The organism is Dapis hubbardiae BLCC-M172 (assembly GCF_050016015.1).
In the GTDB taxonomy this organism is placed as follows: Bacteria; Cyanobacteriota; Cyanobacteriia; order Cyanobacteriales; family Microcoleaceae; genus Trichodesmium.
Genome location: NZ_JBNHEQ010000213.1, coordinates 12413 through 53080, shown reverse-complemented (window position 1 = coordinate 53080; position 40668 = coordinate 12413). Strand labels below are relative to the sequence as shown.

The window sequence follows — 40668 nt, the reverse complement described above, 5'->3', positions numbered from 1 at the left end:
AAGTGCGGGAGCGTGAGAAGAAATTAAAAAATATATATCTTCACCATTACAATGCAGGACTACCATAAATCTTATATAGCAATTCCCAAGAAGCGTGAGGTACAAAATTCCTTTGTTTTAGGGAACACTTAACTGGGAACACTTAACTGGTATGGAGGGAATAGGTATGGAGGGAATAGAAAAGAAATTAAAGAGCTTGTGTACCTCATAAGCTTGAGAAACGCTATAGCAGTTTTCATGTTTTTTAGAGTACAGAGATTTGGGTTTAAAGGAAGAAGGCTCATATTATCTAGGAGAGAAGGAAGAAGTAATGCAAGTCATGAAGTGAAAACCGCTATAACTACAAAATAATTATAAGTTGCATAAAAGTTGTAAGTTGCCCTGAGATATAGTTAAGTTTCTGCAAATTTAGGAGTTAAATTATGCAAAATCATAAAAGTTCTTCTAAGAAAAATGATTGACAGAATAGAATATGGTTTCTCATAATTTTCTTTGTGTTATTGCTAATGCTGATATGGCTAATATTTCGGGATATAAAAGTAAATATTGAATGCAAAAAATCTCCGAATGCCGAAATATACTGTCAGTTACACAGAACAAATATTCTGAAACAACAAACACAGACATTTTTACCTGGTGAGTTAAAAGGCGCAACACTAAACAGATATACAGATGAAGATGGAAACTCCTATCAAATTATGCTGAAAACAAAAAAAGGCAATATTTTATTTGGTATGTCTGATGGATCGATACGCTCAAAACAGGAGAAAGTGAACCAAATTAATAATTTTATTGAGGACTCAAATATAACTCTACTAAATGTAGAAAAAGATGATACTGTACAATTCTTTTGGGATTTAATTTCCTGTGGTTATATTGTGGCTATTTCTCTATGGGTTATGTTATTAGTAATGATTCAATTTATTAGAGAAAGGCTAACTTCCATACTCAATCAGATGAATAAACCCCCTAAAAAAGCTCTTTTATCTCTAGAGGAAAAGCCACAGGAATAATAAAATAAACAACTGCATCAAATTATCATAAGTATAGTAGTAAATTCCATAAGTTGTTACTGGAATGAGGGTTGTAAGACCAAAGCAGATTTGGTTAGTTTCTTACCTTGTCGATCATCCTGAAGATAATTTTATACTTATACCATTTCTCCATGAAGTTGCACTTAATATAATTAATATAAAGAGTCAGTGTAATAAGGTCTGAGCAACAATTATTAAGCACATTGTTACAGAGAAATGGTATTAGATTTTAACTAGCTTTTAAAGCGAGTCGCACATAACCAAAAGTCACATTAAATTTACGACACCAGATACCAACAGACTTAAATTCATTAAGATTAACATTCTGTGGTAATTCGTATCTTTGGGTTCCTTTAACATTCTTCAACGCTGCCAGATTAATATAATTTTCTTCCTTAACGTTCACAGGAATGCTACTATTTCGGTGTAGAATAACTCGTACATCAGGACCTGTGACAGTAGTAAAATCTTCAGTAAATTCTAGGTAACGTTTTCCATTTTCGGTAATAATTCTAGCGTTTCCTGATGTGGGATGGTTTTGTTCAACTGTAACGAAAGAGCCATTTGCTATCAGCTTTTGGGCAATAATTTTAGTGTCAGGTTGTGCTGAGACGGTAGTTGGAGTAATTACAATACCACTGATAGTAGCTAATAATATTGTAGTGGTAATGGTAAGTGTCTTGAAAGTATTGTTCATCATCTTAACTCCGTTAGTTGACTTATACAACTAAGATAAAAAGCATGATTAGGAAATTGCTGAAGTAAAGACAATAAGAAGTTAGATTTAGGCTGAAATTAGTTTTAGATGATTCTCAGAAAAATTTCACTTTTTTAGAATATCAGGACAATACACCTCAGTATCATTAAGATTGGCGTTGGATAGCGGTGCTGGGTAAGTCGATGGTAGTCCATAGTAATGGTATAGGAAGTGTGGGGAAGTGTTGGAAAAAAATATATATTATCAGTATTACTATAACATAAGCTGAATAATAACCTTGTAGGGACGTTGCATGCAACGTCCCTACTTTGTGGTCTAATAATTATGATTATGAAAAACCTTCTAACTTCTATCTTCTAACTTCGCTACCTCAAATCGAGTCTTCAATACAGAATCAGGATTCAAACTAATAGAATCAATTCCTAATTCTACCAACAATTTAGCAAACTCAGGATAGTCACTCGGTGCCTGACCACAAATGCCAATCTTACGTCCGCAGTCATGGGCAATAGTAATCGCGATCTGCATCATCCTGCGCACAGCATCATGGCGTTCATCAAAAACCTCTGCCACTAATGCCGAATCTCGGTCTAAACCTAATACCAACTGAGTTAAATCATTTGACCCAATAGAAAAACCATCAAAAACCTGAGCAAACTGTTCCACTAAAATCACATTACTAGGTAACTCACACATCACATAAACTTGCAAACCATTTTTACCCCTTTCCAAACCATACTTAGCCATCTCTGCTAATACCTTCTTCCCTTCCTGGGGTGTACGACAAAACGGAATCATAGGAATCACATTTGCTAATCCCATTTCATCCCTTACCCGCTTCAGTGCCACACATTCTAAACCAAAAGCTTCCCGATATTTAGGATGATAATAACGAGATGCACCCCGCCAACCAATCATCGGGTTTTCTTCATCGGGTTCAAACTGTTTCCCACCCAATAAGTTAGCATACTCATTACTCTTAAAATCACTCATCCGCACAATGACAGGTTTCGGATAAAAAGCAGCAGCGATCGATCCCATACCATAAGCTAGGCGATCGATAAAGAAATCTGCCTTACGTTCATATCCGACAGTCAACTCAGCAATTTTTGCCTTTTCCACCTCATCTGCCACTTCGTCAAAATTCAACAATGCCAAAGGATGCACCCCAATATGATTAGCAATCACAAATTCCAAGCGTGCCAAACCCACACCATCAGAAGGAATTGCCGATAACTTAAAAGCTTCCTCTGGGTTGCCCACATTCATCAAAATACGAGTGCGAGTTTCAGGTATATCATCCAATACTGTTTGTACATCCTCAAACTGTAGCAAACCCTCATAAACTATCCCTACTTCTCCCTCAGCACAAGAAACAGTTACTTCAGAACTATTGCGCAATAGTTCAGTCGCATTTTCACAACCAACGATCGCCGGAATACCCATCTCCCGCGCAATAATAGCAGCATGACAAGTACGACCACCTTGGTTAGTAACTATAGCGCTAGCTTTTTTCATAATAGGTTCCCAGTCGGGGTCAGTTTTGTTAGTAACTAATACCTCCCCTGGTTGAAACTCGTCAATTTTATCTGTATCCAGAATGACGCGCACATTACCTTGGTTGATAGCTTGTCCCACAGCACGACCTGTAACCAAGACTTTACCCTTCTCGCGCAAGTGATAAGTATGAAGGATATTACTAGATTTTTGAGATTGTACTGTTTCTGGTCGCGCCTGTACTATATATAAACTATCATCGTTCCCATCTTTTGCCCACTCAATATCCATTGGCGTATAATTACCGCGCACTTGGGAATAGTGGTCTTCTATAACTACCGCCCACTGAGCAAGTTGTAAAATTTCATCATCACTCAAGGCAAACTGTTGTTTTTTTCGTTCTGGAACGGGTACGTTTTTCGTGGAGTTACCGCCATCGTAAACCATTTTGACTGCTTTGCTGCCAAGGCGTTTGTTGAGAATAGTGCGGAAACCTTCTCGGAGTGTTGGTTTAAATACTAGATATTCGTCGGGGTTAACTGCACCTTGGACGACATTTTCCCCTAAACCGTAAGCTGCTGAAATTAAGGCAGCATTTTTAAATCCGGTTTCGGTGTCAATGGAAAACATTACACCGGAAGTAGCAAGGTCAGAACGAACCATTTTTTGAATGCCAACCGAGAGAGCGACATCAAAGTGGTCAAAACCTCTGAGAGTGCGGTAGGAGATGGCACGGTCTGTGAATATTGAAGCAAAACATTTATGAGCTGCTTTGATTACATTTTTAATCCCGTGAATGTTCAGGTAGGTTTCTTGTTGTCCGGCAAAACTGGCATCAGGTAGGTCTTCGGCAGTCGCGCTGGAACGCACTGCAACATCTGTGTCTTTAGCGTAGAGGTAACATAAGGTTTCGTAACTTATGGTTATCGCTTGTTCTAGTTCTGCTGGAAAGGGTGTATTCATTATTAATGCTCGCGCTTTTTTACCCCGTTGTTGCAAATTTTTGATGTCTTCAACGTCAAGGTCAGCGAAAATATCGCGCAGTTTTTTCTGTAAACCAGCAGTTTCCATGAAGTAACGGTAAGCATAAGTAGTGGTAGCAAAACCATTAGGAATGTTGATACCTTTGGGACTAAGTTGTTGCATCATTTCCCCTAGAGAGGCATTTTTACCTCCTACTAATGGGATGTCATTAATGCCAACTTCATCAAACCATAATATTAAAGATTTTTCTTTAGTAGAAGCAGTCCTTTGTTGAATGGCTATTATGTTTGTCATAGCTTTAATTTCTCCTAAAATTAAGCTGTTTCATCGTGGTACAGCTTTGAGATAATTTGTAAGCATTCAGCTATTAGCATTCAGCTATCAGCAATAAGAACCAGCTCTTAAGGGTATCTATAATATAGAGTTTTATACTAAGAAAGATGTTTATAAAGTATAGTCTTAAGAGTGGGGTTTAAATTTCAAACCAAAAACAATAGCTGACGGCTGACGGCTGAATGCTTACGATAATTTTTGTTAAATTTGGTTTTTCAGCAAAACTTAGATATTTTGGACTTTTTAGACCAATATTATTAATGGGAATGAATGAAAATAATATTGATCCCTCACAAGTATTGGTTATTTTTTTGCTTTTTATTGTGCATTTGTTTTATTAAATTTAGTTTCTTAAAAATTTTTTTCTTCTATTCATATATTAATTATTATTCCGGAAATCGACAAGTTTGTATCAGATATGTACCTTAGTTACTGAAAGTAAAAAAAAAGGTCTGGAGTGGCTTATAGGTACTTATTACAAAAGGTTAAGCAATCTAAAAATGTCAAAAAAGGGGGTTTTGTTGCGACTAATCTGAGGTGAAAAATTACTCAAAGCTAGAAGGAATAGGAAAATTAACAAAATATGGTGTTAAACACAACGATGGTTAATACCTTTTTTGTCATCTAAACTATAGTTACCTCATAAATTTAGATTTTTTTGTGAGATTTTACCAGGGTAAATAGTATAATAATCACTACACATATCTGTAAAAATTAGGAGAGGTTTCATTAATGGATAATGGATAATTAATAATTGATAATTACCTCTTTTTTCTTCTATTCTATAATTCTCCATCTCCTGACTCCTGACTCCTGACTCCTTTAGCAAAAACCCTTACCTTTGCGGAGATACTATAAGGCTTCTATAGTGTATTTTTATTAATTAATAAATAATGAATAATAATTATATTGAAACTGAAAAACTTAACTTTTGGACAAAATTAGCTTATGGTGCTGGAGATTTAGGTCCAGCTATGTGTGCTAATGTTCAGGTATTTTTCTTGCTATATTTCTTCACTAATGTTGCTGGTTTACCTGCTGGTATTGCAGGTAGTATTTTGATGATTGGGAAAATTTCTGATGCTATTAACGATCCAATTATTGGAGTAATGAGCGATCGCACTGTTCATCCTTGGGGTAGACGTTATCCTTGGATGGTTTTTGGTGCTATTCCTTTTGGTATTTTATTCTTTTTACAGTGGATAGTTCCTACTACTAATCAATCAGTTTTATTTTGGTATTATGTAGTAATTGCTGTTTTATTTAATCTTGCTTATACTATTGTTAATTTGCCCTACGCTGCTCTAACTCCTGAACTGACACAAGATTACAATGAACGTACCAGTTTAAATAGTTTTAGGTTTGCTTTTTCTATTGGTGGTAGTATTCTTTCTTTGGTTATTGCTCAATTAATTTTTTCTATTTTCAAAGATAATCCTATTCAACAATATTTAGTGTTAGGTATAGTCTGTGCGATAATTGCTGTTTTACCTATATATTGGTGTTTTTTTGGTACTCGAAAACGCACACTTTCTCATAATAGACAACAGGAAGAAGATAATAATACTAATTTACCAATTGTTGAACAAATTCGTATAGCTTTTAGTAATGGTCCGTTTCTATTTGTGATTGGAATTTATTTGTGTTCTTGGTTGGGAGTACAATTAACAGCTTCAATTTTGCCTTACTTTGTAATTAACTGGATGGGGCTACCAGAAGCAACTTTTCCTCAAGTAGCGATCGCTGTTCAAGGTACTGCTTTAATTATGTTATTTGTCTGGAGTTTTGTTAGTAAAAAGGTTGGTAAAAAAGCCGTTTATTTTATGGGTCTTTGTTTATGGATAATTGCTCAGGGTGGATTATTTTTTATCCAACCAGGACAAGTTAGTTTGATGTATTTTTTGGCAGTAATGGCAGGTTTTGGAGTATCAACTGCTTATTTAGTTCCTTGGTCAATGATACCAGATGTTATTGATTTAGATGAGTTAAATACAGGGAAAAGAAGGGAAGGAATTTTTTATTCTTTTATGGTTTTTTTGCAAAAGATAGGATTAGCTATTGGTTTGTTTTTGGTAGGATTAGCTTTAGATATTGCTGGATTTATTGAAACTATTCCTGGAGAAGCTCCACCTACTCAACCAGAGTCAGCACTTTTAGCAGTTCGGGTAGCGATAGGTCCTTTACCTACTATATTTTTAATAGTTGGATTATTGTTAGCTTATTTATATCCAATTACGCGGGAAGTGCATGATCAAATATTGTTGAAGTTGCGGGAAAGGAATTCAATAATTGATAATTGATAATGGATAATTGATAATTACCTCTCACTAAAACGGATTGGATTGAATAAAAGGAAAATAAATTCATTGTTTCTCTTGAAGTAGAAGGCTTTAAACCTTAATTATTCGATAAGAATTTAGAATTAGGAATTAGGAATTAGGAATTAGGAATTAGGAATTTAGAATTATCTCTTCTATAATAGAAGGATTGACTAACAAGATTTTTTTATTGGCAAAACTTTGGCTATAAATTAATTTGACATTTAAAGGCAGAAAAGTTAATATATCAATCCTAAATAGGTTTTCATTAATTGATAATTGATAATTGATAATTGATAATTGATAATTGATAATTACCTCTCCCTTTTAGGGAGAGGATTGACGAATAAGGAAAAGATTTATTTCTCTTGGTCGATTGGATATGCCGTTTCGCTGCGCGACATGTTTGCGGAGCATTCCGTCAGGAAAAAGCGTTTCGCTTTCCTACGGAATGCTAACGCAAACGCGACATGAAACGCGGCTCTGTTAAGAGCGGGAGACCCGCTCCTACGGACCCGCTTCGCTAACGGCATCCCATCCTGACGGAATGCTCCGCAAACGATCGCTTTTTTCCCCTTGAAAGGGGAGGCTTCAAGGCGTGAATAATCTAATTATTTAATTGTTTAATTATTAATTATTTCGGTAAAATTTTATCATAGGGGTTTGTTCTGCAAACTCAAGTGCAAAGATATTTCGAGACCAAACCCCTAAAGTTTTTTCTCACAAATCATTTCTTATGGCTATAGATGAAATTAACAGTTTGTTAATTTATCTGCCTTTAAAGATACAACTAAATCTGGTAAAAACAATTCAAAATCACCTCAGACTTTACGCTGAGGTTTGGATTCAGTAATTAATAATGGATAATGGATAATGGATAATTGATAATTACCTCTCCCTAAAACGGATTGGATTGAATAAAAGGAAAATAAGTTCATTGTTTCTCCTTTAAAGGAGAGACTTTAAACCTTAATTATTCGTTCAATAATTGATAATACATTAATTCTTTAATTATTAATAGATTAGAGCCAACAATTTTGAACTTTGAATTTTGAATTTTGAATTTAAAAATCATGCGCCCTGTTTTTATCGTCATCACAATTTTCACGGCTCTATTTTCCCTAGTAAGTTATCTAGGACAATTTCACCAAATATTTGAACTAACTTCTCATTTCAAATTGCAATATTTGATAATTAGTTGCTGTACCTTATTTTTCTGGATAATAACTCGCAAAAAATCATGGACTTTTGTGAGTTTAGGCTGCATTTTGCTCAACTTATTGGTGATAGTTCCTTGGTATTTACCATCATCACAAATAATTGTTGGAGACGAGGTAAACAAAATTAGAATTTTACAGTTAAATGTGTTTATTAATAATCAGCAATATGATAGAGCGATCGCTTTAGTTAAAAAAGAAAATCCTGATATAGCAATTTTCCAAGAAGTTAGTGAAAAATGGGCGGAAGAATTAAAGGTTTTACGCCAGAGTTATCCTTATGTTTTTTATAACCAAGATAACCGCATATTTGGCAAAGGCATATTTGGCAAATCAATTTACAGTAAAATTCCCCTAGAAAACCAAAATATAAAAATTATATCTAAGTCTTATAAAAGAACAGCTCTAGTTACTCAGTTAAAAGTTCCTGGAAAAGCTATTTTCTTAATCGTAACTCATCTGGCAATTCCTATTACAAAAGTTAGTTTTCAGGAGCGAAATCAAGAATTTGCAGTCTTAGCAGATTATGTCTCAAAACTTCAATCTCCGGTAATAGTAGTTGGAGATTTTAATACCAGTTTATGGTCGCCTTATTATCAACAGTTTGTGCAGAAAATAGGATTAAGAAATGGGCGACGCGGGTTTGGTATTCAAGCATCTTGGCCAACATTTTTACCACTATTTTATATGCCTATTGACCATTGTTTACTAAGTTCTGAATTTCAAGTTTTAAATAGTCGTATTGGTGAAAATGTAGGTTCCGATCATTTACCAATAATTACAGATATGGCTATTTCTCAAAAAGCTGAATCTAGTTAAATATTTATAGGTAAATTTATGCTCATAAATTACCGAAAAATGTCATTCCTGTTATCAGTTAACAGCAGTTAAAATTTGAAACAAGATTAAAATTCATGGATGAAGTAATCAAGAAAATTATTACTTTAGCAATACCAGGGTCATATCTCTGGATGATTGAAAATGCTACAGTTCATTAATTGATAATTGATAATTGATAATTGATAATTACCTCATCCCTAAAAGGGAGAGGATTGACTAATAAGAAAAAAATTTATTTCTCTTGGTTGATTGGATATGGCGTTAGCGGAGCGTCCCGGAGGGAAAGGAGACCCGCTCTTGCAGAGCCGCGTTTCATGTCGCGTAGCGAAACGCTTTTTCCTGACGGAATGCTCCGCAAACATGTCGCGCAGCGTTAACGAAGTTGTGCGCCAGCTAAACGCCATCCCGTCCTAACGGACTGCTCCGCAAACAACCGCTTTTTCCCCTTGAAAGGAGAGGCTTTTAACCTCAATTATTTAATTAATAATTATTAATTACCCGGTAAAGCTGGAGAAAGTTGTATTTGGACGGCTTTTATCAAGCTGAATTTATTTTTTGGCAACTATGTAACTGTCTTAATAGTAATATTTTTGGGATTAGCTGCTATTATTTGAGTGAAGTATTTATTGATGGTTTACTTCTACAATATTATCAAAAATGACTCTAGTTAGACTCAGCAGAAAAGTTAATAGATGAAATTGATAAATTGCCAATTTCTCTACCTTTAAAAATATAGCTAAAATGGTCAATTCTCCATCATCCTATTCACAAGGGAATTAAAGCGAATTAATTTGAGAAAAATCATGCGCCCTGTTTTTATCCTAATCACAATTTTCACTGCTCTATTTTCCCTAGTAAGTTATCTAGGACAATTTCACCAAATATTTGAACTAACTTCTCATTTCAAATTGCAATATTTGATAATTAGTTGCTGTACCTTATTTTTCTGGATAATAACTCGCAAAAAATCATGGACTTTTGTGAGTTTAGGCTGCATTTTGCTCAACTTATTGGTGATAGTTCCTTGGTATTTACCATCATCACAAATAATTGTTGGAGACGAGGTAAACAAAATTAGAATTTTACAGTTAAATGTGTTTATTAATAATCAGCAATATGATAGAGCGATCGCTTTAGTTAAAAAAGAAAATCCTGATATAGCAATTTTCCAAGAAGTTAGTGAAAAATGGGCAGAAGAATTAAAGGTTTTACGTCAGAATTATCCCTATGTTTTCCACTTTCAAGATAACCGCATATTTGGTAAATCAATTTACAGTAAAATTCCCCTAGAAAACCAAGATATAAAAATTATATCCAAGCGTTATAAAAGAACATCTTTAGTTACCGAATTAAAAGTTGCTGAAAAACCTATTTCCTTAATCGTAACTCATCTAGCAGTTCCTATTACAAGAATCAGTTTTCAAGTAAGAAACCAAGAATTAAAAGTATTAGGAAATTATGTATCAAAACTTGAATCTCCAGTAATAGTAGTTGGAGATTTTAATACCAGTATATGGTCGCCTTATTATCAGAAATTTGTGCAGAAAACAGGATTAAGAAATGGGCGAAACGGGTTTGGTATTCAACCATCTTGGCCTACGAATTTGCCACTACTTTATATTCCTATTGACCATTGTTTAGTAAGTCCTGAAATTCAAGTTTTAAATAGTCAGATTGGTAAAAACTTAGGTTCGGATCATCTACCGTTAATTACAGATGTGGCTATTCCTCAAAAATCTGAATCTAGTTAAATATTTATAGGTAAATTTATGCTCATAAATTACTGAAAAATGTCATTTATGTTATCAGTTAACGGCAGTCAAAATTAAAAACAAGGTAAGCATTTCCTGACGGAATGCTGCGCAAACAGCCGTCAGCTAGCCTCTTGCCTCCTGCGGAGGAGCTGCCCTTTTTCGTATAGGGAATGCTCCGCTTTCCATGTCGCGCAGCGTTAACGTTTGCGGAGGATTCCGGAACGGAAAGTTGTGCGCTAGCTAAACAGCTATTATTGATAATATGCTATACAAAGTTTTATTAATGGTACTTAGACATTTTCAGGAATAAAAATCGCTTTTTTGCAAAGTATTCTGTAGGAAAGGAAAAATCAGTTTGTTGAAACCTGAAAACTAATGGCTAAATGCTTACAAAACAAGATAGAAAAATCATGGATGAAGTAATCAAGAAAATTATTACTTTAGCAATACCAGGGTTATATCTCTGGATGATGAAAAGTGGTATTGGGACAGCTTTTATCAAGCTAAATGTATTTTTTGGCGCTTATGTAACTGGCTTAATAGTAATATTTTTGGGATTAGCTGCTTACTATTTAAGTGAAGTATTTATTGATAGTTTACTCCTACAATATTATCAAAAACGACTCCAGTCAGAGTCAGCAGAAAAGTTAATAGATGAAATTGACAAATTGCCAATTTCTCTGCCTTTGAAAATACAACTAAAATGGTCAATCCTCCATCATCCTATTCACAAGGGAATTAATTTGAGAAAAATCCCGCGCTGTGGTTTTATCCTCATCACAATTTTCACTGCTCTATTTTCTCTCACAGGTTATCTAGGATTATTTAACCAAATATTTGAATTAACTTCTCATTTAAAATTCCAGTATTTTATCATTAGTTGCTGTACCTTATTTTTCTGGATAATAACTCGAAAAAAAATCTTGGCTTTGGTGAGTTTATGCTGCATTTTACTGAACTTATTGGCGATCGTTCCTTGGTATTTACAATCATCACAAATAATGGCTGGAGACGAGGTAAATAAAATTAGAATTTTACAGTTAAATTTGTTTACCAATAATCAGCAATATAATCGAGCGATCGCTTTAGTTAACAAAGAAAATCCTGATGTGGCAGTTTTTTTAGAAGTTAGTAAAAAATGGGATGAAAAATTAAAGGTTTTACGCCAGAGTTATCCCTATGTTTTTCAAAGTCAAGATAAGCACCGCAGATTTGGCAAATCAATTTACAGTAAAATTCCCCTAAAGAACTCAAATAAAATAATTACAGCTAGGTATCAGAAGTCTAAGACGAGAAAATCTCTAGTTACCCAATTAAAAGTTCCTGGAAAACCTATTTCGTTAGTCGTAACTCATCCGGCAATTCCTACTAAAAGAGCTAATTTTAAACTGCGAAATCAAGAATTAGAATTATTAGCAGATTATGTATCAAAACTGGAATCTCCAATCATAGTAGTTGGAGATTTTAATACCAGTATATGGTCACCTTATTATCACCAATTTGTTCATAAAACAGGATTAATAAATGGGCGACGCGGGTTTGGTATTCAACCATCTTGGCCGACGGATTTTCCACTATTTTATATTCCTATTGACCATTGTTTAGTAAGTCCAGAAATTCAAGTTTTGAATAGTCATATAGGTGAAAATGTAGGTTCGGATCATCTACCATTAATTACAGATGTGGCTATTTATCAAAAAGCTGAATCTAGTTAAATTTGTGAAATCAAATACTCAGTATGATTAGGTTAAATCACAATTTAATATTAAATTCGTTGGCAATGGAAGTGTTATAAGAAACCGGGTTTATGCGGCACAAATGTTAGTATAGTAGGGCATCTACTATAAACCCGGTTTCTATACTTTTAGGACTTACCGAAAAATAAAGGTATAAAGCCTCTCACTCGCCGTTGAGAAACAAGCGGTCGAGGGATGGCGAGGTCTCCTCGCCATATCCAATCGACCAAGAGAGAAAAAATTTTCCTTTTATTCAATCCTCTTCCTTTTAGGGAGAGGTAATTATCAATTATCAATTATCAATTATCCATTATCCATTATCCATTATTGAAGCAGGCAAACCTAGAAACCCTTTACGAGCGTAGATGTTTATGTGTTAAAAAGAATGATTTATCGTATAGGTAAATTTATAATGATAAATTACTAATTTCACTTGATATTATTTTCAGTAATAAAAAAATAGAAAGGCTAATAGATAATACCATGTCCGGTTAAATAGTTATAAATAAAAAGGCAGGAGTCATAATTCAGAACAGAAGAAGAGAGAAAAATAAGGTATTAAGGAAGATATAATTTTATTATACCTAATCATCCGGACATGGTATAACTGCTAATTTTTGCAATATATTAAACAGTCATTTCAGTTATCAATATCTTCTACTGAATTAAGAAGCAAAAAATTTACTCACAGCAGTAATTTAACTTCTGAATTATGACTTCTAACTTCTGACTTCAGCTACAGCAGGAATCACTAAAACTGGGTAAGGAGAATCTTTTAAAATACCCTCACTAACACTACCCATAAACAACTTATCAATACCACTGCGTCCATGAGACCCAACTACTATTAAATCAGCAGTTAATTTTTTTGCTTCTGCTAATATAGTCTCTACTGTTGAACCTTGAGTTAATAGAGCAACTGTATCAAGACCTTTTTGCCGTAATTCCTCTGCTAAATCTTGAATTTGCTTATGTTCTTTACGAAACTGTTCTGCCCAATGATCTCGCTTAGGCTGTGGTCCAGTTTTAAAACCAACAAAATCAGGTTCGGGTTCGGTAATATGAATTAACCATAGTTTGCTTTTAAAAGCTTGAGCTAGGGTTTCAGCTTGAGAAATAATGGTGGGAGTTATTTGAGAAAAGTCAATCGCAACAACTATATTTTTCATTAGTAATTAATGGATAATTGATAATTGATAATGGATAATGGATAATTGATAATTACCTGTGGTTAAAACCGTTCTTAATTAGATATAAGGAAATATTATTTTTTTTCCTTAAAAAAGAAAGCTTTTAACCTGAATAATTAATAATTAATAACTATAGCAATCCTAAATTGGTCGTGACAAACCAAAAAGTAGATAAAAAAACTGAAACTCTTGCCTGTTCACTGTTCCCTGTTCCCTGTTCCCTGTTCCTTAAAAGCAGTAAGACTTTTATACACAAATAAAATAGGATTGCTATATTAATTATTCGGTAATTAGAAATAGTTTGAGATACGATCGGGACTTAAGTTAGACACAAACCAAGTTTATCAACGAAAATGTGCAATATTTAAACATTGAATTATGGTCATAAACCGGGTGTGCTACGATCCAAGATTCAAGTAAAAGGCGCGGATATTCCTACTTAGCATGAGCTGCTTCAGGAGAACAGTCGTCCCTCCTACAAGCAGACGGGTTAGAGGAGAGGTCAGTTGCTCAAACTTACCCACATTCTAAAGTTAGACACCCTACTACCTTGATAAAACTGTATATATTGGTAATTTTAATTCATTTCATATTAGATATCAATCTAAAAATTATAAATGTTATGCAAATAAATCAACATTTTAATAAGTTTATAATATCTGCTATTGCTCCATTTTTATTATTAACTTCTTCCCTCAAAATTTTAGCCTCTATTACCCCTGGAGCAACAGATAATAATTCTATATTATTAGCACAATTAGGGGGAGTTGATTGGCGGATATGTTCACAACAAAATCCACCTTTAGTTGAATCTTTTTATATAGAAACAGCTAATTTTTTGGCAAATATTTGCCAAAAATCAAATGGTAAATTAATTTATATAGGTGGTCATAAAGCCGATCCTAAAGATATTATTAAGATAAATGTAATGGCGGAAGAAGGAACCGGATATGTTGCCGAGGATGGAGATATTACATATATTGTAACAGGTGCTACTTTTAGTATTGTAAAAAATGCTAAGACTATCAGTGAAGAACAAGTGATATATATATGTAGTCAATTTTCTGAAATAAAATGTCAACAGAAGTAGTAGAACGATTAATTTTTCTTTAAATAAAGTTTAAAAAAACAGATACTTTTTAGGTATATTCCACTATTAAGTATAAGACTATAAGGTAAATCCATCTGTCATCAGACTGATTTTTATAGACATTAGTATTAAACCTTTGCCAGATTAGGTTTTATATTCAAGAATTATATAAATTTAATAAAATATTTATTTTTTTGGCTCCGATAGTGTATAATAAAACGAACTAATTTATTTATTTACCAGAGGACTAAACTGTGAATTTTGTCAAGACTAATCAACAGTTCTTAAAACTAGGACTGTTTGCGATGATTGTATTTCTTTTATCTACATTTTCATCTAAGGTTTTAGCATCTAGTAACAATCTAGAGACAAAGCAAAACACAATATTATTAACTGAATCTCCCCGCAATAATAAGCGTATTTGTTCCCAACGAGGAGCCAACTGGTCTGAGGTAAATTATTTTGAATCAAAGAACTATTTTGCAAATATTTGTCGTCAACCAAACGGCAAATTAATGTTAATTGCTGGCAGAAAATCTAACCCAAATCAAGTTTTAAAGTTACCTGTAGAATTTAACCAAGGATATTTGGCAACTCATGGTAATAAAACTTTTATGGTGAGTGATAATTCTTTTAGTATGGCAATAAATGGTCTAGTTATTCAGAAAGAAGAAATTATCTATCAGGGAAAATAAAATTAGGTAGTATTGATTGAGAATTTTAGGGAAAATAAAAAAAATTATAGAGTTTTCGAGTATTTATCTCCTTTAATTGTGTATATCACAATTCAATTTAATTAAAGTTTTTGACTAGAAAAATATTGAAAGTATGGGTGTTTTCCCAGCCTCATATTTGAGATAATTTAAGTTTTGTGGCTGGGTAATTTTGTTGAGCAGATTTCACGAAAAATCTATTAGCTTTAGTCTAAGAGACTGTTTGTTTAATAAATATTAAACACTGTGGTAGTCTAGTAGGGTCGGTTAGGCGATAATAGTTATGAGTAGCGACGCGAACTCTTAACTTTCCCCTATAACCCACCGAATATTTTGTATCAGTTTTATAAAGCAGTTTAGGCAATGTAATTGATGTAGATAATAAAATCAGGACTTACCCATAACCACCACATCTTGTAGGGGTGATTTAACGCGAATAACCCGTACAGATAGGGTATAATATCATTTCCCCTGGTATCGGAGCGTATAAAAGTTGGGGAAATATTTACTATATTTAAGGTTATTCCTTTTCTTCTTCCTTCTTCCTTTATTAAAAAAAAATGCGTGCTCAAATACGAGATACAGAAATCTATTTTGATATTGAAGGTGCTGCTCTAGTTCCAGATGGGGATCGGATGCGAGAAAAACCCATTGCTTTTGTAATTCATGGCGGTCCTGGTGCAGACCATACTTCTCAAAAACCTACCTTCTATCGTCTTAGTGAAAAATTACAATTAGTGTATTTTGACCACCGGGGACAAGGGCGATCGGCAAGAGGAGCAAAAGAAACTTATACCCTAGAAAATAATGTAGAAGATATGGAGGCATTACGCCAATATTTAGGGTTAGAAAAAATAGTAATTATTGGTACTTCTTATGGTGGAATGGTTGCCCTTAGTTATGCAGTGCGTTATCCACAAAATGTTCAATCTTTAATTGTCATTGCTACTACTGGAAGCTATCGTTTTTTGGAATTAGCAAAAGTTAATTTAGCTGAAAAAGGAACAAAAGAACAACAAGCTATCGCTCAACTTTTATGGGATGGAAAATTTGAGAATGAGGCGCAACTAAAAGAATATTTTCAGGTGATGATGCCGATGTATTCTATCACTTATAAACCAGAAACACCAGGAAAAAGTTGGAACCGAACTATTTTATCTCCCGATGCTATTAATGTTGCCTTCGGTGGCTTTTTACGTTCTTACAATGTGTTAGATCAACTACATAAAATTACTGCTCCTACTTTAGTAATAGCAGGAAAACATGATTGGATATGTCCGCCAGAATTATCAGCAGAAATTGCTGCAGCTATTCCCAATGCAGATTTAAGAATCTTTGAAAATAGCGGTCATTTAATTCGGGTTGATGAACCAGAAGCACTTCTAGATGTGATTATTGGATTTTTGGTTTACAAGGGATAAAAGGAAAACTTGGGAGTTGGGTAGTTTTTTAGGTGAGAATGAAACTTAAACCACAAGAGTAGCGATCGGAATATATGGGATTTGCAAGTTAATAAGGTACCTATTATTAGTATAGAAAAAAGCCTGTGGTTGTCATTGCGAGGCGTTGATATTAGGCTTAACCTCAATCGGAAAGAGTCAAGCCAGCCGTAGGCGAAGCCTTCTCCCAGAGTAGCAATCTCTACTCTATAGATTAATAGATTAGCTAGTAGTCTATTTTTTTGCTAGCCCCTATTGCTGGGAATACCTAATTACAGAATTGGTAAGGCCAACTATATAAGTTAAATAATTGGACAAATATTATAAAAGAAAGGCCATCACTTTTTTAATGGCTTCTTCTCCTCATTGAGCGATCGCCATATCAATAAAGGCACTAAAACAGCCACAAAATATGGTGTAAAAGGGTTTTTGGCTTTGAAGTGGAGTTAATGGAGTAAGTCGAGAGAGAAAAATTAGTGCTAACTCGAAAAATTCCAAAATTGGGTTTTGAGATCGTCTTAAGGGTGTAAGGACAAAGAACAGAAATTAACATTTTGTCCAAACTCCAACAAAAACCAATAACTCAATTTGGAGACCAATCAAATGACTTACTACGTTGACTTTGACAACCAAACAAATGACACTTGGACTATGGTAGTCTATCAAACCTTACCTCAATTAATAGGGTTAGACAGTGTAGCTTGGAAAAAAACTACAGCGCCGCGAAAGGGAAAGACTGGAGTGAATTGGGAGATTGAATATAATGTTGCTCTCGCTAATTACAAACAAACCGAAGGAGTAGGTGTTTATACAGCATCCCAAACGTTGGGGACTACATTAGGAAAGAAGTGGAAGGTTGTTTTCAAGGATGGTATTCAACAGCTTAAAGAGGATGGGGATGCAGAAAAACTAGACCAAATTGTAATTAAGAATGAGTCAAAGCAATTCGCTGATATTGGTGTAGGGATGTCAGGCGATGCATCTGCTTACAAGCGACACGTTTACAGTGGTAGTGCTGGTCAGTTTCTGATGACTCCTACGTATCATGTAGGTATATTTAACGACTTAACATTGGGAACAGTGATATCCAGTAATGTAATAGTAGGTCCATCGAAACTTAAATTTCGAAATGGAATGAATAAAGCTGTTGTGACTGCCTCAATTGAGGACGAAAACATCGTGCTAACCATTACATATCAGAATGCTTTGGTTGCTAACTATGAACAAGTGAAAACACTTTCGCGATCATTTGGTTCTGAGTTCAATGAAGTCTTGGACGATAAGGAAACTGCTACCAAGCTTCAAAGATACTGAAAGCCTTGCTATAAATAGAGTTTAGCCTTATCTTCAAAGTTTGAATCAAAACTTAACAAAGTTCCTAACCCCTCTTTCAAGCTTGGGAGAGGGAGCTAGGGATTCATAGCTGTTATCACCATCAAAAAAGCCATATCAAAGAGATCAAACAGGAGAAATTATGCTAAATGGAGTTCCTATTGGTACAGTCTGCCCATTTGCTGGGCAAATCAATCCCGTCACTGGCGATGCGAACAATATTTTCCCTTCATCGGGTTGCTCAAGCCAAGATGCACAAGCCGGTAGCTTGAATGCCGACATCCCCATCATCTACCCTGAAGCATCAGGTTGGATGTTGTGTGATGGTCGCTACCTTGAGATAGATGCCTACCCTGAACTATTTGCAGTTATCGGAACACTTTATGGAACACAAGGGAATGATAAATTTAGACTCCCTGATTACCGTGGACTATTCATGAGAGGAGTTGATGCTGGCTCTGGATTAGATCCAGAAGCTGCTGAACGAATCGGTCCAGACGGCACCGGTAAAAGTAGTGGCATCGGCTCACTTCAGTGTGATGCTCTCCAGCAACACCAGCACAACTACAATATACTATTACTATCAGCACAGGCACAACCAGGTAGCGTTGCAGCAGCACAAACATCTGAGATGAGACAGACAACTGGTGTCGAGAGCCCTGCCCGCGTTAGTCTAGATGAAACTCGACCTAAAAATATTTCTGTCAACTATATTATCAAGTATAGATAGCTGCTCTCTTAGGGTGCGTTAATCTTAATGTAACACACCTTTTTAACTATCAGCCAATCTTGTAGGTTGGGTTGAGCCAATGAAACCCAACACTATCTTTTCCTATCTCTTACCTGACATGATATTTTACCATTTCTTAACTTGATAAGTTGGGTTTCACAAAGTTCAACCTAACCTACGGTTACTGCTATAAACTGCGATCGCAATGAGTGAACCTTCTAGAATATATTGAGCGTAAATGCTTAGTAGGTTTGTTTTTTTAAGATAATTTGCGATCAAAATAGTTAGACAACTTCCATTGATATTGCTGATTAGTAAGCTTTAGGCTATGCATCCGAGATTAAGCTTGCCTAAAACTTACTGTTAGCTCTGCCGACTGGAATGAAAATAGACCATCCAAAACAAACTAACGGAGACTACAATGGCAACTTACACAATTAAGATCGAAATGGACCAAAAGGCTGCCTCCGAGCTGACCTTCAAACATACTCCTGCCACCGATGCTGAGATAGGGCAAACCCCGCCTTCAGGGAAGCAGTTTATTAACGTCTCGGCCAATGCTATCAACGGCACGGGAAGCCTTACGGGGGGCACTGGCACGAGTTTGAATAACATATTCTCCTGTGGGACCTTCGATGCAAATAACTTACCTCAAATCGACAATCTGTATACAATCAAGGCCACCGACAGCCAGGACGGGACGTTATACCAGTTCGGGGCCAAATGCGTCCACTCTGGAGCGAATTCGGACTTCAAGTATCTGTAGCGGACGGACTTCGGACTTCCTGATTCTGACGGGTTTTGTGTTTTCTCGTTTGGGCTGAATCCAAGTACGATCGCCTGCTCTCGTAGGGTGCGTTACATTAACATTAACGCACCTATTTAACTATGAGTAATAAGAGCAATTATCCAGAGGTTGTCAATTCATTTCCATAATCTCTGAATTGGATAAGCATCAAATTTAGTACGATCGCCTGATATTGTAGGTTGAGTTGAGGCAACGAAACCCTACACTATCTTTTCCTACCTCTTGCCTAACATTATCTCTTCCCATTTCTTAGGTTGATAGTTTGGTTTCACAAAGTTCAACCTAACCTACGATTATTTTTATAAACTGCGAGTGCAACTCTTCAATAGTAAAGAGGTGCACTCGCTTTTTTGCTGACTGCTTTTTTCGATAGATTGACCGCGATCTCAATAGAGGGAATAAAACGGCTATAAGTTAGCTGAAAAGAGAGTTTTATGTTTTAAAGTGAATTTAATGGAGTGAGTCGAGAGAGAAAAATTGGCACTAACTCAAAAAATTCAGAAATTTGGTTTGGAGATCGTCTTTAGGGTGTAGAGACAGAGGACAGAAAATCAGGTAGGGATTAACTCCTTGGGAGCTAACTTATTCGTCCGTAGTATAAATAATCGGACAAATTTAAAATTAACGATGAGGACGAGGCAACTGGCTTAGTCCCCATTCGTGAATTAAACTGAATTAACGGAGAAAAAAAATGACCAATTACGAAATAAAGCCTGAAAGACAAAAAGCCCTGAATAGTCTTGGAAAGTCTATCCCAGGGAATGTTCCTGTACGTGCACCGGAAAATACAAAGCAATTCCCCTATTGGTTTGTTGGGAAACTTAGTATGGAATTTCCAAATGGGAAAAAGTATTTGGGCACAGGTACACTGATAGCAGCAAAATTCAAAGGGGATACTGGTCTATATGTACTAACTTGTGCCCACAATCTGTACGATAAAAGTGATGGTGGAAGGGCTATCAAAGTCAGTTTTCAAAGGGGATTGAACGGACAGGCTACGCCACCCTATCCTGTAGTCGAAGCCGTAGACTGGCATTACCCTGCAGGGTATCCTTCCAATAGCATTCCACGCAACTTAGATAAGAGTCAGCTTGGATCGAACTTGCTCAGGACAAGTGAAGCACTCGACTATGGTCTTGTCAAGCTAAAGGAAAAGATTGAGGTTACAAATGCCCCAGAAATCGTAGCAAAGGATAACAGAGAACTTCACAGACTCAATGTCAAGCTAGTTGGATTGTACGGCTGGGAAGGTCACAAGAACAATATGTATGTGGGCACGGGAGAAATTACGGTAATCAACCCAGAGCAACTTGGATATCCAATTAGCACGGCTCTAGGTACAAGTGGCACAGCCGTAATGACAGAAGATTATAGTAGTATTGTTGCTGTGCACACACATGCCGGTCTGCCGGGAGATGATCACAATTATGGTCGCCGCATGACGGATGAAGTAATCGAGGAAATCAGAGGCTGGCAAGAATAATTACTATCGGTAGATCGTCTGCTCTCGTAGGGTGCGTTAACAAAGTGTAACGCACCTCTTTAAATATCAGTAATAAGAGTCATTATCCATAATATCATGTCCGTTAATATCGTTTGTGTAAAGCCAATGGTAGATATCTACAGGAAATTTAAGTTTTTTTCACAGCGAGTAAGCTTTCCTCCCTGTTCCCTGTTCCCTGTTCCCTGTTCCCTAGCTTTGCTATACAATACCGATGCTACCGGACATGATATAAGTTATCAATTCATTCCCATAATCTCTAAATTGGATAAGCATCAAATTTAGTATCCCGACTAATCAAAATAAGGGGTCTGTTCATTGCTTGAGCGATCAACATTCTGTCAAATGGATCGCGATGATGTATAGGTAAATAACAACTTTGCAGGGTATCAATAAATGAAATAGGCAGCAAGAGAATATCTGAAGATTCCAGTTCAACCCGAATATTTTCATAGCTTCGTTGTAGTGATAACTTACCAATATTCAACTTAATAGCAATTTCCCAGAGACTAGCAATACTCAGATAAATGTTATCTGCTACATCAATCATATCTCTTATGTTATTAGGCAAATTAGAATCATTTTCAGATAACCAGATAAAGGTATGAGTATCTAACAAAAAATCACTCATTCCATGTATTCCTTAAAATCTACCAACGGCTCATCAAAATCATCAGGCAATGGTAAAATAAACGCCCCTTTTAATATGCCTGAACGACGTTTTTTGAGAGGATGTTGCTCTTGTGAAATATCTTTCGAGTAGTTTTCTATCAAATACTTAGCGTAATGTAGAAGTTCTTGTTTAAGAGATTCTGGCATTTTTTCAATGGTTTGCAAAATTTATGTGTCAATATTCATGGTTTGTCCTAGCTTGTCTGTGTGCAAAATACTCCCGATGCTCCTGTTTAAACAATTAATAATTACCTCTTCTTAAAAAAAAGAGGATTGACTAAAAGGAATTTTTTTTGTCCTTAAAAGGAGAGGCTTTAAACCTTAATTAATTATTTAGTACAATACTATTGTAGCATTTACATTAATTAAACGATTAAAAAAATTCAAAACTATAGAATCCTTAGTAGACTGACACATCTAAAATAGTGCAATAAACGTAGGTTGGGTTGAGGAACGTTTGCGGAGCATTTCCAACGGAAAAACCCAAGAAAAATAAGGCGCGTGTTGGGTTTCACTATCGTTCTACCCAACCTACATTTTTAGAAGTGTCGGTCTACTACAACAGCGGAGATCACACTGATAATGATTGATACATAGACGATCGCCTTTCTAAATAGCTTAAGCAACTGCCTGATTTTCACCTATGTCAGACAAACACCGGGTATAATAACACCACCCATTGGGATTATTTGGGTACTCCTCAGTAAACTTTTTCAATATAGCTACACTTTTTGCCGACTCTCCTCGCAACCGATAATACTCAGCCTTTAACTGGTGAGCATCAGCAGAGTGGGGAGCTAGTTTCAATACAGCATTAACTATCTTTTTAGTCTGCTTCCCCTCCTCACCCAATACCAATTTCATCCGGCAACGATACGCCAACCGTCGTTTTAAAACTGAGTAATCATCAGGAACTAACTCTTCTGCTCGACTTAACTTCAACTCCGCCTCCTGAAAATCACCCACTGCTAAGAGTGCATCATAACTGTGAATCAAGGCAACAATATCATCTGGTTGAAGTAACAAGATTTGCTCAAAAGCTCTCAATGCAGCCTCAGCATTATTCAGTTCCATCTGAACTCGCCCCAACGCTAACCAGTGAGATGGATTTTCTGGTTCAGAAACTGCTGCTTTCTCAAACATTTTTACTGCTTTGTCAGGGTGAGAGCGACAGACTTCTATCAAACCCTGGATATGATGACCAGTAGCAACATTACTGGATAATGGCAAGGCTTTGTCATAAATCTTAATTGCCTCAGTCACCCTTCCCATCAACTGTAAAAGCTTGCCCAGTTTCAACCCCACTTGAATTAATTGAGGTTGTCGCTCAATAACTTGGTGATATTCCTCAACAGCTAACTCCCAGTTTCCACTTTCATATAGCAGATCGGCTAATTCCAACCGTTTTTTCCATCCAGAAGGATACTGCTGCACATATTTAGTTAGGGTTTTCAACTTTTGCTGTTGTCGGGTGTTTTTTTTCTCTAATACCAGTTGTACATTTAACTCGACCTTTGAAGATTCGGATAATTTTACCAAACGGGGGGTAAAAACAGAAGCTGAAATCTTACTTAAAGATACTCTTTCCTTACTTTTTTTCATTTTCAAATTTTTTAGTGGTAAATGGCAAAGGTTATGTTATACTTAAATGATTAGGTAAAGTTCCCGCCGATTTTAAGCCTGTGGAGAAGATAGGTTACAGCCCATGGGGCAGTGGTCTTCAGTGAAGCAGGAAGCTTGTCTCCAAAGCTCAAACCTCGGTTTGGGTAAGTTGGGGTAAGTTCAGCGGAACGGCTGGTGTTTCTAGACATATTGCTGTTACCTGATAATTGATTTGCTCAAAATTGGACTCGGTTGTCATGGAAAGAGGAGATGGAATTACTGATTTTTCTGATTGAAAATCATCGAAAATCTCATCCTCTCCAACCTCTTTTAACAAGAGAGGAGAATCATCCATTCCCGATAGATACGGCTTCAATTGCTTTTGCAGAATTTCTCGCCCCTGTTGGATGCGTTTATAAACGTTATCCACAGAGAGACCAAGTTTTTTGGCAATCTCTGAGTAAGACATATCTTGGTAAAAATGCAGTATAAAAGGCTCTCGCAGTCGGGGAGGCAGAATCTCTATTTGACTGCGGATATACATTCGTAACTCGTGACGGAGAATAGCTGACTCAGGAGAATTCTCACTAGAAGCTAATGTCTGGTCTTCTCCTACTGCCATTTCTTCAATACTTTCAACACCCATTGCACCTCTGTGACGTTTTCGATGCAGATCCACGCAGAGGTTATGAGTCATTCGAGTTAACCACGCTTTGGGATTAGTAATTTTTTCGGCGTGGTGTGGTAGTTTTTCCCACGCCTTCATTCTGGCTAGACTTAATGCTTCTTCAGCATTCGTGCGATCGCCTCCCATCCAAGTTATGCAGCGACCGTAAAGATAGTCTTGATATAATAACCATAACTGCCAAAAGGCGGTGTGTTCGCCAAGAGATATACTTTTCAACAAATTATTCTTGTCTAATTTTGTTTCTGTTTTAAGTTTTTTTAAAGGAATGGAGTGAACTCTATAGGGAATTTTATGATCTGGAAAAATACTTAGGGTCATTTAGTTTAATCCTTGGTGTAAGTATTAATTCGGATGTAAATATTGGTAGTGCAGAGCGCAAAGTCTGGGATAAGTAAACAAGTCGTTCCAACTCTAAGGAGCGATAGGCGTTGCTGAATTAGGGTATGATTTTGAAATTAGGGGTTAGGGAGTAGGGAGCTAATTGCTAGTATCAATATCCCTGGCAATTTACGGCAATAACACCTCAAAAAATGGGTGGATAGTTTGAAATTTTTACAATTTTAGCTTATAATAAGTGTCGGAAGTTCTCAATCTCGATCAGGATATCAAATAGCCCATGGTATGGTTTGACTATCAGGATTCGTAAATCAATAAACTAGGGTGGGCTGCACCCGAATTTACGCTTGTGAACTGGCAAGAGCCGACTCTCCAGGTTAAAGCAAGAAGCAAACATCAAGACAGGAATTACCGGGTTTTACCTAGTTTTGCCGGGATTGTGTAAGTTTTGTACAGCAGTAGTTCTAATAACATAGTTAGGGAACAAGTAGTCTTATAAGATACATATTTATAATTCATACCTAGGTTATGCAACGCCGAAATAGGTGACCACCAAACTTACTGTTACCTCATTCTGTTCCTAGGCTTTCTTAATGCAATACCTAATAGTTGTATCTCAACCTTGTTTCACTACAAATAATCCTAACTAATGTTTATTTGCAGTGACGAAAAATGACATTTACAGGGCTTTTCAGATTGATCAACCACATCGTCATCACCAAAATATTGTAGGGACGTTCCATGGAACGTCCCTACTGTGGTCTACTGAAATGAAAACCGCTGTAATTGCAGATTGAATCTTAACTAACTCTCAAAATGAATTTCACAATAATCAATGTGAATTTTTTTTTCACATTCGGTACAAGAACAGAAAAATCAGAAAGAAAAATTTATTTTCAATAATTTTCAACGGAGAGGGTGGGATTCGAACCCACGGAAGGTCTCCCTTCAACAAATTTCGAGTTTGCCGCATTCGACCACTCTGCCACCTCTCCCTAATTCAGTTATCAGTTAGCCTCCTATCGGAGGAACTGCGTTAACAGTTATCAGTTATCAGTAACCTTCAGCTAAGGCTAAAAGTTTGAGACCTGATTTCTTGGTCAAAAGTCTTTTGGGACTTTGGCCATTAAGATGAGCAAAATATGATTAATTTATTCTATCATATCAAATCCGGTTATACAGTAATCGCAAAATTACTTCCAGGACTTACGCATAATCACCATATCTAGTAGGGGCGATTTCCTGCGGAATGCTGCGCAAACGCATTTACGTTTGCAGAGCATTCCGAAGGAAAGTATTCCGGAATGGAAATCGCCCCTACAGATCGTGTATGATTAAATATTTTTCGTAAGTCCTGACTTCATCTTTATACAGATTTTCTATTGAAAACTAATTTAAAAATTCATGCTATTCAAATCCTTTCTTTATCCTGGCTCCTGACTTCTGACCAAAAAATAATCTCAATAGCCTTCCCTTTTAAGGGGATGAAAAAAATATTCGCCATACGCATTTCCAGCCTCTGGCAACAGCGGCGAGGTACTGATAACTGATAACTGATAACTGATAACTGAAATGACCTATTCCCTATTCCCTGATATCAAAGAAAAGAACTATCAACTTGATCTGATTCTAAAGTAGTTTGAAACCCCGTAACAGGAGTCCATTGAATCCCACCATCACGACCTGTCCAAAATAGAGGAATATTATTTTCTTGAAAAAATTCAATCATATCTGGATGGACAGAATCTGAAGAAGCGATCGCTACTTCTGGCCGAATAATATTCAATAATTCTGGATTCAGCTTATTTCCAGGCCACCAAAGTACCTGAGTCTGCTGAAAACTTCTTGCTGCTAATAACTTACTCTGCTCGGACAGTTTAGCATTTCCCAATAATAACCAACTTTGGCCATGAATCATAAATTCTACAATTGGGGTCTCAGAATTAATTAATTTTATCTGTGTAGAACCCAACTCAATATTTTGCTTATTTACCAAAGTGTAGTAATTAGCTTGACTCTTTTGCAGAGTATTAAAGACAGGTTGATTATTAGTTTGATAATTCTTTTCATCATCAGCTTCTACATCATAAAAAGTTTTAACTCTTAAGCTATCAAAAATATTAGACCAACCCCGACTCAGACCTTTTTGGGAATAAAGAGCAATAGACCAATCAATTTTATTAATACCTTGCTGCCGTAAAAATGGTAACACTGTAAATCTGGCTGTATTTTCATCTCCAACATTAACCAGAATTACTTTACCTCGGTCTTGAATCACAAACACTGGTTCAGAGGATGAATTAAGAATCGTAGCTTGAAACACAGAAGTCCGAGTATACCAGAGAGGAATAATAATAATAGCGATCGCTAAAAGCAAACTCCACTGCCAAAACTTCAGAGGCAACTTTTTCTTTTTGCGTTTATCTGCTGCTGGGGGTCTACTTCTCAAAAACCATGTAGCAAAAATCAACCCATATAGCACAACCAACTGATAAACCGATATTGCTCCCACTGCAACTTGATTTCCTGGTAACTTGCTAAAAAACTGCACAATTTCAATCAAACTCCTAACCGGAAAAGATAATATTTCCGCTATCAGACTGCCCACATAAGGAGAAATTAAAGCCAGTATTGCACTAATAAATCCACCCAAAGTAATTACAGCAACCAGAGGTGCAGTAATAATATTCACCAAAATAGTATAGGGCGAAACCACATAAAACACAGATAGCAATAGAGGTAAGGTCCAAACAGAAGCAGCAATAGGAATAGCAACTAAAGAAGCGATACCAGAGGGCAACCAATCTAACCGTTTCATTAAAGACGGAACTGTTACCAATAATCCTAGAGTCGCCAAGAAACTCAACTGAAATCCTAAATCCCAAATCCACAGAGGATTGACTAATAACAACAAAGTAGCAGCCAAAACTAGAGAAGCTAATGGTTTAACCTGGCGTTGAGAAATAATTGCTAGCAAAGCTGCCAATCCCATAAAAGCTGCTCGCAATACTGAAGGGGAACCACCAGTTAAACCCACATAGATAATTAAAGTAAAGATACCAAAGCCAAATCTTGCTCCTGAAGGCAAATTTTTAGTCAAAGTCAGCACCACACCTAAAATTAGGGAAACATGAAAACCTGATGCTGCCAATACATGAGCTAAACCAACCTGCACAAATTTGTCTCGTAGTTGATAAGACAAATCTACAGCTCTACGTCCTAAAACCATTGCACTTACCAGAGGCCCTTCTGGAACTCCCAAAGAACTTACCTGAGCGCGAATAATTCGCTGTCGAATCTTATATAATCCCCAAGCATTACTACTTTCTTGGTTAGTAGTAGTAAGTTTATAACCTGCAACCCCAGCAAAAGAACCTTGTCTAGCTAAATAAGCACGAAAATCAAACCCTCCAGGATTAGTAGCTGGTGATGGTTTATATAAAGAACCAGTTATTGCTACTAACTCACCAGGATCGACACCTGTTGCTTGCAGAAGGGGTATTGTGACGTAAAGTTTTCCTGTAACATCTTGGTGTACATTTGCCGAACCATCAGTACCAACTATTTCACTTACTTGAGCTACTTTTAGCCAAAGTTGTGCTTTTTCTGAGCGAGTCTTGCGGGGAGAGGAGATAACTCTTCCACGAACTGTAACTACTTGTTGTTTAGATTCACCATCAACTGGGATGATTTTACTAATATCGGTAGCTGTAGGTTGGGGTACTCGAAATTGAAAATAAATACTGGCAAGAAAAGCGATCGCTCCCGCAATTATCCACAACCAATTTGAATTTAGCAGTGATTTTCTAGTTCTTTTGGAGACTGAATCTGGAAATTCACCACTTCTGAGTAACTCTTCAGAATTTATTTTTTGTTGAGAAGTTGTGATTACTTTAGCTGACCTGCGTAAAATTTGTCGGTATCTTTGTTGTACAATAATTGCTAATACTAATCCTAAAGTTAGTATGGCATATATACCCCAAGGTACAATAGTAGATATTAGCCCCATTATATAAGCTAGGCAGATAACGATCGCTACAGCTTGATTCATTTTTTCGTAAGGAAGAAGGGTGTTAGGCTTGTTTGTAGTTTTGCTCTAGCCGAAATAATTAAGGTGTTTTAGCCCAACTACAGGATTGACACAGCTAAAATAGTCTAATAGTAGGGTCGGGTTTTAGTTGCAATTTTCATGCTCACCCTAAGATTAAATAAACCCGCCCTAATGCACACCCATTAGATGTGTCAGTCCACTACAAGCCTGATAATATTTTTATGTTAAAAACATTAAGGTTTAACTACTAAGGAACGATAAATAGTTTAGATAGCTAAACCCAGTCTTAAACCTAATGCTGCATGAACTACCATAATAAATAGTGCTATGCTACCCAGGTACGCATGAGTAGTGCGCAATGCCGCTTGATTTCCACCAAATTTTGTCAGGGAAATAAAACCGTTTGCTGCCAGTAATGCTAATACAACGGAACCCGTCCAAAAATGAGGACTTTCAAATATTTCTTGTTCTTGCATCACCAGAGATAATACCCCACCTGTGTAGCCTAATGCCATAAATAGGAACATAAATGGTGCCATTTTCCGATGATTAGAACCACTTTCAAGAGCTATTGCTTCATCAGTGACTACTCGTCTACGCCATCCGGTGAAACCAACAAAACCACCCATGACAAATACAACTATCCCCATCATTAGTGGGTGTCCCCAATGTACGATTGGTTCAGGAGTACCAAAATTGCGGAATATGTCTGCGATTGGTTCTAAATATTGTCTGATTTCCATTTTTTATGCTCCATAAAACTGATATAAAGCGTCACATATATTGACCAATTAAAGTTTACTTCAAAATTCCACAAACTTAAACCCCCGTTGTCAACCTATCGAGAGTAGCCTGTGTTTCAGCCATTATAGTTGTTTATTGGTTATTTAGTTTTAATTTAGTCCTGATGGATTTTATTGAGATTGAGTACACTCAAGTCCTATATTTTCTGGCGAATTATACCGTTATTCTTTTATTAAGTCAATACTCTAAAAAATGGTATTTTATTTTATTTAAGGTCAAATCCCCAGTTTCTCTGCTTTTTTTCGGAGTGTTACAAGAAACCAGGTTTATGGGAGGTAGATGTTAGTATATTGGAGATGTCTATTGCCACCAATTTGGCACAATTTAACAACCTCAGGACTTACGCAAACTTGTAGATCATACGCTATCTGTAGAGGGCAAATGCCATTTCCCCCTACTAGGTATGGCGTTTATGCGTAAGTCCTGAACCTATCAAAATAGATAATACAACATGAGTCCATCTACATCTTTGCCCGATATTTACTTCAATTTCTTTATGTTTACCACTGATATGTTTGTGTTCCCTATGAACATGAACACCCCTAATGTAGACTATAAGAAACTTGTGGTAAATCATATTAGACAGCTACAAGCATTTGGTTATAATGGGTTTGAGTTTCCTATTGCTCCTACTTTTGGAGAAAATTTTAGCCAAGATATCCAAAATTATCAGCAATTAAAGCAATATCTCAACGATCAAGGGTTGTCCGATGTGAAAATATCCACAAGTGTACTAGGAACTAGAACTTTTGATCCTAGTTCTTTCTATCCCCAACAAAGGCAAAAAGCACTGGAATATTTGAAATCACGAGTTGATATTACAGCCACTTTAGGGGGTGAAATTATGATGGGTCCAATTCTTATTCCTTATGGTGTTTTCCCTACCACAGACTTTAATGAGCCTATTTGGAGCGATCGACTACAAGAACATTTAGCACTACGCTATCAAAATGCACAACCTATTTTCAACGAATTAGGCAAGTATGCTGAGGAAAAAAATGTCAAATTAGCCATAGAACCTATTACTCATTGGGAAACTCCAGGACCGAATAAATTATCTCAATTAATAGAATTTCTTCAAGGTGTGGAAAGTAAACAAGTGGGAGTTGTAATTGACAGTTCCCATGAAACGTTAGATGGAGACGGACCGGAAATATTCTCAGAACAAGTTAAGCATTTAGCTGACGAAAAACGGCTACATCATATTCAAATTTCATCTCCTGATCGAGGCCCAATTCATACCAGTTGGCTACCTTGGCAGGATTTTCTCACACCAGTCTTGGAAGTATATAACGGACCAATTGCTATAGAAATTTTCAATGCAACTCCTCCCTTTGTTGACCTGCTGCGTCTGTCTCGACGCAAGTTTTGTATACCAGGACAAGATAACCCTAATGAATATCCGAGTGCTTATGACATTGCCAAGAAAGCTATTGAAGCAACCAAAAAGGAAATTACAAAAGTTCTAGCTCCCCGCGCTGTCTCGTAGAGCAGCGTCGGGAGTATGTGAAGTTTAGGCTGCTTCCACAGTTTCTTTCAACAGTGGAAAGTTAAGACTTTCCCGTTGTGCTAAGTAAAGTTGACCAACTTGACGTGCTAAATTACGAATTCTGCCAATATAACGAGTGCGTTCGGTGACAGATATTACTCCCCTAGCATCTAGTAAATTAAAACTGTGGGAACATTTGAGAACATAGTCGAGACTGGGTAAGACTAATTCTTGTTTTATGAGTTGTTCAGCTTCTTTTTCATAGAGACCGAATATATTAAACAGAAACTCAGGATTAGATGCTTCAAAATTATAGGTACATTGTTCAATTTCTCCCTGAAGGTAAACGTCTCCATAAGTGACATTATCAGTCCAAGCTATTTTAGTAATAGCATCAACTTCCTGGAGATACATCGCAAGGCGCTCCAAACCATAAGTGATTTCAATGCACACTGGGCGACAATCTATACTACCACATTGTTGAAAATAGGTAAATTGGGTGATTTCCATACCATCAAGCCAAACTTCCCAACCAACACCCCAAGCACCCAGAGTGGGAGACTCCCAGTTGTCTTCTACAAATCGAATATCATGATCTTCTGGACGAATACCCAGAGCGCGGAGAGAGTCAAGATAAACATCTTGAATATTATTAGGAGAGGGTTTGATTAAGACTTGATATTGATAGTAGTGTTGAAAGCGGTTAGGGTTTTCACCATAACGCCCATCGGTGGGACGACGACAGGGTTCAACGTAGGCAACTGACCAAGGTTCGGGACCAATCGCCCGCAGAAATGTGTGGGGGTTCATTGTACCTGCCCCTTTTTCGGTATCATAAGGTTGAGCGATGAGACAACCGCGATCGCTCCAGAATTGATTTAAGGTAGCTATGACTGATTGGAAGTTCACTTACTTTTTTTTAGGTTTTTATTTTACCTGAAATTATGGCATTATTTGGGATATTATGAGCAAAATACTCTTTTAATTTTTCCCATTTATCATATTGTCTAACATAAAACAATTGTATTGTCAACCAGAAAAAAAAAGAGATTTTTTACTATAATTTAATTAGGAATCAATCATAGGTAATTAGTAATGATTACATCCCCAGTTGTTGTCAAAAAATCAACAGAATATACTTTAGAAGATTGGGTACAAAATCCTCCTGAAAAGAAAGAGTGGGTTAACGGGCAATTATTGGATAAAAATGGTATGACTCTTAAGCATAGTCGGATTCAAGGAAATCTTTACTTTTATTGGAGAAGTTACAAAGATTCTAGTGAGCAAGGTGGAAAAGTTTATACTGATGTACCTTGTCGGACAAACAAGCAAGGGCGTTACCCTGATGTTGCTTATCTTACTCCAGAATTAGAGACAGAATTTGGCAATGAAAAAGTCTTGCCTCAAAGTTTTCCTTTAAGTGCTGAAATTGTTTCTCCTACAGATTTAGCTGAAGATGTTATTGCTAAAGCACAAGAATATTTAGAGTCTGGAGGTGAGGAAGTTTGGTTAGTATTTCCTGAGAATAAATGGGTAATTGTTGTGACTCAAGAATCGAGGCTTATTTTTATTTCTGGGCAAGTTGTTAATACTCAAAAAGTTTTAAATGGTTTTAGTATTCCGGTAGATGAGTTATTAAGTTAATTAGGACTTAAGCAGGTGAACCCAGAAACAAGTTTTTTTAGTCGATGTATATTCAACCTCTCCAAAAATCAAAAATAAAGTTAATTATTATCCATAAATTATCAATTACTTCCCACTATTACCGAAAAATTCAGATATAAAGCCTCTCCATTCATGGATAAAAAACAAAAAAAATCCTTTTATACTATTTCTCAATGAAGTTGCACTTAATAAAAGATAACAGCTATTGCTAAAATTAAGCTTTGGAATTAAGCTTTGGGTAATAATTATTAAGCGCATTGTTACAGAGAAATGATATTAGTCAATCCTCTTATTTCTAGGAAAAAGTAATTATTAATTATATCATGTCCGCTGGTATGGTCGCGTCGTGTAAAAGTTGGGGAAATATTTACATTATGTAAGGTTTTTCCTTTTCTTCTTTCTTCTCTCCTAGATAACTCAAGCCTTCTTCCTTACCTTCTCACTTGTAATACCGATGCTACCGGACATGATATTATTAATTGTTTAATTATTCTCTTTAATTCTATGAATAATCAAATTTTGAAGGAAAAATTACAAGCGACCATCAAAAATATTCAAACTAGAAATGATGGTTCTCCTGTTACTAATGTGAAGTTAGAAAAAACTTTAGAACAAGAAATTGAAAAGTTAACAAAAGACTTAGAAAGTCTCAATCTTCATCCTCAACCTCTCCTCTATACTCCTAATTTATTAGAAGGAAGTTGGCAACTACTATACTCTACAGCTAGAGAAATTCGTTCTTTAGATTCCCTACCATTGGGATTAAAAGTAGGAAAAGTTTATCAAGTAATTAATGTTGCCAATAAAGAATTTTTTAATATCGCCCAAGTACAACATCCTATGAAATTAATATCAGGATATGTGAAAGTAACTGCTAGTTTTGAGCCAGCTATAAATACATCTGGTTTAGCAGATAAACGCATCAATGTCTATTTTGATAAACGTTATTTAGCGATTGAGAAAATTGTAGGTATTGACACACCTAAATTAAATCCTTTTAAAGTTGTAAAAGCTAATAATCCTCAAGGTAGAGTTGCCACACTTGATATTACTTATATAGACGAAAATTTTAGAATTGGACGTGGGGGAGATGAAAGTTTATTTATTCTGAATAAAGTCAATTTGTAAACATTTCCTGCGGAATGCTGCCCAAACAGGTCTTAGCCGTCAGCTATCAGCTTCTTTTCATGAATTGATAATTGATAATGGATAATTGATAATACCATTTCTCAAAAACTTTTCTACATTTGATTAAAGTAGGGGAGTAGGGGAAGGTAGGGACGTTGCATAAGGGCGTCCCTACAAACAAGAATAATTAATGCACTCATAGTGCTCAAACTAACAAAAAAGTAATTACCTTAGTTTAATTACTTAATAACTGAAGTGTTATTCAAGGTGTTGCGTTACTTTTAGGAATTGGTATAATTAGCTCTGGTTTTATCCTTGAGGATTGAATATAAGGAAATATCCTAGCACTTTTCTCTTGGTCGATTGGATATGGCTAGGTTTCGCGCTCTTGCAGAGCCGCTCCGCTTTTCATGTCGGCTGAAGCGCCGAAACAGCATCCCATCCTAAGGTCATGCGAGCAATTCATGTCGCGAAGCGTTAACGTTTGCGGAGCATTCCGTCAGGAAAGTTGTGCGCTAGCTAAACGACCGCTTTTTCCTGTTGAAATAGGAGGCTTTAAACCTAAACTATTTAATCAATAATTATTAATTATTCGGTAATTTAGGAGTAGTGATAAAAAAATTTTTGTTTGTAGTAAAGCTCTAGCCGATAATATATGTATTTTGAGGCTAGAGCTTTACTACGAGCTTCTAATTATAACTATTCAACCGGACATGATATTAGGAATTATAATGAATATATTTAATACCATTTTTTATGTCATAAATTCTTGTTTTCCTCAAATATAAATTTCATACAAAGTATTTTAATTAAGCTAATAAATCATAACTAATAGTTGATAGCTGAAGGCTTTATTTGCCTGAAAATATCAATACTAATTTCTTCTATAAAGATAATGAATTAATGACTGATAGCTGACGGCTATGCTTAAGTTAATTGATTTCCTTGATACTCCATAATTATCACAGGAATTTTGAATATTTTCCTACCTAATTGAGGTATACCAAATTTCAACTTTAGAGATTGAGGTAATTCTGCTAAAGAAATAGGCTCGAAACCTAAGCGACTGTAAAAATATTCTAATTTTTGACCCAGACATTCCAAATATAAAGGTTTAGTTGCCTGTTGAATTAGATGTTTTGTAAGTGTTGTGCCTAATCCACATTTTTGCCAAGCTTTTACAACTACTAAACTACCTAATTCTTGTGTATCTTCAAAATTACGCAATTGTCCACAAGCTACTAATTTTCCCTCAGATTCAATCACCCAAAATTGTTGCCAACTTAATTGAGTCGGGTCAAGTTTAGCACTTAAAACTAACTTACGGATAGACCATATATCTTTAGCAGTTGCAGGTCTGAGATTACAGGAATTTGGTAATACTATTTCTGTCATTTTTAGGGAATAGGGAATAGGGAATAGGGAATAGTTCAACAATTAATAATTAATAATTACCTGTTCTTATAAAGAAGAGGAGTGACTAATATCATTTCTCTGTAACAATGCGCTTAATAATTATTACTGAAGGCTGAATTTTAGCAATAGCTGTTATCTTTTATTAAGTGCAACTTCATTGAGAAATTTATAAATAGCATAAAAGGATTTTTTTTGTTTTTTCTCCATAAATGGAGAGGTTTTATACCTTAATTTTTCGGTAATAGTGGGAAGTAATTGATAATTAAGCAGGTAAAAATTCATTACACATTTTGTTAGACTAAATTCCTTATACTGTATGCCTCACATCAAATTAGGGTAGGTAAACAATTTTGTAATGGTGCTTATGCTCAAAAATAATTATTCATTATCCATTGTTCATTATCAATTGTTAAAGAGGTAATTATCCATTATCAATTAATGAACATCCTAACAATTACTGAAATAACTTTCAAATCACTGTATTTCCCGCATCTTCTAGGCTAATAGTACCTGAGTGAGATAAAGTTCTCTATATTTTGCTGGTAGTTATACCATTTCTCAAAAACTTTTCTACAGTTTGTTGAGTAGGGGAGTAGGGGAGGGGGGGAGAAGTAAAGATAACAATAATCAATATTAAATAAACTAAAATTAGCAAAAAAATGATTTTATTTGTACTAATTAATTAATAGCTGAAGTAATACCCAAGTATAGCATTACTTTGGGGAATTGGTATTAGGTAGGGGAGTCATCAAACTGGCGACCTATATCATTTTAAAAGTTTTCAGTTAAAATTAACTACTATATAAATTTTCACAACCAATTTAGGATTGCTATATAATCTAACAAGTTGATAAATTATCATCCCAAAATATTCATTATGCCTTTGACTCCTATTTCTGAAGAAGTAGCAAAAACTTGCCTAAAAAATATTCAACTTATTGCTACTGATATGGATGGTACATTAACAAAAAATGGTAAATTTACTTCTCATCTTTTTCTGGCTTTAGAAAAGTTAGCATTAGCAACAGCAAAAATTCAGGTATTAGTAATTACAGGTCGTTCTGCTGGTTGGGTCCAAGCTATTAAAAATTATTTGCCTATTGTCGGAGCGATCGCTGAAAATGGTGGTTTATTTTATCCTATTCATACTGAAGCACCTGAATTTTTAACTTCTATTCCCAATATTGCTCTACACAGACAAAATTTAGCTGAAGTTTTTCAATACTTAAAAAGTCAATTTACCAAAATTGAACCATCTGTTGATAATCAGTTTAGATTGACAGATTGGACTTTTGATATACAGGATTTTAGTTTGTCTGAACTGACAAAAATGGCAGAGATTTGTCAAAGCAAAGGTTATGGTTTTACCTATAGCACTGTGCAATGTCATATCAAACCTTTAGAACAAGATAAAGCTACTGGATTATGGCAAGTTTTGTCAAAATATTTCCCTAATATAACAACAGAAAACATTATTACAGTTGGTGATAGTCCGAATGATGAAAGTTTATTTGAAAAAAGTAAATTTCCTTTGTCAGTGGGAGTAGCAAATGTTCTCGAATATGCTAATAAATTAAATCATCAGCCAGCTTATATTACTAGGAAAAAAGAAGTAGAAGGTTTTTGTGAATTAGCAGAATTATTATTAATTCAGGGAGTAGGGATTAAGTAATTAACAATTAACAATTAACAATTAACAATTAACAATTAACAATTAACAATTAATAATTAATTCTCCTGATGAGCAAAAAAAAAGTCAATAGCCTCCCCTTTTAAGGGGATAAAAAAAGAGAATATTCCTTATGTCAAGCCTCTGGGTTTAGCCAGAGACAGGTGTTAACTGATAACTGAAATGACTGACTCCTAACTACCACAAAAATATTACAATTGAAATGAAATAGGATTGCTATATTTCCCAAACTAAACTTAAATTGCCAACGAAACAAGCTTTTGTAGTAAGATTTAATTATGGCTCAATTAATAAACCTTTTATTTAAAATCAGAAATAATAGCTGATGACTGATGGCTGTTAGCTCCGCATTCCGCAGGAAAGGAAATGCTTACAAATTAATTATGGTTAAACCAGAATCAACAGAAATTAGGATAGTATTAGTAGAAGCCCAAGGGCCACTAAATGTTGGTTCTGTAGCCAGGATTATGAAAAATATGGGCTTCTATAATTTGGTCTTGGTCAACCCACAATGTGACCCTCATGGAGCAGAAGCCCGAAAAATGGCGGTTCATGGGGTGGAAATTTTAGAAAGGGCGACCATCGTCCAAACATTGCCAGAAGCTCTAAAAGGATGTCAAAGGGCGATCGCCACTACATCCCTAGACCGCTCATTGCCCACCCACCTCGAAAACCCGAAAAATGCCCTACCTTGGCTACTGGGATACTCAGCAGCTTTAATATTTGGTAGAGAAGACCGAGGCTTAACTAATGTAGAATTAAACTACGCCCAAAGATTTGTCCGTATTCAATCGGATGATGCCTATCCCTCTCTAAACCTGGCTCAAGCAGTAGCCATCTGCTGTTATGAGCTATATCAGGCACAACTCAATCAAGATAATAGTCCTCAGAGCCAACCTCCCGATTCAGAAGCCTCCCTAGATATTTTAGAAGCATATTATCAGGATCTAGAAACCATGTTATTGAAAATAGGTTATCTTTATCCCCATACAGCATCCAGCAGAATGGAAAAATTCCGTCGTTTATACAATCGTGCTTATCCCTCTACTCAAGAAGTGGCAATGTTACGGGGAATGATTAGACAAATCAATTGGGCACTATCTAATTATGATCGGGATGATAGTTAATTTTCTGCTCTTAGAAAAAATGCGCTTAAAACGAGTAATTGTCTCTATTTCCTAAAGAAATAAGATATTTTTGAGGTATATTAATACACCTCAAAACATAAGGTTAGGCAAAAATTTGGACATTGTTGCGTCCATTCTGCACAAAATGCGTAAAGTTGGCCTCGCCTAGTTATTTTGGCTTTTAAAAGCTCGACACACTGGTTTTTCAAATCTCTTTACCTGTTTAATGCCGAACAACAGAGCTTGGAGCTGGCCGCGCACCCCAAGGTGTTATGACCTAAATAACGTTTACTTTAAAAAAGTAGGCTGGACTAACCATTTAAGCGACTTGAGCGCTTTGATTAGATTTGTGGTTAGTCTGGGTATTCTAATTAATAAGAATATCCTACCACGAAGTTTAAGTTGCTGATGAAAACCTTCAGGATTTATCCATCAGGTAGTTATTTTGCTTGGACTAGGTAAAAATAGGTACGGCTCACGCTAAAGTAATAAGGTGACTTACACTAAGCTAGTAGCTAAGTGTTTCTGTTCAAAGCTAATTTTCTAGGAGTTTTGTGACAGAACCTAGTCTTGAATAAAGTTTTAGGTTGTAGGTGCTAGATTTTAGGTTCAATTTTTGTCCTTGGATTTAACTCCAACTAAATTGTGGACACTGCTAATAACAGTGGGGTTTTAAACCCAATTTCTCTGCAATAGTGTTGGGGAAAATATGCTATATAATAACCAAATTTTTTGGAGTATAGCGACGATAATAATTATTAGACAAATTCACTATTAATAATATCAAAACCTATCATAAATTAACAGAAATAATTGTTTAAATTTTCTCTAATTTTTAGGTTATCTAATCAAAGAAAAAATTATTTTTGCCAAGATTACTTTTGATATTTGTGCAATTTAAACCCCACCCTTAAAGGTGAGGTCTTATCAATAAAATTATAGTTATATATTAAGGTGTTTGGAGTGGTTCAGAATTTTCGCAATCGATCAATTCTTTCAGTAGTACCTTCTACTACTAAGTCAGACTCTCAGTCGCAGCAGTCTAATAGTAAAACCCCTAGTAATCGGCTGCAACCCCAGCTACCACTCAAGAAAAGGCGTAATGTAGCTAAGTTTCCACTTCCAGCTTCTGAGCAACCCCAAACATTTCTCAGGCCAGTACCTTCTAAAAAGAAAACTGTTGTACCCAGAGTTTCCAAACAAGAAATTCCTAAATTTCAGTCTCATAGGGCTAAACGTAGCCGAATAGAGGAACTCACTAGATTAAGGAAGATCGCAGAACAACAACCAACATCATCTGCTCGCCCTCAGAAACGACAAGAAAAAGCTCAATCTTTTATTTATGAGCCACTACCGACTCAAAAATCACCAGTTACAAGTCGTCATAAGTCCCGTTCTGCTTCTTTGCTTTTGTACGCAACTCGGATGTTAATCTTAGGTGTGGGAATAGCAGTAATTGCTGGAACAGTGCTATCAATATTGAAGCCTGGAAGTAGTTCTAATCTGATATCTAAAGCAGCAGATAGTGAGGTAGAGACAAATCAAGAATGGAAATCTCCTTCCATTGTACCTTTGGCAGTACAACAAACTAGGGAAATGACAGCTTTGAAAACAGAGTTAGATACTGTCATTGCCAAATACCCAAAGCTAACACCAGGAGTATTTATGATTGATGCTGATACTGGTGCTTATCTGGATATTAATGGAGATACTGCTGTTGCTGCAGCTAGTACGATTAAATTGCCGATATTAGTGGCTTTTTTCCAGGCGGTGGATCAGGGAAGAATCAAATTGAATGATATGTTAACAATGGAGGAATCTCATGTAGCTGAGGGTTCTGGAGATATGCAGTTTCGGAAGCCTGGTAGCAAATATACGGCTTTGCAAACTGCGAGAAAAATGATTGTGATTAGTGATAATACCGCAACTAATATATTAATTGAAGCACTTGGTGGCGCTGATGTTTTGAATCAGTTATTTCAGAGTTGGGGTTTGAAGAATACTGTTATTAATAATCCTTTACCAGATTTGTCGGGAACTAATACAACGACTCCCAAGGATTTGATAAATTTAATTTCACAGGTTAATCAGGGTGGTTTGGTGTCGCTGAAGTCTCGCGATCGCTTATTTCGGATTATGGAAAGAACTAGGAATGATTCTTTGTTACCCAGGGGTGTAGGTAGAGGTTCTGTGGTTGCTCACAAAACAGGTAATCTGAAGTCTGTGTTGGGGGATGTGGGTATGATTGATTTGCTTAATGGCAAGCGTTATCTATTGGCTGTACTGGTGAAGCGTCCGGATGATGACCAGGATGCTGTAGACTTGATTCGCGGGGTGTCTAAAGAAACTTATCAATATCTTAAGTCTTCAGAATAGGGAGTAGGGAGTTCCGGAATTTTAGGAGGAGTTAGAAGTGAGGAAATTGTCTACGTTGTTCAATTGGAGCAACATAAGAATCTAGTAATTTACTTACTTCTACTTTAGAAGAAGTTCTGAAGTATCCCCGCCCAGCCGATATGGCTGGAGGGGGCGCGGGGCGGGTTTAAATAAATTAATATAGTATATCAATGTTGTTGGTGAAACCCGCCCCTACAAATTTTTCAACGTTGATGGGGCGCGGGGCGGGTTCTGTGCAGGGTGTTAATGGGAACTCAATCAAATCAAATAAACCCGCCCCCATATCTACTCCACGGGGCGCGGGGCGGGTTTAGATAAATTAATATAGTATATCAATGTTGTTGGTGAAACCCGCCCCTACAAATTTTT

30 protein-coding genes and 1 tRNA gene are annotated in these 40668 nt (G+C 36.0%); 18 read left to right on the top strand and 13 right to left on the bottom strand.

Features of this window, described 5'->3' with window-relative positions; all coding sequences use genetic code 11:
* Window positions 1-506 precede the first annotated feature (506 nt).
* Window positions 507-1013: a hypothetical protein gene (locus tag ACP6PK_RS19795; protein WP_426561963.1), complete on the top strand. Its 507-nt coding sequence runs from the start codon at window positions 507-509 to the stop codon at window positions 1011-1013.
* 250 nt (window positions 1014-1263) lie between these two features.
* On the opposite strand, the gene ACP6PK_RS19790 is transcribed toward ACP6PK_RS19795, so the two are convergent.
* Window positions 1264-1734 carry a DM13 domain-containing protein gene (locus tag ACP6PK_RS19790; RefSeq protein ID WP_094672402.1) on the bottom strand — a complete coding sequence of 157 codons (471 nt, stop codon included), beginning with the start codon at window positions 1732-1734 and terminating at the stop codon, window positions 1264-1266.
* Between the two features lie 360 nt (window positions 1735-2094).
* Window positions 2095-4527 carry a phosphoenolpyruvate synthase gene (gene ppsA / locus ACP6PK_RS19785; protein WP_426561961.1) on the bottom strand — a complete coding sequence of 811 codons (2433 nt, stop codon included), beginning with the start codon at window positions 4525-4527 and terminating at the stop codon, window positions 2095-2097.
* Window positions 4528-5459: 932 nt separating this feature from the next.
* Here ppsA and ACP6PK_RS19780 point away from each other — a divergent pair.
* The 4 genes from ACP6PK_RS19780 to ACP6PK_RS19765 all read left to right on the top strand — a co-directional run bounded on the left by ACP6PK_RS19780 (window position 5460) and on the right by ACP6PK_RS19765 (window position 12410).
* Window positions 5460-6866 carry an MFS transporter gene (locus ACP6PK_RS19780; RefSeq protein ID WP_426561959.1) on the top strand — a complete coding sequence of 469 codons (1407 nt, stop codon included), beginning with the start codon at window positions 5460-5462 and terminating at the stop codon, window positions 6864-6866.
* A gap of 1091 nt (window positions 6867-7957) precedes the next feature.
* Window positions 7958-8920: an endonuclease/exonuclease/phosphatase family protein gene (locus tag ACP6PK_RS19775; RefSeq protein ID WP_426561956.1), complete on the top strand. Its 963-nt coding sequence runs from the start codon at window positions 7958-7960 to the stop codon at window positions 8918-8920.
* A gap of 824 nt (window positions 8921-9744) precedes the next feature.
* Window positions 9745-10692 (top strand): endonuclease/exonuclease/phosphatase family protein, encoded by a 948-nt coding sequence (locus tag ACP6PK_RS19770; RefSeq protein ID WP_426561954.1) that lies wholly within the window; start codon window positions 9745-9747, stop codon window positions 10690-10692.
* A 386-nt stretch (window positions 10693-11078) separates the two neighbouring features.
* A complete protein-coding gene (locus ACP6PK_RS19765) occupies window positions 11079-12410 on the top strand; it encodes an endonuclease/exonuclease/phosphatase family protein (RefSeq protein WP_426561952.1) in 1332 nt (443 codons plus the stop codon).
* A 740-nt stretch (window positions 12411-13150) separates the two neighbouring features.
* Here ACP6PK_RS19765 and ACP6PK_RS19760 read toward each other — a convergent pair.
* Window positions 13151-13600, bottom strand: coding sequence for a universal stress protein (locus ACP6PK_RS19760; RefSeq protein ID WP_426561950.1), 450 nt, complete (start codon window positions 13598-13600; stop codon window positions 13151-13153).
* Window positions 13601-14243: 643 nt separating this feature from the next.
* Here ACP6PK_RS19760 and ACP6PK_RS19755 point away from each other — a divergent pair.
* The 3 genes from ACP6PK_RS19755 (at window position 14244) to ACP6PK_RS19745 (ending at window position 16845) form a co-directional block, all read left to right on the top strand.
* Window positions 14244-14711 carry a hypothetical protein gene (locus ACP6PK_RS19755; RefSeq protein ID WP_426561948.1) on the top strand — a complete coding sequence of 156 codons (468 nt, stop codon included), beginning with the start codon at window positions 14244-14246 and terminating at the stop codon, window positions 14709-14711.
* A gap of 254 nt (window positions 14712-14965) precedes the next feature.
* Entirely contained in the window at window positions 14966-15406 is a 441-nt protein-coding gene (locus tag ACP6PK_RS19750; protein ID WP_426561946.1) for a hypothetical protein, read from the top strand.
* Between the two features lie 578 nt (window positions 15407-15984).
* On the top strand, window positions 15985-16845 hold the full coding sequence (locus ACP6PK_RS19745) for an alpha/beta fold hydrolase (RefSeq protein WP_426561944.1): 861 nt from the start codon (window positions 15985-15987) through the stop codon (window positions 16843-16845).
* 381 nt (window positions 16846-17226) lie between these two features.
* On the opposite strand, the gene ACP6PK_RS19740 is transcribed toward ACP6PK_RS19745, so the two are convergent.
* On the bottom strand, window positions 17227-17361 hold the full coding sequence (locus ACP6PK_RS19740; RefSeq protein WP_426561942.1) for a hypothetical protein: 135 nt from the start codon (window positions 17359-17361) through the stop codon (window positions 17227-17229).
* 105 nt (window positions 17362-17466) lie between these two features.
* Here ACP6PK_RS19740 and ACP6PK_RS19735 point away from each other — a divergent pair, with 105 nt between their 5' ends.
* The 4 genes from ACP6PK_RS19735 to ACP6PK_RS19720 all read left to right on the top strand — a co-directional run bounded on the left by ACP6PK_RS19735 (window position 17467) and on the right by ACP6PK_RS19720 (window position 21216).
* Window positions 17467-18177: a hypothetical protein gene (locus ACP6PK_RS19735; protein WP_426561940.1), complete on the top strand. Its 711-nt coding sequence runs from the start codon at window positions 17467-17469 to the stop codon at window positions 18175-18177.
* 286 nt (window positions 18178-18463) lie between these two features.
* Window positions 18464-18925 carry a phage tail protein gene (locus tag ACP6PK_RS19730; protein WP_426561938.1) on the top strand — a complete coding sequence of 154 codons (462 nt, stop codon included), beginning with the start codon at window positions 18464-18466 and terminating at the stop codon, window positions 18923-18925.
* A gap of 421 nt (window positions 18926-19346) precedes the next feature.
* Entirely contained in the window at window positions 19347-19691 is a 345-nt protein-coding gene (locus ACP6PK_RS19725) for a hypothetical protein (protein WP_426561936.1), read from the top strand.
* Window positions 19692-20424: 733 nt separating this feature from the next.
* Window positions 20425-21216: a trypsin-like serine peptidase gene (locus tag ACP6PK_RS19720; protein ID WP_426561934.1), complete on the top strand. Its 792-nt coding sequence runs from the start codon at window positions 20425-20427 to the stop codon at window positions 21214-21216.
* Between the two features lie 277 nt (window positions 21217-21493).
* Here the strand turns inward: ACP6PK_RS19720 and ACP6PK_RS19715 are convergent, their stop codons facing one another.
* The 7 genes from ACP6PK_RS19715 to ACP6PK_RS19685 all read right to left on the bottom strand — a co-directional run bounded on the left by ACP6PK_RS19715 (window position 21494) and on the right by ACP6PK_RS19685 (window position 29326).
* Window positions 21494-21865, bottom strand: a complete 372-nt coding sequence (locus ACP6PK_RS19715) for a type II toxin-antitoxin system VapC family toxin (RefSeq protein WP_426561932.1) — start codon at window positions 21863-21865, stop codon at window positions 21494-21496.
* Window positions 21862-22053, bottom strand: a complete 192-nt coding sequence (vapB, locus tag ACP6PK_RS19710; protein WP_426561930.1) for a type II toxin-antitoxin system VapB family antitoxin — start codon at window positions 22051-22053, stop codon at window positions 21862-21864. The genes ACP6PK_RS19715 and vapB overlap by 4 nt, the downstream gene beginning before the upstream one ends.
* A gap of 471 nt (window positions 22054-22524) precedes the next feature.
* Complete coding sequence (locus tag ACP6PK_RS19705) at window positions 22525-23508, bottom strand: tetratricopeptide repeat protein (RefSeq protein ID WP_426561928.1); 984 nt, start codon at window positions 23506-23508, stop codon at window positions 22525-22527.
* 148 nt (window positions 23509-23656) lie between these two features.
* On the bottom strand, window positions 23657-24514 hold the full coding sequence (locus ACP6PK_RS19700) for an RNA polymerase sigma factor (RefSeq protein WP_426561926.1): 858 nt from the start codon (window positions 24512-24514) through the stop codon (window positions 23657-23659).
* A gap of 928 nt (window positions 24515-25442) precedes the next feature.
* Window positions 25443-25527, bottom strand: a tRNA-Ser gene (locus ACP6PK_RS19695).
* A gap of 602 nt (window positions 25528-26129) precedes the next feature.
* On the bottom strand, window positions 26130-28583 hold the full coding sequence (locus ACP6PK_RS19690) for a ComEC/Rec2 family competence protein (protein ID WP_426561924.1): 2454 nt from the start codon (window positions 28581-28583) through the stop codon (window positions 26130-26132).
* A gap of 266 nt (window positions 28584-28849) precedes the next feature.
* The gene (locus ACP6PK_RS19685) at window positions 28850-29326 is read right to left on the bottom strand and encodes a DUF4079 domain-containing protein (RefSeq protein WP_426561922.1); all 477 of its coding nucleotides are present in this window, start codon (window positions 29324-29326) and stop codon (window positions 28850-28852) included.
* 512 nt (window positions 29327-29838) lie between these two features.
* On the opposite strand from ACP6PK_RS19685, the gene ACP6PK_RS19680 reads away from it, so the two are divergent.
* Window positions 29839-30876: a sugar phosphate isomerase/epimerase family protein gene (locus tag ACP6PK_RS19680; protein ID WP_426561920.1), complete on the top strand. Its 1038-nt coding sequence runs from the start codon at window positions 29839-29841 to the stop codon at window positions 30874-30876.
* A gap of 24 nt (window positions 30877-30900) precedes the next feature.
* On the opposite strand, the gene glyQ is transcribed toward ACP6PK_RS19680, so the two are convergent.
* A complete protein-coding gene (glyQ, locus tag ACP6PK_RS19675) occupies window positions 30901-31785 on the bottom strand; it encodes a glycine--tRNA ligase subunit alpha (RefSeq protein WP_426561918.1) in 885 nt (294 codons plus the stop codon).
* Between the two features lie 186 nt (window positions 31786-31971).
* Between glyQ and ACP6PK_RS19670 the strand changes: the two genes are divergently transcribed.
* Together ACP6PK_RS19670 and ACP6PK_RS19665 are read left to right on the top strand one after the other, a co-directional pair.
* Window positions 31972-32520: a Uma2 family endonuclease gene (locus tag ACP6PK_RS19670; protein WP_426561916.1), complete on the top strand. Its 549-nt coding sequence runs from the start codon at window positions 31972-31974 to the stop codon at window positions 32518-32520.
* A gap of 525 nt (window positions 32521-33045) precedes the next feature.
* Window positions 33046-33669 carry a PAP/fibrillin family protein gene (locus tag ACP6PK_RS19665; RefSeq protein ID WP_094672487.1) on the top strand — a complete coding sequence of 208 codons (624 nt, stop codon included), beginning with the start codon at window positions 33046-33048 and terminating at the stop codon, window positions 33667-33669.
* 927 nt (window positions 33670-34596) lie between these two features.
* On the opposite strand, the gene ACP6PK_RS19660 is transcribed toward ACP6PK_RS19665, so the two are convergent.
* Complete coding sequence (locus tag ACP6PK_RS19660) at window positions 34597-35064, bottom strand: GNAT family N-acetyltransferase (protein ID WP_094672486.1); 468 nt, start codon at window positions 35062-35064, stop codon at window positions 34597-34599.
* An 898-nt stretch (window positions 35065-35962) separates the two neighbouring features.
* Here ACP6PK_RS19660 and ACP6PK_RS19655 point away from each other — a divergent pair.
* From ACP6PK_RS19655 to ACP6PK_RS19645, 3 genes are all read left to right on the top strand, one after another.
* Complete coding sequence (locus tag ACP6PK_RS19655; protein WP_426561913.1) at window positions 35963-36757, top strand: HAD family hydrolase; 795 nt, start codon at window positions 35963-35965, stop codon at window positions 36755-36757.
* 401 nt (window positions 36758-37158) lie between these two features.
* Complete coding sequence (locus ACP6PK_RS19650; protein ID WP_426561965.1) at window positions 37159-37902, top strand: RNA methyltransferase; 744 nt, start codon at window positions 37159-37161, stop codon at window positions 37900-37902.
* Between the two features lie 963 nt (window positions 37903-38865).
* Entirely contained in the window at window positions 38866-40278 is a 1413-nt protein-coding gene (locus ACP6PK_RS19645) for a serine hydrolase (protein WP_426561911.1), read from the top strand.
* Window positions 40279-40668: the final 390 nt, after the last annotated feature.

Bases quoted from the DNA above. Each gene is read 5' to 3' on its own strand.
- ACP6PK_RS19795 (WP_426561963.1), top strand. From the start codon at position 507: ATGCTGATATGGCTAATATTTCGGGATATAAAAGTAAATATTGAATGC.
- ACP6PK_RS19790 (WP_094672402.1), bottom strand. From the start codon at position 1,734: ATGATGAACAATACTTTCAAGACACTTACCATTACCACTACAATATTA.
- ppsA (WP_426561961.1), bottom strand. From the start codon at position 4,527: ATGACAAACATAATAGCCATTCAACAAAGGACTGCTTCTACTAAAGAA.
- ACP6PK_RS19780 (WP_426561959.1), top strand. From the start codon at position 5,460: ATGAATAATAATTATATTGAAACTGAAAAACTTAACTTTTGGACAAAA.
- ACP6PK_RS19775 (WP_426561956.1), top strand. From the start codon at position 7,958: ATGCGCCCTGTTTTTATCGTCATCACAATTTTCACGGCTCTATTTTCC.
- ACP6PK_RS19770 (WP_426561954.1), top strand. From the start codon at position 9,745: ATGCGCCCTGTTTTTATCCTAATCACAATTTTCACTGCTCTATTTTCC.
- ACP6PK_RS19765 (WP_426561952.1), top strand. From the start codon at position 11,079: ATGCTTACAAAACAAGATAGAAAAATCATGGATGAAGTAATCAAGAAA.
- ACP6PK_RS19760 (WP_426561950.1), bottom strand. From the start codon at position 13,600: ATGAAAAATATAGTTGTTGCGATTGACTTTTCTCAAATAACTCCCACC.
- ACP6PK_RS19755 (WP_426561948.1), top strand. From the start codon at position 14,244: ATGCAAATAAATCAACATTTTAATAAGTTTATAATATCTGCTATTGCT.
- ACP6PK_RS19745 (WP_426561944.1), top strand. From the start codon at position 15,985: ATGCGTGCTCAAATACGAGATACAGAAATCTATTTTGATATTGAAGGT.
- ACP6PK_RS19735 (WP_426561940.1), top strand. From the start codon at position 17,467: ATGACTTACTACGTTGACTTTGACAACCAAACAAATGACACTTGGACT.
- ACP6PK_RS19725 (WP_426561936.1), top strand. From the start codon at position 19,347: ATGGCAACTTACACAATTAAGATCGAAATGGACCAAAAGGCTGCCTCC.
- ACP6PK_RS19720 (WP_426561934.1), top strand. From the start codon at position 20,425: ATGACCAATTACGAAATAAAGCCTGAAAGACAAAAAGCCCTGAATAGT.
- ACP6PK_RS19715 (WP_426561932.1), bottom strand. From the start codon at position 21,865: ATGAGTGATTTTTTGTTAGATACTCATACCTTTATCTGGTTATCTGAA.
- vapB (WP_426561930.1), bottom strand. From the start codon at position 22,053: ATGCCAGAATCTCTTAAACAAGAACTTCTACATTACGCTAAGTATTTG.
- ACP6PK_RS19705 (WP_426561928.1), bottom strand. From the start codon at position 23,508: ATGAAAAAAAGTAAGGAAAGAGTATCTTTAAGTAAGATTTCAGCTTCT.
- ACP6PK_RS19700 (WP_426561926.1), bottom strand. From the start codon at position 24,514: ATGACCCTAAGTATTTTTCCAGATCATAAAATTCCCTATAGAGTTCAC.
- ACP6PK_RS19690 (WP_426561924.1), bottom strand. From the start codon at position 28,583: ATGAATCAAGCTGTAGCGATCGTTATCTGCCTAGCTTATATAATGGGG.
- ACP6PK_RS19685 (WP_426561922.1), bottom strand. From the start codon at position 29,326: ATGGAAATCAGACAATATTTAGAACCAATCGCAGACATATTCCGCAAT.
- ACP6PK_RS19680 (WP_426561920.1), top strand. From the start codon at position 29,839: ATGAGTCCATCTACATCTTTGCCCGATATTTACTTCAATTTCTTTATG.
- ACP6PK_RS19670 (WP_426561916.1), top strand. From the start codon at position 31,972: ATGATTACATCCCCAGTTGTTGTCAAAAAATCAACAGAATATACTTTA.
- ACP6PK_RS19665 (WP_094672487.1), top strand. From the start codon at position 33,046: ATGAATAATCAAATTTTGAAGGAAAAATTACAAGCGACCATCAAAAAT.
- ACP6PK_RS19660 (WP_094672486.1), bottom strand. From the start codon at position 35,064: ATGACAGAAATAGTATTACCAAATTCCTGTAATCTCAGACCTGCAACT.
- ACP6PK_RS19655 (WP_426561913.1), top strand. From the start codon at position 35,963: ATGCCTTTGACTCCTATTTCTGAAGAAGTAGCAAAAACTTGCCTAAAA.
- ACP6PK_RS19650 (WP_426561965.1), top strand. From the start codon at position 37,159: ATGGTTAAACCAGAATCAACAGAAATTAGGATAGTATTAGTAGAAGCC.